A 56201-nucleotide genomic window follows, 5' to 3' on the forward strand; every position below is an offset into this window, starting at 1 on the left:
GCAGAAACAGCTCACCGAGGCTCCACAGAACCGACGCGAGCAGGAACACGCTGAGGGTGTGAGCGACCGCGCTGACCACCAGGCCGGCAGCGACCAGCACGTAGCCGATCGCGATGGCCCGGAAGTCGTCGAGGTGCTGCACGCGGAGCACCCGTTGGGCGACGATCAGGGTGACCGCGGACACCGCGAGGATGATGCCGGTGCCGGACTTCGGGAGTCCATGCTCGAGCAGCGTGAGCGGTACGCCGATGATCAGCTGCATGTAGATCGTGGCGAAGACCGTGCCGCCCGCGAGCAGCAGGAGCAACCGCCTGTCTCGCCAGACTGCGGCGGGGCGGTCCGCCGGGCGTTCCCGGCGTACGTCGGCCGGCAGCGCCAGCGCGACCAGTGCGGCGCAGGACAAGCAGGTGATCGCGTCAGCGACGAAGAGCCAGCGGAGGTCCCAGTGGCTGATCGCGGCCGCGAGCAGACCTGCCAGTACGCCGGCCGCTGCGAGCGCCGCGCTGTACAAGCCGTAGGCGGCGGGGCGGTCCTCGGGCTCGGTGACGTCGGCGATCATCGCCTGGCTGGGCGGCTCGTAGATCTCGAACGCGAGCCCGAGCAAGACCGTTGCGAGGACGGCGGACCAGAGGGCGTGACTGAGCGCGATCCACAGCTGGGCGATCGCGCAACCCACCAGACCGAGGACGATGGTGCGGCGGCGACCGAGGCGATCGGCCAGCTGACCGCCGAGCAGCCGGGACGGGATGGTCGCGACGCCGAACACCGCGAGGATCAGGCCGACCTGATCGAGCGAGGCCTTGAACTCGACCGCGAGCACCACACCGAGGAACGGGAGCGTGAACGCGCCGATCCGGTTCACGGCGCGGGCGACGACCAGGATCCACACCGCCCGGGAGAGCCCTCGTGCCGCGACAGCTACGTTCACTCGAACTCCCATGACTATCTAAGTGGTTATGATCGGTCACGCAAGCTCGAGCCTACGGAGGTACAGCGTGACTGGTCAAGTGTCTTTTGATAGTCATGCCCGGAGTGTGCTGGCGGCATCGGTCGAGTACGTGAACCGGCTGACCCCCGGATACTCCGGCGGCCTCCCGTACGACGCTCCGGCCGACGAACCGGACGCGGTCACGGCAGCCGTCGCCGAGGCGCTGACCGCGATCGGCCATCCGCCGAAGTCGGTCCCGCTGGACGATGCCCGGCGGCTCGTGCGTCTGGCAGGCCGGATGCGGATCGTGTTCGAAGCCGCGAGCTCCGGCGATCTGGATGCGGCGGCGACGGAGATCAACGCGTTGCTGGTGGACACCAACGCGCGCCCGCAGCTCGACCGCGGCAAGGACCGCCCGTGGAGCCTGCACTTCCACGGCCCCGACGAGCAGCTCGCGAACGGCTGGGCCGCCGGCTGCGCGGCCGGCCTGGCGCTCGCCGTCGGAAGCGACCTGGCCGGACGGCTAGGCGTGTGCGCAGCACCGCACTGCGACCGGGTCTTCGTCGACGTGTCGAAGAACGGTCAACGCCGCTTCTGCTCCCCCCAATGCCAAAGCCGCGTCAAGGCCGCAGCACACCGAGCCCGCCAGCAGGCCGGGTAAGGACCGGGTTGTCCGGATCCTCGTTGTTCACGACCAGTTGCGCTCGTTCGGCGGGGCAGACCTGGGCGACGTACAACTGCTCGCCCGGGATGTACCTGTTGCGGTAGCGCTCCTCGGCGGCCGCCGGCGAGTCCATCCAGGCTGCGTCACGGGCGGCACCACGGCGCAGCACAGTCTCGAAGCTGACGTCGACGTAGATGCGAAGATCCCAGAATGCGTCGAGCTCCGGGCGCTGCAGGAACCCACCGTCAGCGACCAGGATCGCGTCCGGCGCGGCAGTTCGAACAGGTGAGTCGAGGGCGACCCGGGCGTTGGCCTCACGAAGCCCGGCCGTGTACCGCCGATCACCACCCGCCCCGAGCGGCACGAGCAACCGCTCGCGGATCCCGTCGTAGTCGTACATCTCGAAGTAGTAGCTCTCCGCCGAATCGATCGGATACCCCGTCCGCAACTCCGGCGCCCGCTTGAAGTAGTCGAGCCCAGCGCGAACAACCTCCCGCCCACTCCGCCGCCGCAACACATCCGCCAGCTCATCGGCCAACGTCGTCTTCCCAGCCGCCGAACACCCATCCACCCCCACCCGCACCGGATGCTCCCGCTCAACGCCCAGCACCACACCGGCCAGCTCCCCCAGAACCTCATCCCGGTTTCCCATGCGCAGCATCCTCCAGCACAACAGCGGCCCCACCCGAACGAGTTTCGGGTGGGGCGTCGTACTGATCGTTCAGCCGACGGGGGTCAGTTCGCGTTCCTCCTCGGGGGCGGGTGGGGTTGGGGTGGCGTGTTTGGCGGTTTTGCCGCGGAGCCACTTCGGGGCCCACCAGTTGGCGTCGCCCAGGAGGGTCATGATGCTGGGGAGGACGACGGCGCGGATGATCGTGGCGTCGATCAGGATCGCGACCGCCAGGCCGACGCCCAGCTGCTTCATGTCCAGGGTGCTCAGAGTGGCGAAGACCGCGAAGACGCCGATCATCACCGCCGCCGCGCTGGTCACCACGCCGGCCGAGCCGGTGATGCCTTCGGCCACCGCCTGCTTGGTCGGTACGCCCCGCAGGACCGCCTCACGGATCCGGCTCACCACGAACACGTGGTAGTCCATCGACAGGCCGAACAGCACCACGAAGAGGAACAGTGGCAGCCAACTGACGACCGCGCCGTTCGACCGGAAGTCCAGCAGGCCTTCGGCCCAGGTGTTCTGGAAGACCGCGGTGACGACGCCGTACGCCGCACCCGCGCTCAGCAAGTTGAGCCCGATCGCCGTGATCGCGACGACCACCGACCGGAACGTCACCATCATCACGATCATCGTCAGCAGCAGCACGAACCCGATCACCAGCGGCAGCTTGTCCCGCGTGTGGGCCGCGTAGTCGACGTCCGCGGCCACGAACCCACCGACCGCGTACTCGACTCCCGGCACCTTGCCGACCGTCTCCGGCATCAGCTCCTTGCGCAGCTTGGACAGCGAGTCCCGTGCCTGGTCGCTACCGCCCTCGTACGGCGTGGCGACCTCGAGCGTCGCGACCGTGCCGTCCTTGGAGAACCGCGGCTGCTCGAGACCGTCCGATGCGTAGAGGCTGTCGCCCTTGGTCCGCTGCATCAGCTCGGCCAACGCGGCCTTCACCGCGGGCTGCTGATTCGCAGGCGCCCGTACGGCGACCTCGTGGCTCGTGCCCGTGCTGGGGAACGCGGCCGTCAGCCGGTCGTACGCCTTCATCACCGAGGTCGTCCGCGGCAGATCCTCCGTCCCCGGGAACTTCAGCGTCATCCCCAGCGCCGGCGACGCGACCGCGAGCAGTGCGGTGACGGCGACCAGCAGCGTCGCGATCGGGTGCTTCAGGGCCGGCTTGAGGACCATCGGCCAGAACCGCGGCTCCTTGTTGCCCGCCGTCAGCCGCCAGACCAGCGGGATCCGCGGCTTGTCCACCCAGCGCCCGAGCTTCGCCAGCACGGCCGGCAGCACGGTCAGCGAACCGACGACGGCCACCGCGACGACCAGGATCGAGCCGACCGCGAAGGAGGAGAACACCGCGTCGCGGGCCAGGAACAGACCCGCCATCGAGATGATGACCGCCGTACCCGAGACGACGACCGCGTGCCCCGAGGTCGCCGCCGCGATCTCGACCGCGTCGACATGGCCGCGGCCTTTGGCGCGTTCCTCCCGTTCGCGGCGCAGGTAGAACAGCGAGTAGTCGACGCCGACCGCCATACCGATCAGCAGGATCACGCTGTTGACCGCGTCCACCGCCGGGACCAACTGCGAAGCCGCTGCCGACAAGCCGATCGCGGCAGCCACCGCGGACAGCGCGAGCACCAGCGGGACGGACGCGGCGATCAGCGCACCGAACGCGATCAAGAGGATCGCGAGCGTCACAGGCAGGCTGAACATCTCGGCCCGCTTGAAGTCCTTGCCCAGCGTCTCGTTGAGCGCCTTGCCGATCGACAGCCCGCCGACCTCTTCGATCCGCAGGTCCGGGTACTGCTGCTGGACCTTGGCGGTCGTGTCGAGCAGCGGCTGGACCCTGGCGTCGTCGTCCGAGCCCTCCGGCACGTCCTTCATCGTCACCCGGACGATCACCGCGTCGTTCTTCGGCGACGGCATCGGCTGTCCGACCTCCGCGACCCCACCGAGGGCGCGCATCTGCTGGATCACCACCGCCGCCGCCTGGTTCGCCGCCGTGTGGTCGAGTTGTCCGGACGGCGCCGTGATCAGGACGCTCTCGACGTCCGGGTCGTCGAAGTTGCCGGACTTGACGATGTTGTCCGCCCGGGTCACCTCACCGATGTCACCCTCGTTCTTCGACTCCTTGGTCCCGGTCACCTGCCCGAGCGCGAAACAGGCGATCACGACGACAACCCACATCGCGATCGCCCGCCACGGATGGGTAGCGCTCCAGCGCGCCGCCCGTACCGTGATCTGTCCCCTGGCCATACGTTCCCTGCCCCTCTGCGCACCCACCGGCGCCCCACCCAGCGCTCCCTGGCGTGGCGCTGGCTACGGGAAGAAGCCTGGCTGCCGCAGGCCGGTCGCGACCATGCAGGAAACCCCCGAGGTCCCCCTGGGGCAGACCCCACCCCACCCTTTCTCGTACGCCGTACGCACCCCGGCCCACCCCACCCCACTTTGAGCACCGACCAACCGTTCCCGACCACCGCGAACGGTCGGCCCGTGCCCAAAGTCGACCAAACGCGCAAGCAAGCGGCGGGGGCCCCAACTTTGTGCATGACATCCGTACGCGACACGCCGCCCCAGTGCGGACTGGGTGCACAAAGTCGAACGAAGCGCGGGCGGAGCCGAGGTGGGCAGTACGCCGTACGCGCGACCGACCGCCCCTCCCCCGACTCCACGGCCCAACCTTGAGCACCGGCCAACCGTTTCCGGCCGGCGCGAACGGTTGGCCGGTGCTCAAAGTCGAACGAACGCGCGGGCAGCCAGGTGGTGGGCGGCTGGCTCGACTTTGTGCATGGGGGTGGGGGTCAGAAGTCGTCGAGGTCGAGGGACGACGCTGCGGAGACGCCCTCCAGGTACCCCTCGGCGCGCTCAGCCTTCGGGTAGCGGTGGACGAGGTCCCAGAAGGTCGCGTTGTGGGTCGGCTCGATCAGATGGGCGAGCTCGTGGACCAGGACGTAGTCGACGACCCAGGCCGGCATCGACTGCAGACGGGTCGACAACCGGATCGATCGGTCCGCCGGAGTACAGGATCCCCACCGTCTGTTTTGGTTCGAAACCCACCTCACCGACGCAGGTTCGGGCACTTCCGGGAGGTGGCGACACGCGAGTTCGTGTGCTCTGGCCAACAATTTTTCGTCCGACACGCGCGATCGGCTGCGCTGCTTCTCGAGTCGCGCCAGCATGGTCTCGACCCAGCGCGCCTCCTCGGCGGCGGACAGCCGGTCGGGCATCAGCACGACCACCCGGTCGCCGTCCCGGTACGCGCTGACCGTGCGCTTGCGGCGCTTGCTGCGACGGATGTCCACGTGAGGCGGGATCGGGCGCAGTGGAGAGTCGGCCATGGCTCAAAAATGTACCCCCCGAATCCGACAACTTTCTTCGGTCCACATCCTGTGCATCGACGTTTCCGCAGGTCAGACGCCAGATCTTGACCCCTGCGACTCTGGTTGTTCACATCCTGTTCCCCCGCCCGTCCACAGTGCCCGGCGGCGCGTCCCACAGGTTGCGCACAGAGTTATCCACAGGGGTGGACAACCCGGGCTTGCCACCGCCGCCGGTACCTCCTAGCGTCATCGGCAACAGGCTCCCGGACCGCCTCCGGGGCCGCTCGGAGGGGAAGCCGAGTGGTCGCGGAGGCGGATCACCGGGAGCCTGTTCCGCGCCGGCGAAAGTTTCGGTAAGGGCTTTCCTCGGGGGAATCACGCGGCACGCGGACCAGCAGGTGCGCTTGAGCCAGCGCCAGGAGGCCGTAGGGTGAATCCCGACTGGGCCGAACGGCCTACGGCAGGACGGTCTGCCGTTAGCATCCAACGACTGCCCGGGGCGAGACCCCGGGCTGGAATTCAGAGCAAGGAGAGGGCCCTCATGGCAGAGACCTGGAGCGGCGAGTTTTACTGCGTCAAGTGCAAGGCCAAGCGCACCGCCGACGGCGAGGTCAAGGTCAACGACAAGGGCACGCGCATGGCGAAGGCCAAGTGCCCCGAGTGCGGTACGAACCTGAACCGGATCCTCGGCAAGGCCTGACGCACCAGCACCAAGTCGTCGTAGAGGCGGTGTCCGGCACGTTGCGCGTGCCGGACACCGCCTCTCGTCGTACCCGGAGTCGGAGCAGCTTGGGTGACCGGACAGAATGGGATTGTGTCGGACCTTCCTCGTAAGGCGCTGAGCCGGACCGCGAAACTTGCCAGCCTGCCGCTCGGTGCCGCCGGGCGGGCGACGGTCGGCCTGGGCAAGCGCATCGGCGGCGCGCCCGCCGAGGCCGTGTACGCCGAGTTCCAGCGCCGGACCGCCGACCAGTTGTTCGCCGTCCTGGGCGAGCTCAAGGGCGGCGCGATGAAGTTCGGGCAGATGCTCAGCCTGATGGAGTCCGCGATGCCGGAGGAGCTCGCGGCGCCGTACCGGGCGACCCTGACCAAGCTGCAGGACTCCGCCCCGCCGATGCCGGCCTCGACTGTGGACACGATCCTGAGCCGGGAGCTCGGCAAGCGCTGGCGGGACCGTTTCGACGAGTTCGGCGAGGTGCCCGCGGCCGCGGCGTCGATCGGCCAGGTACACCGCGGACGGCTGAAGGACGGTCGTGAGGTCGCGGTCAAGCTGCAGTACCCGGGCGCCGCGGAGGCCCTGCGCGCCGACCTGCGCCAGTTGGGCCGGTTCGGGCGGACGATCGGGACCCTGATCCCCGGCCTGGACGTGAAGCCGCTGATCGCCGAGCTCCAGGAGCGGATCGGCGAGGAGCTCGACTACGACCGCGAGGCGCAGGCCCAGCAACAGTACGCCGACGCGTTCAAGGACCACCCGGAGTTCGTGGTCCCGCGGGTCGTCAAGCACTCCCCCGCGGTGATCGTGTCCGAGTGGATCGAGGGCCGCCCGCTGTCGTCGTACATCACCGACGGCACGCCCGAGGAGCGGGACGCGATCGGGCTGAAGTACGTCCGGTTCATGTTCAGCGGGCCGAAGTACGCCGGTCTGCTGCACTCCGACCCGCATCCGGGCAACTTCCGCGTGCTGCCCGACGGCCGGCTCGGTGTCGTCGACTTCGGGCTCTGCGCACGGCTCCCGGACGGCCTGCCGCCGGCGATCGGGCGGCTGCTGCGGATCTCGCTGAAAGGTGACGGCCTCGCGGTCCGCGACGGGCTCAAGGCCGAGGGCTTCATCAAGCCGCGGATGGAGATCGACCCGGATCAGCTGATGGACTACCTCGCGCCGTTCGCGGAGCCGGCCCGCGAGGAGACCTTCCAGTTCAGCCGGGACTGGATGCGCGCGCAGGCGAACCGGACCGGCGACTTCCGGTCCCCCAACGCGTCGCTCGCCCTGCGCCTCAACATGCCGCCGTCGTACCTGCTGATCCACCGTGTCTGGATCGGCGGCATGGCCGTCCTGTCCCAGCTCGAGGCCGAGGCGCCGTTCCGTTCGGTCCTGGAGGAGCTGCTGCCCGGGTTCAGCGACGACTGAGCGCGGGCAGCGCGCGCAGGGTGACCGCCAGCAGGATCGCCTTCGCGGCCAGCGCCACCGCGGTGATCGCGGCGGCCACGTGGAGCCCCGAGGTGAAGGCGTCGCGGGCCTGCTCCAGTACGTCGGCCGGTGCGCCCTGGCTGACCGCTTCGCCCAGCGAGTTGCCGCCTTGACCGTCGGTACGGCTGCGGTAGACGGCGGTGACCACGCTGCCGAGGACGGCGATGCCGAGGGAGTACCCGAACTCGTTACCGGTCTGGGTCAGTGCACCGGCGGAGCCTGCCTTCTCAGGCGGGACCGAGCCGATCACCAGGTTCGTCCCGAGAATGACCAGCGCGCCCGGCCCGACGCACTGCACCGCGAAGGCGATCACCAGCACTGTGGTCGACGTGGTCAGGGTGACCATGGCCATCCCGGCCACTGCGAAGGCGACACCGGCCGGAATCAGGATGCCCGGGCGGATCCGCTGCGCCAGCCGCGGCGCGAGCTGGAAACCGATCGTCGACGTGATCATGCCCGGGACCAGCGCCAGACCGGCGTCGAGCGGGCTCATCCCCTTGACGAGCTGGAAGTACTGCGCGATGAAGACCATCACGCCGCCGGACAGCATCGAGTACGCCGTCATGCTGCCGAGCGTGACGCTGAACGTCCGCCGGGTGAACAACCGCACGTCCACCAGCGGGTCGTCGAGCCGCCGCTGACGCCGTACGAAGATCAAGCCGAAGGCACCGCCGACCAGCAGGGCCCCGATGGACTGGGCGCCGGCGCCGTGCGAGGCGAGGTGCTTCAGGCCGTGGATGGCCGGCAGGATCGCGGCCAACGAGAGCAGGACACTCGGTACGTCGATGCGCCCGGCCTGCTCGTTGCGGTACTCCGGGAGGATGAACGGCCCGACCGCGAGTAGAACCACCATCGCCGGGACCCCGATCAGGAAGGCCGAGCCCCACCAGAAGTGGTTGAGCAGCACGCCGCCCACGATCGGTCCGACGATCGCGCCGACGGTGAAGCAGCCGCCCCAGACACCGAGCGCCGTGGCCCGCCGCCGCTCGTCCGGGAACAGCGTGGAGATCAGCGACAGCGTGCACGGTGCGATCGCTGCGCCGGCGATGCCCAGCACCGCGCGGGCGCCGATCAGCATGCCGGGAGTGACCGAGTACGCCGCGACGATCGAGGCGACCCCGAACACGGCCGCGGCGATCAGGAGCAGCCGGCGGCGCCCGAGGCGGTCCCCCAGGCTGCCCATCGTGATCATCAGGCCGGCGACCATGAACCCGTACACGTCCAGGATCCACAGCTGCTGGCTGCTGGTGGCGCCGAGCGCCTCGGTGACCGCCGGCACGGCCAGCAGCATCACGAACAGGTCCAAGGACACGAGCAGCGAGGCGAGACACAGTACGCCCAGCGCGATCCACTGCCGCTTACCGGTGCCCACGGGGTCCGCCACGAGGCTGAAGGTCATGATCCGGGGTCCTTTCACAGGAGTGTTGTCACTCCTGCGTCGAGCGGATCACCCCGCGATCGACACCGGGTCCAAAAGTCTCACCAGAAGACCGAGTCGAGCTTCCCCTCGATGCTGCGGACGTTCTCCCGGGCACACCGGTCGCAGTACAGCAGCTTGCGGCCGTCCTCGACCGAGGTCATCCAGGTCAGCGGCACGTCCTCGGACGCCGCCTGCTGGCCACACAACGCACAGGTAGCTCTGCTCACGCGGATCAGTGTCGCACCAGCGGCCTGCAGGAAGCGCCGTACCTCCGTCGTGAACGCTTCGGGAGCCTCGATGTTGACCTCGTGGCCCACGCCGGGGAGCACCACGACCTCTGCGGCAGGAATCGCCGACCGGAGCGCTTGAGCAACCGTCCTGACCGGGGAGCGGTCGTCGTGCTCGCCCCAGAGCAGCAGCGTGGGGACTGCGATCGTGGGCAACACCGCGTTCAGGTCCGCCTCGGCGAACGCGGTCAGCATCGGCAGGAGCCCGCCCGGACGACTGTCGAGCATCATCGACCGCACCAGTTCCAGCGCCCCGTCCGGCGGCGTCCCGGCGAAGAAGGTGGGGAGATACGCGTCCATCCACTCAGCCGGCGGCCGCTCCGCCTCGGCCAGCACCCGCCGTACCCGGGCCTCGACTTCCTCGGGCGGCAGGGAGCCTTTCCAGCCTGCGTAGGCGCCGACCAGGATGAGCGACCGGACCAGCTCCGGGTGGCGCTGCCACACCGCGAGAGCGAGGCCGCCGCCCCACGAGATGCCGCACAGATGCGCTGCCTCGACGCCCAGCTCGGCGATGAGAGCGGCCAGAGCGTCGGCGTAGTCGGCCATCGTCATCTCACGGGGAGGGTCGTCGGAGCCTCCGCAGCCTGGCGCGTCCCAGGCGATCACGTCGAAACCGTCGCTCAGGCCGGCGAGCTGGGGTCCCCAGGCCCGGCCGTCACTCCACCCGCCGTGCAGGAACACCAGCGCGGGCCCGGCACCGGCCCGGTGGTACGCCATCGTCCGGCCGTCGACCTCGACCAGCTTCATCGTTCCGACCTCCCCCTATGCTCCTCAGCATGCGCTGGGTGATCCACGGTGAGGAAGAGGCTTGGGGGAATCGGTGGCTGAGCGTACGGCGCTTGGACGTCGAGCAACCCGACGGCGAGCGGTTCGACTACCACGCCGTACGCCTCAAGGACATCGCCGCCGCGGTCGTCACCCGGGACGAGTGCGTGCTGCTGATGTGGCGGCACCGGTTCCTGACCGACACCTGGGCGTGGGAGATCCCGATGGGGATCATCGAGGCCGGCGAGAGCCCGGAGGCTGCCGCGGCGCGGGAGCTCGAGGAGGAGACCGGGTGGCGGGCGGACGGCCTCAGCGAGCTCATCCGCTCGGAGCCGGCCGCCGGGATCATGGACTCGCGGCATTTCGTGTACCGGGCGACCAGCGCTACGCGGATCGGTGAGCCGACGGAGCTGAACGAGTCGGACCGGATCGAGTGGATCCCGCTGGCCGACGTCCCCGGCATGATCGCCCGGCACGAGATCGTCAGCGGCATCACGCTGGTCGGTCTCCAGCAGTTGCTGTTGTCCGAACGTGGCTGAGGGGCGGCATCCCCTGTGGATGCCGCCCCTCAGTGATTCAGCTGGTCAGGCTGTGGTTCTGGTGGATCAGACGAGGCGGGCGAGTGCGAGGCGCGCGCGTGCGCTGGCCCTCTCAGCTCGCCGGCCGGCCCGCTCGGCCTGCTTCTGCGCCTTCTCGATCTGGTGAGCGAGGCGGAAGCGCCGGTTCTGCTCTGCGTCCTTCAGCAAGGAACGACAATGAGCACGGGCGAGATCTTCGTGAAGTAAATGCATTTCGGTGCTCCTGGTGAAAGTCTGAGTGGTCACGTTGACTCGATTCGGATGGGTTGTAGTCGTTCAGGCGGCGGTTACGGTGTCACTCTTGCGGGGACGCCCACGGGGCCGCTTGCGCGGAACCACCACACCTTGGACGAACAGCTCGCCACCCCACACTCCCCACGGCTCGGAACGCTCGAGCGCTCCGGCCAGGCACTCGGCCTTCAGCGGGCAGGTCGTGCAGAGAGACTTCGCGTACTCGACGTCCGCCGGCGATTCGGCGAAGAAGAGTTCTGGCGCGTAGGACCGACAGGGCAGGTCCTGCGACGTTGCGACCTCGGTGAAGACATCGAGGAAGCTCACGCTCATTCCGGTCACCTCCCAGTGACTTTTGGTTGCTGATCTCTTGTCGTCGGTGACGGCTGCCGGGTGACGGCCGCCAAATCTTGGGGACAAACAAAAGGGCCGCGGGACCCTTGGTGGGTTCCGCGGCCTGGAGGTGCCGGCTCTGACGTCTGTCAGACCGGTGGACTCCATGCTCGAGAACCCGAACCGCCGTACTTCACATCGCCGACAGCTCCGCCCTGGAACTGGGCAGCGCCGGAAGCCATGAGCACAACGGTCGCGACGTGCAGGCGCGGCGAGGCACCCTGAATCGGGGCGCACGGCAGCGCGGCAGCGTCGCTGAACGGCTTCTTGACCGTGTTGGTGATCATTTCCAGGGCACCTCCTCTCGTTGTGGCGAAGCGGGCGGTTAGCTCGATCGCTATGGTGGTTTGAAGTTTTCGGCCAGGCTTCGACCGCAGAAAGAACAGTACGCCGTCCGCGCCGGAGCCCGCAAACTATTTAACGCCAGTTCGCGAAGTTGGCCGGAAGTTGCCGCTCCGGCGGCAAGATCTCACTGCCGGCGCAGGCTACGAACCGTCTTTCGGCACGCTCCGGGTCGCCATCCGCACGCTCCGGGATCGTTGCCTCTGTCACCTAACTGCCACGTCTGCCAGGAGCAGAACACGGCACGTCCTCCAGGATGCGCCGCGGATCTCGTGCCTGGCAACAGGTTTGCCCGAACGGGCACCCGTCAGCGGGTGCACAGGTTCAGAATGTGCTCGCCGTACTTGGTCAGCTTGGTGTGACCGATGCCCGGGATCTGCCGGAGCGCCTGGGCGTCACCGGGCCTGGTCTCGGCGATCGCGGTCAGGGTCGCGTCGGTAAGGATCACGAACGCCGGCATCTTCTCGGACTCCGCCTGCTCGGTGCGCCACTCGATCAACGCGTCGTACAGCTTCTGGTCGATCGAGGACGGGCAGTCCTCGCAGCGGCCGAGCTTGCGGGCACCGGGGTCGGTCAGTCCGCGGCCGCAGACCCGGCACTTCGGGATCGGCCGGCCGGACTTCTCGGACCGCTCGGAGCGGGACGGTCGCTCCCAGCCCACGGACGACGACGGGGTCCACTCGGAGCGCGCCGTACGGACGCCGATCGGGTCGAGGAAGCGGGTCGGGCCCCGGGTGCCGCGGCCGCCCGGCGAGCGGGAGGTGGACCAGCTGATGAACAGCTGCTGCTTGGCCCGCGTCACGCCCACATAGAACAGCCGCCGCTCCTCCTCCACCTGCGCCGGCGTCTGGGCGTAGCTGATCGGCAGTGTCCCCTCGTGGGCTCCGACGATGAAGACGGACTCCCACTCCAGGCCCTTGGCCGCGTGCAGCGTCGCCAGCGTGACACCTTCCGCGAGCGGCGCGTGCTGGATCGTGGCTCGCCGGTCGAGCTCCGCCATCAGCTCCGGCAGCCGGGCCTCCGGATGCGCCGCAGCGAAGTCGGCTGTCATCGTCACGAGCGCGCTCAGCGACTCCCAGCGGTCCCGCACCGCACCGGTCCCGGTCGGCGGCTCCTGGGTCCAACCGGCCCCGGCCAGCACGCCCGTCACCGTGGTGACCAGGTCGTCCCCGGCTTCACCGGCCTTCGCCTGCCCGCGCAGCAGTACGGCGGCCTGCCGGATCTCCGCGCGCTCGAAGAACCGCTCCGCACCCTTGAGTACTGTCGGGATCTTCCGCTCGGCCAGCGCCTGCTCGAAGTTCTCCGACTGCGCGTTGGTCCGGAACAGTACGGCGATGTCGCGCAACGCCACGCCCTCGTCCTTGAGCCGTACGACGGCCCGCGCCACCGCGTCCGCCTCCGCGACCTCGTCGGAGTACTCGCGGTAGACCGGAACCGGACCGGCCTCTTTCTGCGATCGCAGCGTGACCCGCCCGGGCAGCCCGGTAGGACCGGCCGCGTCGAGGATCTTGTTCGCCACGTCCACGATCTGCGGCGTCGACCGGTAGTCGCGGACCAGCTTGATCACGGTCGCGGACGGGTGCCGGGACGCGAACCGCACCAGGTTCTCCGGGTCGGCGCCGGCCCACGAGTAGATCGTCTGCGCCGGGTCGCCGACCACGCAGACGTCCTCGCGGCCGCCGAGCCACAGATCGAGCAGGCTCTGCTGCAGCGGCGAGACGTCCTGGTACTCGTCCACGACGAACGTGCGGTACTGCCGCCGGATCTCGGCCGCCACCCGCTCGTCCTCCGCGAGCAGCGCGACCGTGCAGAGCAGGACGTCCTCCAGGTCGATCCGCCCGCGCTCCAGCTTCACGTCCTCGTACGCCGCGAAGATCCGGGCGATCGTCGGCGGGTCGAAGGCCGCCAGCGCCCGCGCCGACTTGGGCGCCAGTCGCGCGTAGTCGTCCGGCCGGACGTTGCTCACCTTGGCCCACTCGACCTCGCCGGCCAGGTCGCGCAGCGCGGGCGTGTCCACCCGGACGCGGCACCGGGACGCGGCCTCGGTCAGCAGCGGGAACTTGCGGTCCGCGATCGGCGGCAGCTCCCCGCCGTACACCTTCGGCCAGAAGAAGCGGGCCTGCCGGAGCGCGGCGGAGTGGAACGTGCGGGCCTGCACGCCCTGGACGCCGAGCTGCGCGAGCCGGCCGCGCATCTCCCCCGCGGCCCGCTGGGTGAACGTCACCGCGAGCACCCGGACCGGGTCGAACGTCCCGGTGCGCACGCCGTACGCGATCCGGTGGGTGATCGCCCGCGTCTTGCCCGTCCCAGCACCCGCCAGCACCGCGACGGCGCCGTGCAGGGTGGTCGCGACCGCCCGCTGCTCCGGGTCGAGGGCCTCGAGCAGGCTCTCGGCGGAAGCGGATCGTGTGAAGTCGCTCACGGGCTGAGACATGCGGGAACAAGCACCACCTGCGGCATGGTTCGAATACGTCGAAGGCAACCCTAGACGGGCGGCCCGACAAAACCCCCTCCCCACTCCTCAAGGAGTCCGCCGATGTCGGCATTCACGATGTACTCAACGCCTTGGTGCGGCTACTGCCACCGACTCAAGGGCCAGCTCAAGAGAGCCGGTATCGAGTTCACCGAGATCGACATCGAGCAGGTCCCGGAGGCCGCCAAGATCGTCGAGAAGGTCAACAACGGCAACCAGACGGTGCCGACCGTGGTCTTCCCCGACGGCACCGCGATGACCAACCCGTCACTGGCCCAGGTCGCGGAGAAGCTCGTCGCCTAGGTCCTGTCTGGACCACCAGACAGGACCTGACAACTGACTCAGGTCATATCGCCTGAGTTATGGACTTTACGGTCATGACCGTTATACCTTGCGCTGAACGCCGTCGCAGGGAGTCCGCCCATGTTCTCGCGCCGTTCATTCCGTCGTGCCTTCATGACCTTCACCGCAGTACTCGGCCTGCTCGCCACAGGGGGTCTGCAGGCAACCGCAGCCCCGCCGGGTGACCTGCCGGAGCCGTTCCCGTCGGAGAACTGGCCGCTCGGCACGCCGACGCGACCGATCGCGCCGTCCGCCGCCGATGTCATCAAGGACCTCGGCTCGCCGGTCAGCTCGCTCACGATCATGGAAGGCGCGATCGGCCGCACGCCGGACGGCCGCGATGTCGTGTACGCCGTACCTGCGGGTGAAAACGCCCGTTTGAACGTGGTCGACCTGCACAGCCGCCAACTGATCCGCACTGTGCCGCTGGCCGGGGCCGCCGGCGGCTGGGCGATCGTCGTGACGCCGAACGGTGACGTCTACCTCGGCACCTACGCGAACGCGCACCTGTACCGCTACAGCCCCGTGACCGGCGAGGTGACCGACCTGGGTCAGCCCATCCCCGGTCAGTCCCAGATCTACGGCCTCACCTCCGACCAGGCCGGCAACGTGTACGCCGGGACGTACCCGAACGCCCACGCGTTCAAGTACGACGCGACGACCGGTGAGGTCACGGACTACGGCTCGCTGGACCCGGTGCAGCAGTACGCGCGGTCCACGGTCTACGACCCCGACCACAACAAGCTCTTCGTCGGCGTCTCCACTCCGAACGCCAGACTGCTCCGCATCGACCCCGACACCAAGGTGGTCGAGGACATCACTCCCCCCGGGACGACGGCGAAGGACTTCATCGACCTGGACTACGCCGGCGGCAAGGTGTTCGCGAACGCCAGCAGCCGCCTGGTGGTGGTCGACGCGGTGACCGGCGAGCAGGTCAAGTACACCGACAGCACCACGGGCCAGCAGGTGATGGACTACCCGATCGCTGCGCGCGGTGTCTCCGCTGCCGGACCAGGTGGCGTCTACTTCACCAACAACACCCTGTCCCTCACGCACTACGACCTGGACACCAACACGGTCGGTCCGGTCTCACCGCCGCGCACACTGACCCGTGGCGCGTCCATCGGCTACGGCTGGGTGACCGAGAACGGCGTACCGGTGCTGTACGGACTGGCCGGCAACTACTCCGGTGGAACGTTCCGCTACAACCCGGCGGACGGGACGCTCGCGCAGTGGAGCTCACCGTTCCAGTACGTGCCGTCGCCGCTCATGCACACGCTGGCTGACCCCAGCACCGGCAAGGTGTTCGTCAACGTCTATCTGAACGGCGCGACCTCCGTCTACGACCCGGCGACCGGCAAGTCCACAGTCACCACCCGGCAGGGCCAGGTAGAGGGCTGGGCCTGGGACGGCGCCGGCAAGATGTACGTCGGTATCTACCCGTACGGCCGGCTCTCGCTCTGGGACCCGACCCAACCGGACAGCCCGACCAACCCGAAGGAACTGTTCAGCCTCGTCGACAGCGACCACCAGAACAGGCCGGTCGCAGTGGTCCCCGCCGGCAACCGCGTGTACGTCGGCACCACACCGGCGTACGGCGAGTACGGCGGCGCGCTGACCGTGTACGACGTACCGACGGGCAGCCACACGGTCTACCGCAACCTGGTGACCGACCAGACCATCTCCTCCGCCGTACCCTCCGGTGCCGACGTCTGGGTGGGCTCGAGCATCGAGGGCGGTCAGGGCACCGAGCCGCGGGCCAGCGAGGCCCATCTGGTCAAGGTGAACCCGTCCACAGGAGAGGTGCTCGCTGACGTCGTTCCGGTGTCCGGAGCGGCCAGCATCAACGAGCTGGTCACCGGACCGGACGGCAACATCTGGGGTCTGGCCGACGGCATCGTGTTCGCCATCGACCCGTCGACCGGCGCGGTGAAGCGGTCATTGCCTGTCTTCAGCGGATACACCGGCTCGCAGGACGGCGCCCTGTCCTGGCGAGACGGCTACCTGTACGGCGTGACCGGCGGCCGGCTGTTCGTGCTGGACATCCTGGGCGGCCAGACGACCGTTCTGCGCGACCACGGCCTCAACCGCCTGACTCAGACGCCGGACGGCACCTACTACACGCTGCTGCGTCCGGACGGCTACATCAACCCGACCAACCTGGCCTCGTACACGCCACCGGTCGACGGGTGTCCGCAGTCCGACCTCCGGCCGACGGTCTGGACCGGGAACATCGACAGCCACGTCCAGAACCGCTTCCTGACCTACGGCTGCACGTTGACCGACGTACTGCCGGACGCTGAGGCGGACTGGCCCAGCCACAGCGCCTACGTCAGCGCGGTCGCGAAGAAGGTCCAGCAGCTCCAGTCCGACGGCTCCATCGAGCGTTGGGAAGGCACCCTCATCGTGGTCGCCGCGGCCCGGTCCGACGTGGGCCGGTAGGTCCTGTCTGGTGGTCCAGCGCCGTAGCGAGGAGGTGCTCGGTGCGGTAGCTCGGCGTGCGGGAGCGAAGGTCTCGATGCGGAGCATCGTGGCCTTCGCTCCCGTGCGGCGAGATGCCGTGCCGAGTGCCCCGCAGTAGGCGATGGGCCACCAGACAGGACCTCGTCACCAGCTCCCGGTGAGGCTCTCGCCGTACCAGCCTTCGATCAGGCGGCGGGAGATCGAGATCGCCCCCGGGAGGGCCATCGTGCCGGCTTCGACCAGCGCACGGAGGTCCTCCCGGGTGAACCACTTCGCCTCGGCGATCTCGTCCTGGTCCACGTCGATATCGAAGTTCGTCGCCTTCGCGTAGAACCCGAGCATCAGGCTCGCGGGCAGCGGCCACGGCTGGCTGCCCGCGTACTCGACCTCCGGCCCGACGATCACACCGGTCTCCTCGAGCACCTCACGCCGTACGGCGGCCTCCAGCGACTCACCGGGCTCCACGAAGCCGGCCAGCGTGGAGTACCGCCCCTCCGGCCAAGCCTCGTTGCGACCGAGCAGTGCCCGGTCCTGGTCGTCGGTGACCAGCACGATGATCGCCGGGTCGCTGCGCGGGAAGTGCGACAGCCCGCACGCTGGGCACCGGCGGACGTGACCGGCCTCTACTACCTCGGTGTGCTCGCCGCAGTTCGCGCAGTGCGTGTGAACGCCGTGCCAGTTGGACAGTCCGATCAGATGCACCGCGATGCCGGCCTCACGGTCGTTCAGCACGGCGCCGAGCTCGCGCAGTCCGCCGTACGACTCGTCGCCCTCACCGCTGACCAGTACGCCGAACACCGCGCGACCCTCCGCGGTCATCCCGGCCCCGGACTCGCGGTCGATGCCCAGGAAGACCCGGATCCCTTCCGGCGCCTCCGACGGCCGCACGAACCGCAGTGCGGAACGGTCGTCGACCACCTGGATCTTGTCGCCGGCCACGACCACCACCTGCGTTTCGGACGCGGCCCAGGCCTTCTCCAGCCAGTCGTCGTCACGGCGGCGGTCGGCGGCGCGGTCCAGAACGGACCGGGACAGAGCTAGCGAACCAGGAGCGATGGAGTAGGCCACATGCCTCAACATATCCCGCGCCCGTGAGAGCATCCCCGCATGAGTATTCACATCGCCGCCGAGAAGGGGCAGATCGCACCGCGGGTGCTGTTTCCGGGCGACCCGCTGCGGGCCAAGTGGATCGCGGAGACCTACCTGTCGGACGTGACCTGCTACACCGAGATCCGCAACATGTTCGGGTTCACCGGCACCTACAAGGGTGAGCGCATCTCCGTGCAGGGCTCCGGGATGGGCCAGGCGTCCGCCTCCATCTACGCGAACGAACTGTTCGAGGAGTACGACGTCCGGACGCTGATCCGGGTCGGGACGTGCGGCGCCCTGGTGGAGAGCGTCCGGGTCCGCGACGTGATCGTGGCGATGTCCGCGAGCACCGACTCGCAGATGAACCGGCTGCGCTTCCACGGCATCGACTACGCGCCGACCGCCGACTACCAGCTGCTCCGCGCCGCCGTGGACGCCGCCGAGGCGGCCGGGCTGAACGTGCACGTCGGCCAGGTGTTCTCCGGCGACCTGTTCTACAACGACCGCCCGGACCTGGTCTCGCGGACCGCGGAGTACGGCGTGCTCGGTATCGAGATGGAGGCCGCGGCGCTCTACACGCTGGCCGCGAAGTTCGGCCGCCGCGCACTCGGCATCATGACCGTGTCGGACCACCTGATCACGCACGAGGTGACGTCGGCGGAGGAGCGTCAGACGACGTTCTCCGAGATGATCACGATCGCCCTCGACGCAGCGATCGAGGTGCCGGTCTGAGCCGGACCAGGAGCGCGGCCGCCGCCATCGCCGCTCTCCTGCTGCTGGCCGCCTGCTCGTCGAACGAGCCTGCCGAGAACCCGGGGGCTCCGTCGTCCGCACCCACGCCTTCGTCGGCTCCCGAGACGCTGACGCCCGTCAAAGCGACCGCGGTGGTCGCCGGGCTGACCAGCGCAGGCTTCAAATGCGGTACTGACGAGGCATACGCCGCCTGTACGTCGGGAGCGGCCGTGGTGTCGATCCTGCTCGGCGACCACCCCCGGCCGCCGGTGGTGTCGGTGAACTCAACCGGGCCGGTCGACACCGCGTTCGCTGCGATCGCCGAGGTCCTGCCCAAGGCGCTCGAGATAGCGCACATCAGCCGGCCCGGAGACATCGTCACGTGGTACGGCGCGCAGAAGGACAAGCCGTCCGCCGAGATGACCGCCGGCGACTGGCTGGTGAGCTACGCGGCCGAAACCGACACCGAGGAGCCCGGCGTGCACCTGACGGTGACCGACAAGCTCTGCAAGACCGCATGTCAGGCGGAGTGAACCAACCGCTCCCCGAGCAACCGCTGGAAGGGCTCGACCAGCCCGGCCCGCGTCCGTAGATAGCGCCTGAGGGAACCGTCGTCGAGCACCAACTCGACGGCGGTTCCGCGCACCTCGCGGACCACCCGCGCCTGGTGCACCCGCACCGCCGGGACGAACTCCGGCTGCGGGACGATCTCCATCAGGTCGTCGGTGATCCCCTTGGCCTCCGCCCGCAGCCGCCGCCGAGCCAGCGCCCGCGTCGTCATCGTGGCAACTCCGAACAGGTCACCCAGGCGGTCCAACGCGACCAGGACCACCGCCGCGACCAGTGCGACCGCGGCGACGGCCAGGAGTGCGGTGCGCAAACCACTGAGACCGGCGTTCCCGGCCGGCCACGCCAGCACGAGCGCACCGGCCATGACAACCACGCACCACAGCGAGGGGTCCATCCGGCGCCCAAAGATCGGCGTCGCCGTCCACCCGTCCGCAGTGAACTCCAGATCGACCAGTCCGCCCGGTTCCGACCGGACCCGCTTCACAATCACGGGACGCAGCCTAGAACGTCCTCAGGTCGTGATGATGAGCTTCGGGAGAATCTGGCTGACGCGGCCGGCCAGGCGCTCCGGCGCTCCGGCCGGGTCACCGGCGTAGCCGACCACGGCCTGCTCGAAGAGACCGTCCATCAGCGCGTACGCCGTTGCCGCGTCGACAGCCGCCTCACCTCCGACCAGCTCGGCGTACCGGCTCAGAATGCGCCAGATCATCTCTTCCAGCAGCTGGTCGATCGCAATCACATCGGCGCGCAACTGCTCCTCGAACATGCTCTGCGCGCGCAGGTCGTACCACAGGCGGTGCATCGGTGTCTCTTCAACCAGAGTCTGGGTCATCTTCGCCAGGAAGCCCGCACCGAGCTCGTCCGCGGACGTCGCGGTCTCGACGACCTCGTCGTACCGGCGGGCGCACTTGGTCTTGTAGTAGCGCACGCAGTAGCTGATCAGGTCGATCTTGTCGCGGAAGTAGTAGTGCACGACGCCGTGCGTGAACTCGGAGTTGTTCGCGATCTCGCGCAGGCTGGTGCGCGCGTAGCCGAGCTCGCCGAGCGTCTTCAGCGCCGACTCCGCCAGCGCGACCCGGCGGCGCTCGATCTTGTCGATCCCGGAGACACGGGCAGGCCGCTCCTCAGCAGCGGACGCCACGGCAATCACCCACTCTCGTCCTCGGGACGGATCCGGTCGATGCGTCAGAGTACCCCGCCCCGGGCCAGGCGCGTCCCGGTGCGGGGAGATTTCTTGACAAGTGTCAAACAAAGTCTTGACGACTGTCAAAAGGCTGGCCAGAGTGTGAAACAACCCGAGCGAGCACGAAGGAGTGTCAGATGGGTTCACTCGATCTCTCCGGCCGCAAGGCCCTGGTCACCGGCGGCGCGCAGGGTCTCGGCGAGGGGATGGCGAAAGCCCTCGCCGCTGCCGGCGCCAAAGTCGTGATCAGCGATATCCAGAAGGACGTCGGCGCGGCGGTCGCCGACGCGCTCGACCAGGAGTACGGCGCGGGCAACGGCTTCGTCGCCCACGACGTCACCGACGACGGCGACTGGGAGAACGCGGTCGTCGCCGCGAACGACATCCTCGGCGGCCTCGACATCCTGGTGAACAACGCGGGCGTGGAGATCACCAGCCTGCTCACCGAGGTCACCGCGGACCAGATCCGCAAGATGCTCGACGTCAACGTCCTCGGCACCACGCTCGGCATCAAGTGGGGTCTGCGGACGATGCGCCCCGAGGGCCTGGCCGGCCAGGGCGGTGCGATCATCAATGTCGCGTCGGTCGCCGCCACCATCGCGTTCCCCGGCATCGCCGTGTACTCCGCGACCAAGTCGGCGGTCGACCGGCTGACCCGGGTCGCCGCGATGGAGTCCGGCAAGCTCGGGTACGGCGTCCGCGTCAACTGCATCTACCCGGGCCTGGTGCCGACCGCGATGGGCGCCGGCCTGGCGAACGACGTGGCCCAGCTCGGACTGTTCGAGTCGCCCGAGGCCGCGGTCGCCGCGGTGGTCGGACTGACCCCGGCCGGCCGGCTCGGCGAGGTCACGGACATGGCCGACGCGGTCGTCTTCCTCGCGTCCGACGAGTCCCGCTTCATCACCGGTATCGGCCTGCCTGTCGACGGCGGAATGGGGATGTGATGGCGAAGCCTGTCGTTGTCTACGGCGCCTCCGGCTACACGGGGCGGCTGGTGTGTGAATACCTACGGCAGTACCACGTGCCGTTTGTTGCGGCCGGGCGTGACGAGGCGAAGGTCAAGGCCTCTATGGACTCGCATGTCCCTGGCATCGAGACAGCCGACTACGAGGTCGCAGCAGTCGACCACGACGTCGCTGCTCTGACTGATCTGTTCAAAGGTGCCTCCGTTGTGCTGAACACGGTCGGCCCGTTCAGTGAGCTCGGTCCGGCGGCTGCAGAAGCAGCACTGGCAGCAGGTGCGCACTACACCGACACGACCGGTGAGCAGGACTGGCTGATGACCTGCGACGAGAAGTACGGTCCGCAGTTCGCCGAGGCCAACCTGGTGCTGGCCCCGGGGATCGCGCAGATGTACACGACCAGCGAGATCGCTGCGCAGCTGTGCCTCGAGCAGCCCGGTCTGGACACTCTGGACGTCGCCGTCTTCTGGGGCGGCAGTCCGACCATTGCCTCGACCCGCACGATTCTGGTGAACGCTGCGACGTCGAAGGCGCACTACCTGGAGAACAACCAGTACGCCGAGTTCCCCGAGCAGGGTCTGGTGCCGTTGGTGGTCCCCGGCCAGCACGAGCTCGCGCTGTCACTGCCCTGGGGTGGTATGTCGCACCCGGTGTGGTTCAAACGCGATCCCCGAGTCGCGAACTGCAAGGCACAGGGCGGTGTGTTCAACGCCGCGCTGATGAACGGGGTCCCGCAGATCGTTGCAGCGGCACTGGAAGCCACAAAGGACATGTCGCCCGAGGACCGCAACACCGCCCTGACCGAGACCGCTCGCCAGGTGATGAACGAGATGCCGCCACGGGAGAACCCACGCGTCAACAAGACGCTGGACTCGGTGCACGCTTCCGGACCGCTCGGACGGGCGCACTGTGTCATCCACGGCAACAGCAACTACCAGCAGACCGGTCTGCTCCAGGCGTACGCGGCGTACTCGCTGCTGCAGACGCCGCCGAAGCGGGTCGGTTTCGCGAGTGGCTGCCAGGCGTTCGGTCACCGTGAGCTGCTCGGAGTTCTGCGGAGCTTCGGGCTGGTGTCCGAGCCACAGCTCACGCTACAGAACTAGGGCAACGCCGATGCGACTGGTCGAGTACCTGGACAAGGGGGCGTCGCTGGCGCCGGACGCCCCCTGTCTGACCACGGACGGCGAGACGCTGACGTACGCCGACGTACAGCAGCTCTCGTACCGGATCGCGGGCGCGCTGGCGGCAACCGGCGTACAGCCCGGCGGCAAGGTGGCGATCCTGTCCGCGAACGATCCGGTGGCCTTCAGTTGCGTGTTCGGAATCAGCCGGGCCGGTGCGGTCTGGTGCCCGATCAACCCGCGCAACGAGGCCGCGGAGAACCGTGAACTGCTCGACCAGTTCGACTGCGAAGTACTGATCTACCAGGGGGCGTTCGCGCCTCTGGTGGACCGCATTCGGGACTCACTGCCGAAGGTCCACACGTTTGTGTGCCTCGACGGGGAGCCCTCCAGCTCCGGCCCGACCCCCCACCCCAGCGGCCGGAGCACTGTCGGCTGGGACGCGTTCTGCGGGGGCGCGTCCCAGCCGGCACCCGATCTGACCGACCCGCACGATCTCGCGATGATCGTCGGGACCGGTGGCACGACCGGGCGTCCCAAGGGAGTCATGCTCAGCAACGGCAACCTGGAGACGATGACGGCGCTCACGCTGATCGGGTACCCGTTCGGCGAGCGGCCGGTCTACCTGGCGCTGGCACCGCTGACACACGCGGCAGGTGTGCTGTGCTTCCCCGTGCTCGCGTCCGGCGGCGAGATCGTGATCATGCGAGCTCCCGACGTCCACGCGTTCCTGGAGCTGATACCGCGGCACGGGGTGACGCACACGTTCCTGCCGCCGACGCTGATCTACATGGTGCTGGCAGCGCCGGAGCTCGACTCCACGGACCTGTCCTCACTGAGGTGCTTCTGGTACGGCGCTGCGCCGATGTCGGTCGCCCGGCTCGAAGAGGCGCTGCAGCGGATCGGTCCCGTAATGGCGCAGCTGTTCGGGCAGACCGAGGCGCCGATGATGATCTCGATGTTGCCGCCCGCCGCACATTTCGATGCCGGCGGCAACGTCGCCCGGGGACGGCTGTCATCCGCGGGACGGCCGTCCCCGCTGGTCACGGTGGCGATCATGAGCGCCGACGGGACACTGCTCCCGCACGGTGAGCGCGGAGAGATCGTGGTGCGCGGGTCGCTGGTGATGCGGGGCTACTACCGCGACGCCGAGGCCACCGCAGCGGCTTCGGCGTACGGCTGGCACCACACCGGCGACATCGGCTACCTGGACGACGACAACTACCTCTACATCGTCGACCGCGCGAAGGACATGATCATCACCGGCGGCTTCAACGTGTACTCCACGGAGGTCGAGCAGGCGCTGATGGCGCACGCCGACGTACAGGACTGCGCGGTGATCGGTCTGCCGGACGAGAAGTGGGGCGAGCGGGTCGTCGCCGTCGTACAGCTCCAGCCGGGCAGTGCGGTCGAGCCGGACGAACTGATCGCGTTCGCGAAGGCTCGCATCGGCAGTGTGAAGGCACCGAAGGAGGTGCTCGTCTGGCCCGACCTGCCACGCTCCAAGGTCGGCAAGGTGGTCAAGCCGGAGATCAAGGCCCGGTTAGCTACTGCCTGATGCTCCTGCAGTCGACGCCACCACGATGGCGGCCGTGACGGCGGCCTGCATCTCGGTGACGGCCTTCTTCACCGCGGCGGCGGCCCAGTCCGAGTCGGCGATCTCCTTCGCACGCTGCTTCAGCGCCTTCTTGTCCACCGCATCCGTGATGACCTTCGGTACGACGTTCAGCGCACTCAGGAGCGCGATCAGCGCGGCGGTGCGCTCGTCCGGTGCCGTACCGACCTTCAGCACGCTCTCCAGCCTGGCCCGCACGTCCTGCTCGTGGCGCGCGTCCTTGGCCGGCCAGCGCGTCACCGGGAACAGTCCGAGTACCCTGCCCTCGTCCTGCTCCAGCACACCCCGCTCCGCGAGCCGTGTCAGCAGCTGGTTGCGCAGCCGCTTCGAGAGCGCACCGATCTGGTCCTTCGGCTTCTTGCCGGGCTTGTTGACCACGTACGCGAGGCGCTCGTCCAGGATCGGGTCCCCGGTCGGTGCGCCGTCCAGGACCTGCAGACGGCCCGTCTTGCCGTCGATGGTGATGTCGAGCTTCCGGTTCAGCGTCAGCTCGATCAGCACCGCGCCGGCCAGCGCGTAGTCCAGGCCTGGCGACCCGGCGACGGGCTTGCCGGTCTCGTCGTCGTACAGGAGCAGCAGCAGGTCCTCGGCGATCAACATGTCACCAACGTAGGCAGGATGTGCGGTTCGGCACATCCGCCGCGCGGGCTACTTCACGGGTCCGCCCTGGGATGGTTGGATCAGTCAAGGTAAGGTAAGCCTTAGCTTACACGCCCGCCCAGCCTGGGAGCATCCGCCATGACCCGAGCACTGCCCGAGCCGACGTACCGGCGCTTCGTCGCCGGCCTCGGCGCCCTCAGCCTCCGGCCGTTCGACCTCGCCGAGGACGTGACCACCCTGCACAGCTGGGTCACCCAGCCGTACGCGCGGTACTGGGGCCTGCTGACCGCGTCCGTCGCCGACGTGCACGCGGAGTACCTCCGGATCGCCTCGACGGCGCACCACCGCGCGTTCCTCGGTGAGCACGACGGCCGGCCGGCGTTCCTGATGGAGCGCTACGACCCGGCGTACGACGCGGTCGGCCGGACGTACGACGTGGCGCCGGGCGACGTCGGCATGCACGTCCTGGTCGGGCCGCCGACTGGGCCGACAGGGCCGATTCCTGGATTCACCGGGGCGGTGTTCGAGACGATCATGGACTGCCTGTTCAGCGATCCGCTGGTCGACCGGGTGGTGGTCGAACCCGACGTACGGAACGAGAAGATCCAGGCGCTCAACGAGCGGATGGGATTCCGCAAGCACAGCATCGTGACCTTGCCGGACAAGCAGGCGTGGTTGAGCTTCTGCACCCGCGACCAGTACGCCGACGCACACCGAATGCACGAGGCGGGCTGATGGATTCCTGGGCAACGGTCAACCAGGCGCTGGTCCGGAAAGCGCTGGCGGAGTTCACCCACGAGCGCATTCTCGAACCTGTTGCTGACGGCAAGAGGTTTGTTTTCGGCCGGTACAGTTTCGCAGCGCAGCGTTATCCCTTGAATCACTGGGATGTCTCGGACGTCGTGCGCGACGACGGAGAGCCGGTCGATGCACTGGAATTCGTCACCGAGTTCCACGAGCAGCTCGGGATCGGGCGCGAAATGCTGCCTGTGTACCTGGAGGAGATCAGCAGCACGCTGGCGTCGGCGGCGTACAAACTGTCGAAGCCGGACCTGACAGCCACCGACCTGGTGACCGCGGACTTCCAGACCATCGAGGCCGGGATGACCGAGGGGCATCCGTGTTTCGTCGCGAACAACGGGCGGCTCGGGTTCGGCCTCACGGACTATCTGGCCTACGCGCCGGAGACCGGTGCGGGCGTGCAGCTGACCTGGATCGCGACCCGGCGGGACCGGACCACCGTCTCCTGCAGTTCCTCCGTGGCGTTCGACGAGTTGATGCGATCCGAATTGGGGGACGACACCCTCGCGCGATTCGCCGCGGTCGCCGATCCGGCGGAGTACGTGTACCTGCCGGTGCATCCGTGGCAGTGGGACAACAAGACGTCGATCACGTTCGCCGCCGATATCGCTCAACGGCACATCATTCATCTCGGGTCGACCGACGACGTTTATCAACCGCAGCAGTCGATCCGGACGTTCTTCAACCGGTCCGAGCCGTCGCGGTGTTATGTGAAGACGGCGTTGTCGGTGCTGAACATGGGATTCATGCGCGGGCTGTCACCGACGTACATGGCCGCGACGCCGGCGATCAACGACTGGGTGCATTCCGTCGTCTCGAACGACCTTGTTCTCAAGCGGTACGGGTTCACCGTGCTGCGCGAGATCGCAGCGGCCGGGTACCACAACCGCTACTACGAGAACGCGACCGACAAGACCTCGCCGTACCGGAAGATGCTGTCGGCGCTCTGGCGCGAGAGTCCGGTGCCGTCGCTGGAGCCCGGCGAGCGGCTGGCGACGATGGCGTCGCTGCTGCACGTCGACCGGCACGGCGCATCGGTGGCCGCCGCACTGGTCCGGGCCTCCGGTCTGGCGCCCGCGGACTGGTTGCGCGCGTACGTCGACGCGTACCTGATCCCGTTGCTGCACAGCTTCTACGCGTACGAGCTGGTGTTCATGCCGCACGGCGAGAACCTCATCCTGGTACTGCGGGACGCCATCCCGATCCGAGTGATCATGAAGGACATCGCCGAGGAGATCGCCGTCCTGAGCCCGTCGACGCCTCTGCCGCCCGAGGCGGAACGGGTGCGGGCCGACGTACCGGACGACGAGAAGCTGCTGTCGATCTTCACCGACGTCTTCGACTGCATCTTCCGGTTCCTGTCGCCGCTGCTGGATCGTGAGGGGCTGCTGACGCCTGCGGAGTTCTGGTCGGTGGTGGCGTCGTCCATCCGCGACTACCAGGCGGCGACACCGGAACTGGCCGAGGCGTTCGCGAAGTACGACGTCTTCGCGCCGTCCTTCGCCCTGTCCTGCCTGAACCGCCTCCAACTCCGCAACAACCAGCAAATGGTCGACCTCACCGACGTGGCCGGGTCGTTGCAGTTCGTCGGCACCCTGGACAACCCACTGATCCACCCACCCAGCTGACCCACCTGCGCCTGCCCAGCCCACAACGGGTTATCCGGCTCTTCTGTCCGATGTGTGGGCGGTGATCAGCCAGTTCCGGGGCCGTGCGACAGGTAATCGTGGGTCGGAACCTGGTATTACCTGTCCCCAGCCACCAGCGCCCATCCCCACTCCCCACCGCCTGTCCCCACCCCCCACCATCGCCCCCGCCGTCGCCCTGCTACCCGTCGAAACCGCGCCGCTGCAGGAGCGCCGGCTGGGGCCGCGGAAGCTGGAGGGGCTGTGGATAACTTTGGCGGGGGTACGGCGGTCTGCGGCACGCTGGTGTGGTGCGTACAGCAGAAGCCACCCGGGACGGCCGTCGCTACGAGATCGTCGACGGCCGCTTGCTCATCACCGGCCCGCAGCCACCCGCCCACCACGCCGCCGTGATCGCCCTCATGGTGCTGCTGAAACACGCCTGCCCGCCCGACCTCCTGGTCGCGGTCAACTCCCTCGCCTACCGTCCCAACCTCACCACGACGCTCCGCCCCGACCTCCTGGTCTGCCACCGCACCGACGCCGGCCCGCACGTCCTCACAACCCCACCCATCCTGGCCGTAGAAGTCCTCTCCCCCACAACCCGAACCACCGACGTAGTCCTCAAACGCACCGTCTACGAAACCCACCAGATCCCGTCCTACTGGCTCCTGGACCCCACCACCCAAGAACTAACCATCCTCGCCCTGACCCCCACCGGCTACACCTGCCTAGCAGTCCTCCAGGCCGAAGAAACCTTCCACACCACCCACCCGTTCCCAGTGACCCTCACCCCCGCAAACCTCACCAAATGACCCGATCCCCGGGGAATCCAAGGGCATCCAGGGGCAGATCACCGAAACGGCACAAACCACAGGCCGCGCGCCGTCATCCTGGTCGAGTGACCGACAAGGAGGCACCATGGGATTCGTGGACATCACGCAGGCGACGCTCACACTCGCGCAGTTCGACGCACTACCCGACGACGGGATGCGGCACGAGTTGCTTGACGGACGGCTGCTGGTGACACCAGGCCCGAAAGAGGAACACCAGCGGGCCGCAGGTGTCTGCTACGGGCGGCTGCTGAGGGCGTGCCCGGACGATATGGAGGCGTTCTTCGCACCGTTCGACTTCCGGCCGAACGACCGGACCAGCCTGCAGCCAGACCTCATGATCTTCCGCTACGAGGACGACGACCAGGGCCAGGAGCAGCGCACGTTGATCCTCGCCGTCGAGGTTCTGTCGCCTTCCAACCGGTCGACAGACCTGATCAAGAAGCGGCACGCATACGAGAAGGCGGGCGTCGCCTCGTACTGGATCCTCGACCCACTCGTGTCCGTCCTGACAGTGCTCGAGCTCGTGGACGGGTGCTACGTCGAGCGAACGTTCAAGGACGACGAGGTCTTCGAGGCAGAGTCTCCGTTCCCTGTGCGGATCGTTCCGGCCGAGCTGACCCGACGCGCCAACGGATCAGCCTGATCGGGGCAACCTGGGGCAGATGATCATCTGCCCTCCCCCGACTTGGGCTGTTGGGCTCACAGTCGGAGCATGAGTTCGATCAAACCACGTGATCTGCCGGCCGACCTCGACGCAGCATCCGGCAAGGGACTGCGCCACGAAGTCGTGGACGGGCTGTTGATCGTGAGTTACCCGCCGTCGTCCGTTCATCAGCAAGCGCTCGACAACCTGTTCGCCCAGTTGACGGGTCCCTGTCCGGAGCACCTTGAGGTCCTGCGGGAGCCGACGGACTTCCGGCCGAGCGACCAGCGACGGTTGCTGCCAGATCTGTTGGTGGTGCCGTCCGAGGAGAGCACCTCACGCAGGGTCGCCCAAGTCGCGCTCGTCGTCGAGGTCATTCAGCCGACGACGCGCATGGTGGATCAGCTCCTGAAACGTGCGCTGTACGAAGAGACAGGCGTGCCCGCCTACTGGATGCTCGACGCCGAGGAGATGACGCTGACTGTGCTCGAGATGGAGGGCGGGCGGTATGTCGAGCGGGCGGTGGTCGGCGAAGGTGGCGTGTTTGAGGCAGAGGTGCCTTTTCCTGTGCGGGTTGGGGTCAGCCGTTCAAGAGGGTAGTGAGTTGTTGTTTGTCGGGGAGGTTTTCGGGGCGGATGATGTCGCCGTTTCTGACGTAGTAGAAGGCTGCTGTGACCTGGTGGAGGGGGATGTTCATGAGTTCGGACCAGGCGACTCGGTAGATGGCCAACTGGAGGGGGTCGGCGGTTTCGCCTCGAGTGGTTTTCCAGTCGATGACGTCGTAGCCGCGGGAGCCGTCGGGGCGGACGATCTGGTAGACAGCGTCGATGCGGCCGCGGACGACCCGGCCGTCGAGGGCGAGGGCGAACGGGGCCTCGATCTCGTACGGCGTGGTGTCGCCGAAGGGGCCGTCGCGGAACGCGTCCATCAGGTCGGTGAGGTCGGTGTCGTCGACGATGTCCTCGTCCGCGGCGCCGGGGAGATCGTCCGGGTCGAGCAGCAGTTGCTGGCCGAAGTAGCTCTCCACCCACGCGTGGAACCTGGTCCCGAACCGCGCGGCCCGGTTGGGTTTGCGCGGCATCGGGCGGGCCAGCTCAGCGGCCAGGCCGTCCGGGTCCTTCGCCAGCCGCATCAGCTGCGTCGCGGACAGTGCGGCCGGCAGCGCCACGTCGTACGCCTTCCGGCTCCGGCTTTCTCTTGCCTCGGACAACAATCGCTCGAGTTCCGAGTCCCAGCGCGCGACCGTCGCCTGCTCGTCGAGCAGCAGCGACTCCTCCGCCTCGACCGACGGACCTTCCGCGCGCGACTGCTGCACCAGAGCCGCCGATTCCAGCCGTCGCTGGAACGAGTCCACGTCGTACGGCGTCGGCCACGGCGCCTGCGTCTGCTCGGCGAGCTCCGGGTTCTCCGCCGTCAGCTCCGGCTGCTCCGCCCACTCGATTACCCGCTCGCCGGCGTGCTTCTTCAGCACCGAGAGGTACGTCGAGGGCCCGCGCGGGCGCTTCTGTGTCGGACCCCACCAGTGCCCGGTCGCGACCAGCAGCTCCTTCGCTCGCGTGAACGCGACGTACCCGAGCCGCCGCTCCTCCAGCGCGTTCACGTCCTTGCACTCGTCCGCGAACGCCTTCAGCCCGGCGTTCGACAGGTCGTGGATGTCCGGCAGCGTGTCCGCGTCACCGCGCAACGGCCACGGGAGCACCTTTGCGTTCGTGGTCCACTTGTCCCGCCCGCGGTCCGACGGGAACACCTTCGAGACCAGGGTCGGCACGAAGACGACCGGCCACTCCAGGCCCTTCGACCGGTGCGTGGTGAGCAGCTTCACCGAGTCGGCTTCACTCGGTACGGCGAGATCGAGGCCGGCGGCGTACTCCTCCTCGGCCGCGAGGTACGCGAGCAGACCGTCCAGCGATCCGTCCGACTCGGTCGACACGAAGTTGCCCACGGCATCCAGGAACGCGGCGAGGTGATCGCGACGCCCGGCGTCGACGTGATCGGGGGTCGCGGTCAGCTCGACGTCGAGGCCGATCGTGCTGATCACCCGGCGAACCAGATCGAGCAGCGGCTCGCTCGCATGCGCGCGCAGCTCGCGAAGCTCGATCGACAGCTCCTTGAAGCGCGTCAGTGCCTCCGGGGCGTACGCCGAGGGACCCGGATCGTCGACTGCCTCGGCGAGCGAGATGACCTCGGTCGAATCCATCCCGGCAACGGCCGCGTCGAGGGCGGCGACCAGGTCGTCCGCGGCCGGGCGTTCACCCGCGTCAGCCAAAAAGCGGGCCCGGTTGGCGAGTAGCGCCAGGTCGCGGTGACCGATCCGGTACCGCGGACCGGTGAGGATCCGCAGCATCGCCGCGTTCGCGGTCAGGTCGTTGACGGCTTGCAGGGTCGCGACCACGTCGACGACCTCGGGGAGCGCCAGCAGACCGCCGAGGCCGACGACCTCGACCGGGACCTTCCGCGCGATCAGCGCCTCGTGCACCGCGCTGAGGTCGACGTTCGTCCGCATCAGGATGCCGATGTCCTTCCAGCGGCGGTTCCGGGTGCGGTGCGCGGCGACGATCGCGTCGGCGACCCACTCGATCTCCTGTGAGCGGGTCTCGAACAACCCGACCGTGATCGCGCCCTCCGGCGCGTTCGCCGGGGCCTCGAGCGGGATCACACCGGGGTGCTGTTCGTACAGCTCGGCGGCGTGTTGGTTGGCGGCCGCGAGAATGCGGCTGCCGCAGCGACGGTTGACGCTCAGCACATACCGCTGCGCCGGCGACCCGTCTGCCTGTGGGAAGTGCGAAGGGAACTCGTCGAGGTTCGCGACGGAGGCACCGCGCCAGCCGTAGATCGCCTGGCACGGGTCGCCGACCGCGGTGACCGGATGGCCGCGTCCGTCGCCGGCGGCGAACAATGCGGTGAGCATCCGGCGCTGCGAGACGGAGGTGTCCTGGTACTCGTCGAGCAACACGACCTTGTACCGCGCGCGCTCGACAGCAGCCACCTCCGGGCACTCCTCGGCCAGCCGCGCGCCGAGCGCCATCTGGTCGGCGAAGTCGACGACGCCGCGCTCCCCCTTGTACGCCTGGTACTCCTCGACGAGCTGCAGGATCTCCCCGCGCTTCAACGCGGTCTCCGCGAGCTTGCGAACCTCCACCGTCTGCTTGCGCGCCGCCGCGACCTCCTGCCGTACGGCCTCGTCGTGGTCGCGGATGTCGTCGGGACGGAGCAGATGATCCGCGAGCTCGCCGTCGAGCGCGAGCAGGCTGTTGACGAGGGTCGGCACGTGATGCGAGGCGAAACGGATCGGCCCGGCGGACCGCCGTACGACGCGACCTGCCAGCTGGAATCGGGTGGCGTCGGCGAGCACCCGGGAGTCGGGCTCGAGGCCGAGCCGGAGGCCGTGCTCCGCGATCAACGTGCCGGCGAACGCGTGGTACGTCGACACGACCGGCTCGCCCGGCTCCTCGGACTCCCAGTTCGGGATGTTGCTGCGCAGGTGCGCCGCCAGAATCGGGTGCTGGTCCTTCGGCAAGGTCGATCCGAGTACGCCGGCCTTCGTCAGGTCCTCGCGGATCCGTACGTCGAGCTCGTTCGCCGCCTTCTTGGTGAACGTCAGCCCGAGCACTTCCTCCGGCTTCACCTGCCCCGTGCAGATCAGCCACACGACCCGGGCCGCCATCGCCGTCGTCTTCCCCGACCCGGCGCCCGCGACAATCACGCCCGGCGCCAAGGGAGCTGTGATAGCGGCCAACTGCTGATCCGAGAACGGAATCCCCAACAAATCACACAACTCGGCTGTGGTCCGCAGCTGAACCATCAGACGATCTCCCGGCCTTCAGGCTGGATGGGGCAGAGTGCGCGGGCTTCGCAGCGGTTGCAGCCGTCGTTGCGTTGCGCGGTGAACTGCTCGGTGCGAATCATCGACTCGGCGTCGTCGACCGCGTCGTCGAGCCAGGTCCGACCGTCCTCATCGGTCTCCAAGGGCCCCTGGTGCTGGACCTTCGGGAAACCGCCGTTGTCGTCGTGGCGCAGCTGGACGAGCTCGGCCCCGCCGGCGACCGCCTCCTCGCCGAGCTTCTTCAGCTGCCGCGAGTTGATCGCGCGCTGGTAGATCGCCAGCTGCACGTGCCGCTCCAGCGCCGGCTTGGTCGGAATGTTCCGCCCGGTCTTCAGATCGACAACCCGGACCGTACCTTCGGGATCCGTTTCGACGCGGTCCATCCGGCCCTTCACGCGGACCGCCGGGTGCTCCTCGTCCGGCAGCAGTACGTCGAAGTCGACCTCGGTCCCCACCAACGTCCGGTCCGGCCGCCCCTGGTGCCACGCGACGAACCGCCGCAACGCCTGCTCCGCCTCGACCCGATCCCGGTCCGAGATCCACGCGGACTCGAACTCGAGTTGCGTCCACACCTTGTCCAGCCACCCGTTCAGCTCGTCGACCGACGGCGGCAGCGTCCCGGTCGCGACCGCATCGGCCAGCGTGTGCAGCACCATCCCGAAGCCGATCGCCGACGTACTCGGCGTCTCCCCGCCGGCCCGCCTGGTCAGGAACCAGCGCAACGGACAGTCCACGATCGTCGTCAGCGCACTGCCCGACAAAGGGACGGGCTGCGCGGGGTCCGCGATCGGCCGCACCGACTCGGTCCGCTCCCGCACACCCCACCACCGCGACGGATCGGCCGTCGGCACCAACGCCTGTTCGCGATCGTCGACGGCGTCCGCGAGCTGCGCCAACCGGTCCGCCGCGACCCGCTTCAACGCCGGCGACGACGACGGATCCGCCAGCACGCAGCGCAGATCCGCCACCAGGCCCGGCAACGACAGCGGCCGCCGCGGCCGCCCGGCGACCAGCTTCAAAGGAATGTCCAGCTCGGCCAGGAATCGGGACGGTTGGTCCCCGTCGGCCTCAGGTGCCTGGACGGCGGTCACGATCAACCGCTCGCGCGCACGGGTGATCGCGACGTAGAACAACCGTCTCTCCTCGGCCAGCAACGCGCCCGCCGACAACGGATCGATCAACCCGTCGGTCCCCAACCGGTCCGGCTCCAGCAATGACCCGCGCCGCCGCAGATCCGGCCACTGCCCCTCCTGCACCGAAGCGACGACGACGAGCCGCCACTGCAGGCCCTTCGACCGGTGCGCCGTCATCAGCTGTACGCCGGCCTCGCGGTACGTCCCGTCGAACCGGTTGTCACCCGCAATGTCCAGCGACTCCAACTCCGACAGGAACGCCGAAACCCCCTTGAACCCGACCTGCTCCTCCGCCCGGCCGGCCGCATCGAACAACGCGCACAACGAGTCCAGATCCCGGTTCGCGGTCCGTGCGGTCTCACCACCCGACGTGGCCTGTCCGCGGAGCCGCCGCAACCACGGCGACTCCGACCACAGCGACCACATCACCTCGTCCGGCGCCGCGCCCGCGGTCACGATGTTCCTTGCCTTGAGCAACCGCTCGCCGAGCGCCGCGAACCGCGCCTCGGCCGGCGAGGCCTCCTCGTCGAGCAGCAACGGGTTCAGCATCGCCTCCCGCAACAGCTCGTCCGACGACCGCGGCAACCGCTGCCCGCCCGCGGCATCCCGGTCGCGCCGGCGAAGCACCCGCGCCAGCCGCCGCAACTGCCCCGCGTCCATCGCGCCCAGTGGCGACAGCGCCAACGCCCGTACGACATCGACGGTCAACGTCTCCGGGTCCGCGACGGCTCGCAACGCCAGCAACATCGGCCGTACGGCGGGCTCGCGCGACAACGGCAACTCGTCGCCCGCGACGTCCACCGGGATGCCGGCCGCCGCCAACGCCCGTCGCAACGGTGGAATCGATCTGCTTCCGGACCGAACGAGCACCGCCATCTCGCTCCACCCGATGCCGTCCTGGACGTGCGCGCGCCGCAACAGGTCCGCGATGTGCTCCAGCTCCGCGCCGCTCGTCGAGTACAGGTTCGCCTCGACCTTTCCCGGGCCGAAGACACACGACGAGGCATCCGGGTTCCGGAAGCGCTCGAACGTGTCCCGGTCCAGGGAGCCCGGTACGCCGAGGCGGTTGACGACGTTGCGCGACACGCGTTGCAGCGTGGTCCCGAAGCGTCGCGTCGTACCCAGAGCGATCTGGGCGGCCTCCGCGCCGTCGCGGGACCGGAACTCGTCGGTGAACCGCAGCAGCCCGCGCACGTCGGCGCCGCGGAACGTGTAGATCGACTGGTCCGGATCACCGACCACGACCAGGTCGCGACCGTCGCCCGCGATCGCCTGCAGCAGCTTCGTCTGGCCGGGATCGGTGTCCTGGTACTCGTCGACGAACACGGCTTTGAACTCGGTCCGCAGCTTCGCCTGCACCTGCGGCTGCTGCGCCAGGATCACCGCGCGATGAATCAGCTCGGAGTAGTCCAGCACCTGCTCGGCATCGAGGACCTGCAGGTACTCCTCGAAGAAGTCGCCGACCGCGACCCACTCGGCCCGCTCCGCCGACCGACCGATCGCGGACAGGTCCTCCGGGTCGAGACCCAACTGCCGCGCCTTGCCGATCACCGCCTGCACCTCGTCGGTGAACCCGCGCGTCTTCAACGCCGGGTGCAGACTGCGCGGCCAGTGCACCGCACCGACCTCGCGGCTCCCCGACAACGCCTCGCTCAGCCGCAGTGACTGCTCCGGCCCGGACGGCAGTCGCAGCGGTACGTCGAACGCGTCGGCCGGCGTGAACCGGCGCAGCAACGCGTAACAGAAGGAATGGAACGTCATCGACGGCATCACGCGCGTCGTCCGCCCGAGGCGACCGGTGATGCGATCCCGCAACTCGGTCGCGGCCTTCCGGCCGAACGTCAGCACGAGCACCTCGTCCGGGCTCAGCCCACGATTACGGACCCGGTCGACGACGGCCTCGACCAACGTCGTCGTCTTCCCGGTGCCCGGCCCCGCGAGCACCAGCAGCGGTCCGCCCGGGTGATCCACCACAGCCTGCTGGTCGGCATCGAGGACAGGGGCCTCCGCGCTCCGGCGCTCCTCCCGGACCAACCGGTACCGGGACCTCTGTCTGCTGACCACCGCCCTATCTCAACAGACCCCACCGACAAAACCTCACGGGCATCCCGCACATCCCACAGATCGTCGGTAACCGGACGGAACAGCATGGCCGACCGACAACCTTCCGCAGTTCCCACGCATCGAGTTCCACGCCGTCGGCCGGTCTGGGGTTTGGGGAGTTCTACTGATCGCTTCGGGAGGGTGGGGCTCCCCAGTCCGGGACGGGGAGAGCTGCGACAGGACGCGGTGGGCGAAGGCACGGTCCGCGGCCCCGGAGGTGTCTCCAGTCGCCGCATTGCCGCTTCACACGCGAGCAGCCTCGGACTGGACCATCTAGGGCTGTGGATTCCAGCGGAACTGGCGGAGATTCACGCGGCCGTTGGTGATTCGTACGCCGTCCGAGCGCAGCCGGTGCAGTTGCTCGTCGCCGACCTCGTCGGCCGGTACGCCGGACGCGCGGATCACCCGCCACCACGGCACACTCGCGCCGTACTCACGCATGATCGCCCCGACCTGCCGCGGTCCGCCCTGCCCGACGTACTCCGCGATGTCGCCGTACGTCGCGACGCTGCCCTCCGGGATCGACTCCACGGCCTGCAGTACGGCCTCGACGTACTCCTCCCTGTCCACGGGAGCCAATCTAGGCGAGTGGTGCGAGTGCCTTCGCGAGCGGCTCCAGCACGGACGGCGGCGCGTCCAGCGGGAGGTTCATGATCACCAGGTCGACACCCGCCTCGCCGTACGCCGCGGCCTCGGCGACTGCCTTGTCGAGCGGGCTGTCGGGGTCGATGCGGACGTTCACCGAGCAGGTGATCTCGTCGACGTCGCGGCCGACCTCTTCGCACCGCTGGACCAGGACGTCCTTGAGCGCCTTCCACTCCTGCGGGTTCGGGACGATGACGTTCCACTGCTGCGCCCACTTGGCGACCGCGCGGAGCGTCCGGTTCGGGCCCTTGCCGCCGATCGTGATCGGCGGGTGCGGGGTCTGCACCGGCTTCGGGTTGCAGTACGCGTCGGTCAGCTTGATGTACTTGCCGTCGAAGTTCGCGACCTTCTCGGTGAGCAGCGCGATCATCGCCTCGGTGCCCTCGTCGAACCGGTCGAAGCGCTCCTTCAGGCCGTACAGCTCGATGCCGTACGCCGCGGTCTCCATCTCGTTCCACCCGGCGCCGATCCCGAGCTCGAGGCGGCCGTTGCTGATGATGTCCGTGGTCGCCGCCATGTTCGCGAGCACGGCGGGATGCCGGTAGATCATCCCGGTCACCTGGCAGCCGAGCCGGATCCGGGACGTCGCCTGCGCCAGCGCCGCCAGCGTCGTCCAGGCCTCCAGGTTCGGCCCCTGCATGTCACCGCTGAGTGGGTAGAAGTGATCCCAGTGCCACGCCGACTCGAAGATCTCGAACTGATCCGCCGCGACCCACACGTCCCGCATCTGCTGCCAGGTCGTGTGCTCCGGCCTGGTCTTGACCCCGAACCGCATCCGCGCCTCCCTAGGGCAACCGTTTCCCGAAGGCAGACACTACTCCGCGCAGACGGGGCCTAGTCCAGGCCGAGGCGGGCGCGGACCTCGGGGCGGCGCAGGGGTGGCACGGTCTGGGGTGGGTTGCGGCGGGCCGGCATTTCCTCGAGGAGTTGCTCGGTGATGCGGGCGACCTCGGTGGCGGCGCGTTCGATCGGGGCGCGGGTCGTCGCGCTCAGGGAGCCGACTCCCGTCACCTTGCGGACGTACTGCAACGCGGCCGCGTAGATCTCCTCGGAGGTCGCGGACGGCTCGAGTCCCCGGAGCACGGTGATGTTTCTGCACATGCCACAAAACAGTACGCGGGACCACAGACAACCTACGAGGTATTGACATCCCTAATGCCATTAGGTTTTCCTCATGACATGAGTACCACTGCGCCGGACCGCCGGACCCGCCGTCGTCAGCAGACGATCGGAGAGATCCTCGACGTCGCCATCGAGCTGATGGAGGCCGAGGGGGTCGCGGCGCTCAGCCTGTCCGCCGTGGCCCGGCGGCTCGGCATGCAGCCGCCGTCGCTGTACCAGTACTTCCCGTCGAAGATGGCGATCTACGACGCGCTCTTCCAGCGCGGCGCCGAGCTGTTCCTGGCCGCGCAGCGGGAGGCTGTCGAGGCCGCAGCGACCGACGACGTCCTGGAGCTGCACCTGATCGGCACCACGGCGTACGCGCGCTGGAGCATGCAGAACCCGGTCTACTCGCAGCTGATGTTCTGGCGGACGATCCCCGGGTTCGAGCCGAGTCCGGAGGCGTACGCGCCGGCTCGGGAAGCGCTGGCCGCTGTGCGGGAGGGGCTGCAGGCGGCCGTGGACGCGGGCCGGCTGCACCCGGACGCTGCGAGCGAGGAGGGTCTCGCAGTGTTCACGTCGGTCACGGCCGGGGTGCTGTCGCAGCAGATGGCGAACGAGCCGGACGCTTCCTTCGAACAAGGACGGTTCAGCCGGCTGCTGCCCGTCGTACTCGAGATGTTCTACACGCACTACGCACCTGACAGGGGGAAAAGATGACCGCAGTACTCGCGGAACAGATCGGGCGGGCCGACCGGGTCCAGTGCCGGTCGCACCGGGACGCCGAGCTGACGGCGTGGCACGAGTTGCTCGCGTCGATCGAGGGGGACGAGTGGCAGCGCCGTACCGTCTGCGACGCGTGGGACGTCGCGGACATCGCCGGCCACCTGATCGGCCAGGCGGAGGACGTGAACAAGCCGTTCTCCTTCCCGCGCCGGTACCGCAAGGCGAAGCGGGTCTATCCCGACGTACTGCGGATCGACGCGCACATGATGGTGCAGGCCGACGAGCACCGCGGTACGCCGCCTGCGCAGCTGCGGACCACGTTCGACCAGGTGTGGGCCAAGGCGACCCGGAAGATCTCCACGGAACCCGCGCTGCTGCGGCGGGTGTCGATGACCATCGACGGATTCGAGTCCGTGAAGCTCAGCCTGGGCTACATCCACGACATCCTGCTGGCGCGGGACCTGTGGATGCACCGCGACGACGTGTCCCAGGCGCTCGGCCGCCGGTTCGACGCGGGACCGCACGCGACGGAGCTCGTCGCGCAGGTGATGTACGACGTCATCGACGGGCCGTGGTGGGGCGACCGGCCGACCGTAGAGGTGGAACTCACCGGACCGGGAGGCGGGGCCTACAAGTTCGGGAGGGGTGAGCCGGTGGGCCGCGCCTCCGTCGACGCGGTCACCTACATGCGAACCCTGTCCGGCCGCGACGATTCGCCTGAGGTCACAGGCGATCCGGCAGCCGCCGACGCGGTCGCCAGCTGCCGGATGCCGTTCTAGACCTCAGTAAGAAGGCTGACTGGGGTCGATCTGGTCGACCCAGGCGACGACGCCTCCGCCGACGTGGACCGCGTCGGAGAAGCCTGCGCCCTTGGCGATCGCGAGGACCTCGGCGGAGCGGACGCCGGACTTGCAGTGGAAGACCAACTGCTTGTCCTGCGGCAGCTTCTCGAGCGCGACGCCGGTCTGGAAGTCCGCCTTGGGGATCAGCACCGAGCCGGGGATCTTGTTGATCTCGTACTCGTTCGGCTCCCGGACGTCGATCAGCAGGAAGTCCTTCTCGCCGTTCTCCTGCAGCTTGATCCACTCCGACAGCTGCTTCACCGAGATGGTCGAGCCGACGGCCGCGTCGGCCGCCTCCTCGGTGATCGCGCCGCAGAAGCTTTCGTAGTCGATCAGCTCGGTGACGGTCGGGTTCTCGCCGCAGATGGCGCAGTTCGGGTCCTTGCGGACCTTCAGCGCGCGCCAGTTCAGGTCGAGGGCCTCGTAGATGTTCAGCCGGCCCAGCGACGGGTCGCCGATACCGGTGAGCAGCTTGATCGCCTCGGTGACCTGCGCGGCGCCGACGGACGCGCAGAGTACGCCGAGGACACCGCCCTCGGCGCAGGACGGAACCATGCCGGGCGGCGGGGGCTCCGGGTACAGGCAGCGGTAGCACGGCCCGTGCTCGGCCCAGAACACGCTGACCTGGCCGTCGAAGCGGAAGATCGAGCCCCAGACGTACGGCTTGCCGAGCAGCACCGCGGCGTCGTTGACCAGGTAGCGGGTGGCGAAGTTGTCGGTGCCGTCGACGATCAGGTCGTACTGCTCGAAGATCTCGAACACGTTGTCGTTGTCGAGGCGCACCTCGTGCAGGACGACGTTCGTGTTCGGGTTGGTCTCGAGGATCGAGTCCTTGGCCGACTGCGCCTTCGACTTCCCGACGTCGGACTGGCCGTGGATGATCTGGCGCTGCAGGTTGGACTCGTCGACGGTGTCGAACTCGACGATGCCGAGGGTGCCGACCCCGGCGGCGGCCAGGTAGAGCAGGGCGGGGCTGCCGAGACCGCCGGCGCCGATCACGAGCACCTTGGCGTTCTTCAGCCGCTTCTGCCCGGCCATCCCGACCTCGGGGATGATCAGGTGCCGCGAATACCGCCGCACCTCGTCAATCGTCAGCTCGTCGGCCGGTTCGACCAGCGGTGGCAGTGACACGTGTCGGCTCCTCAGGAAGACGTCGGACGGGATCTCCGGTTTTCAACCATCTGTCCCTCCCCCATGTTCCCGCACTATCCCAACCACCCCCGCCGGAGTCCACATCCCGGTCCTCGCGTCTCAGTCGCCGGCGGCGATCGTGGCGGTCACGGTCGCCGGGAGCTTCAGGACGGCGCCGTCGACCTGGTTGATCACCGCGCTGAAGGTCTCGGCGGGCTCCTTGAGCTTGTCGTCGAGGATCTTGACCTGGAGCTCACCGGTGGTCTTACCGGGTTCGACGGACCCCTCGACGGTCCGGTCGGGCGTGCCGGTGCCGTCGTCGCTGACGCCGATGTAGTCCTTGCGGATCACCGCCGTACCGTCCTTCAGCACGCCGGAGAAGCTGACGTACTTGTCGCTCGGCGCGGACAGCTTGACCGGGAAGCTCACAACGCCGGCCTTCTCGGTGGCCTTCAGGTTGCCGACCGTCAGCGTCGGAGTCGGGTCGTCGTCGAGGACCAGACCGTGGCCGAACGACTCGTTCAGCAGCCCGTCCCGGGGCGCCGAGAGCACCAGGCTGAACGGTAGGTCGTAGCTGTCCCGGGTGTTCGCCGTGATCGGCACGGTCACCTTCTGCCGCACCTGTCCCGGTTTGAACACCAGCTGCCGCGCAACGTCCCCGACGGACTCCCCGAGCTCGCCATTCGTCTCGACGTACACACTGACCGGCCGGATACTCGGCCGCGACATGCGCACCCAGAAGTCCACCGCGTGCGTGCCCTTGTCTCCCTCCTTCACGGTGAGGCTGGACGCGGACAGCTTCGGCAGCAGCACCGCAGGTGCCGAGAACCCGACTCCGGGCGACGAGAAGCCCAGATCACTCACGTACGCCGAGCCGCTGGCGACCCTGTCCGTCCGCAGCTCCACAGCGCGCACGTCGCGGAGGTCCACGCCCTTCAGCGACGACACTGGGATGCGGACCGTCCGCAGCAGGTTCTTCGGCAGACCGACCTCGTTGTTGCCCGGCATCCGCACCAGCGCATCACTGACCGCAGACACCGGCACTGCTGCCGCCCGGCCATGCCCGTCGACGACCCGGACGCTCAGGTCGGTCTTGGGCGCACCAGCTGGGTCTGGTGCGGCGCGGAACGTCAGAGCCGCAAACCGCCGTACGTCACGCTGCCCAGCAGGTACGTCGACGCGTACGACCCCGTTGGTACCTGTCCACTTGAGCTTGGTGACCGCTGTGGTGGGCGTCTGAGCGGCGAACCACGCCGTGTCCCAGTGCGGCGCGTTGCCCCAGTCCTCGGTCTCCATACACGTAGGCACGCCCGACCGCCTGGCCGGACCGCTCACACCCGCGCACACGGTCGCTGACAGCTTGCCGCTGACCGCACCGGCCGGAAGCGCCTTGTCGAAGTGGTTCAGGTCCCGCCGCGACCCCAGGGGCGCCTGCGACACCACTCGTACGACGGCCTTCCCAGCAGACGCCGCCCGCGAGTCCGAACCATCGAACTGCGCCAGGAACCGGGTCTCGTGGCCCAACTGCAGCCGGAAGAACCCCGCGACGTACGCCGTCCCTACTGCCTGCTGCTGCTTCGCGGTCAATCGGCCCGCGTACTTCGCTCCGCACGGCGACTCCTTCTCGTCACCGAACCAGTCGTCGTTCGACGGAGCCACGGACTGACCAGGGGTCCACTCGGTGTTGAAGAAGTTGTGGTTGGCGCCCAGTACCGTGACGGTCGAGCGCGGAGCGGTGTCACCGCCCACGGAGTACCTGGTGTCGTCGTAGAACTTCTGGCCCTGCAGATCGGACACGTCACCGTCGCAGTACGGCAGGACGACGCTCATCGCCACACCGGGCACCGTGGCCCGGGCGAAGTCGGTGGGAGCCAGCGGAAGCACCGCACGGATGCCGAACTGACCGCCGCGGTCAGCGTTGAGCACAGCGGCCCGGGCGACGCCTTCACCACCCCGTGAGTGCCCCATCAGGCCTACGTTCTGCAGGTTCATCGTGCCGACGAAGCGGGTGCCGAACGGGCCGCCGCCGATCGTCGACCACTTCCGCCACAGTGCGAGGTGATCCAGGACCAGTTCGGCCCGCGCTTGTGCGCCGGCGTCGTACGCCTCGCTGTCCCAGCCGTTGATCGCGTTGGCGCTGATGGAGACGACCTGGTAGCCGTTGCTGGCCAGTGCGGTCGCGGGACCGTCGTACCCGCGGTAGCTGGGGATGGGCTTCATACCGGGCGGACACGGCCACGGCTTCTCGGTGTCGGACGGGTTCGTGGGCTCGCCGTAGCAGACCTCGTGGCGGCCGTGCAGGAAGAGCACCACCGGCCGCGGGCCCACCGCGCCACGGGGCGAGTACACCTTCCCGCGGAGCTCGGAGCGGTGTGCGAGACCTGGCAGGTAGACGGCCTCGTCACCGAGGTTGTACTCCGCGGTGTCGACCTTGTACTTGCCCAGCGCGCCGGGATCCGACGGCAGCAGCGGTCCACGCCGCGCCCTCAGCCATTCGGCGTCGGTCGGTCCGGCAGAGCCGATGCTCCGGTTCTGGCCGGCCTCCTTACCGAGGTCCCCGGACCAGACCAGGCGGACGTCGCGTGCTGTCAGCACGGCCGGATCGGTGCTGATCAGGGTCAGCGCCTTCCGGTCCGGCGACTGCTTCGCGACACCGAGCGGCTTGCCGTCGACCTCCAGCAGCGGCAGCGATGCGCGCATCGGTGCGGGTGCGTCGAGGTGCAGGGTGAGTTGATATCCGCGGGCACCAGGCCGGACGTCCCAATGGTTGCTCTGAGCAACAACCGGTGGTGCGGCGGTCGCGCTCAGCGGCCCCACACCAAGGAGTACGGCGATCCCCAACGACAGATTTCGGGCGGTTCTGCCAATCACGCGCCCAAGTTGACCTGACGCTCCGCTCAGTCGTGTCTCAGCCGGGCGTCGGATTCGACTCGATCAAGCGATCAACTGACGGAACGCCCGCGCCACCTGGTCCGGGTGCTCCATCTGTGCGACATGTCCCGAGTGCGGCAGGTAGAGCAGTCGCGCGTTCGGGAAGCTGCGCTGGGCCTTGGTACGGATCCGCGCGTCGACCAACCGGTCCTTACCGCCGTAGATCAACAGCACCGGGCACTCCACTCTCGCGGCGTCGGCCCAGAGCGACCTGCGCGGCCTGGCCAGTGACGAGCGCAGAATGCTGCGCGCGGCCTCCACGGTCGCCTGCCGGCCCCACGGGTCGGTGTCACGCCGGTGCAGCTCCTCCTCGTACGCCGCACGCACCTCAGGCGCCAGCGACCGCGGGTCCCCGAACACCATCGCCAACGACGCCTGGAACCGCTGATCGAACGGCAGCCGCTGGGTCCGCTCCAGTACGACAGGACCGAGCCGTGGCGTCGCCAGCGCGGCAAACCACAGTGCACTCGCCGACACCCGCGGATGCGGCAGTGCGGGCGACACGAGCGTCAGCGACGCCACCAGGTCGGGCCGCTGCGCAGCCAGCGCCACGGACGAGGCACCACCCATCGAGTTCCCGAACACGTGCACGGGCTGGTCGTACTCGCGTTCCAGGAGCTGGATCAGTACGTCGGCCTGCTCCGCGATCCCGGGCACGCCAGAAAGCGGCGTACGACCGAAACCCGGGAGGTCGGGCGCAATGCCCCGGATCGTGTCGTTGAGCATCAGGCCGAGAGCGGTCCAGTTCAGCGACGACCCGCCCAGGCCATGGACGAACAGGGCGGGCGGCAGGTCCGGCACCGCATCCGGCACGTCCCTGACCAGCAGGTCCACCCCTGCGACCGGCACACGCCGCTCCGGCCACTTCTGAAGTTCCACGGGTACGGCGTCCCCGGTTACTGGCCCGTAACTATCCACGGGGTCCATGTTAAGCGGGGTCTGGGGACTCTGCGCCGTCGCGAGCAGGTGCTCGGCGGAGTGCAGCGCAAGGCGGAGGGCGAGGCCCGGAGTGGGGTTCTCCGTGCCTCGTCCTCCAACGCGGCGATGTGCCCGCCGAGCGCCGCGCAGTAGGCGCAGAGTCCCCAGACACCGCTTAAGTCTCCTTTCAGGTGGAGACTGGGACGCATGGCGGGAGCGCAGCAGCAGCTGACTACCGAGGTGGATGGGCAGACGATGAAGCTCACCAACCTCAGCAAGGTCCTGTATCCACAGACCGGGTTCACCAAGGCCGAGGTCATCGACTACTACCACCAGGTGGCCGCGTTGCTGCTGCCGCACCTGTCCGACCGGCCGCTGACCCGCAAACGCTGGCCGGACGGCACCTCAGCGGCGTACTTCTTCGAGAAGAACGCTCCACGCGGTACGCCGGCCTGGGTACGGACCGAGACGCTGCCGACGCCCGGTAGCTCGACAGGCCGCGACGAAATGAGTTTCGTGGTCTGTGACGACGTACAGACCGTGGTGTGGCTGGCCAACCTGGCTGCGCTCGAGCTGCACGTCCCGCAGTGGCGGATCGGGCTGTCCGACCAGGGCCGGGACCCGCAGGCCGACCTGATCGTGTTCGACCTGGACCCGGGTCCAGGAGCGAGCATCGTCGAGTGCTGTGACGTTGCGCTGGCGCTGCGGCAGCTCCTGGGCCACTACGGCATGGAGGGCTGGCCCAAGACGTCCGGGAACAAGGGAATGCACCTGTACGTGCCGATCGAACCTGCGTCGTCCAGGCAGACCAGCGCGTTCGCCAAGCAGCTGGCCGAGCAGCTGGCCGAGGCCCTGCCGGAGAACGTGACCGCCAACATGACCAAGGCGCTGCGGCCCGGCAAGGTGTTCATCGACTGGAGTCAGAACGCCAGCGCCAAGACCACGCTGGCGCCGTACTCGCTCCGTGGCTCCGACGAGCCCCGGGTGTCCACACCGATCGACTGGGACGAGGTGGCATCCGCCACCTCACCGGAGGACCTCCGGTTCCTGCCGCACGACGTCCTCGCCCGGATCGAGGAGTACGGCGACGTACTGGAAGGGCTGTACGACGACCCGCAACCGCTACCTACGAAGGAGGCGACATGACTGAGACAAATTTCGAGGGCCCGGACTACGACCCGGCCTTCGACGCCGAGCACGACACCGACCAGGACACCGACCAGGACGAGTCGGAGCCGGACGTACCGGCCGACGCCAACCCGGCGGACGTCGAGGAGCAGCGCCGCGAGGTGGGCGACTCCGACGAGGAGGAATACCGCTGACCGCCGCCTGGCGGCTACCACGATGGAACGCCGATCGGCGGGGAAGCTACTGGCGAGGAGGACTGCTGGGTAGGATTCGGGGAACATCACCGAAGGAGTACCCACCGTGTCGACGACCCCGGAGACCGCACCCAAGCGTGGCAGCCGCCTGCCCCGGCTGGCCCGTCGCGCGCAACTGCTCGAGGCCGCCCAGGAGGTCTTCGTCGCGAACGGGTACCACGCCGCCGCGATGGACGACATCGCCGATCGGGCCGGCGTGTCCAAGCCGGTCCTGTACCAGCACTTCCCCGGGAAGCTCGAGCTGTACCTGGCGCTCCTGGACACCTCCTGCGACGCGATCGTCGCGTCCGTGCAGGACGCACTGAAGTCGACCGAGGACAACAAGCTCCGGGTCGCCGCGACGATGCACGCGTTCTACGACTACGTGGCGAACGCGCAGGGCGCCTTCCGGCTGGTGTTCGAGTCGGACCTGACCAACGAGCCGGCCGTCCGGGAGCGCGTCGACCGGGTCACGCACGCCTGCGCCGAGGCCGTGTCCGAGGTGATCAGCGCCGACGCCGGCCTCAGCCGCGAGCAGTCGATGGTGCTGGCCGTCAGCCTGGTCGGCATGGCTCAGGTGAGCGCCCGCTACTGGCTCGGCGCCGGCGACCCGTCGTTCCCGCAGCAGCAGGCCGCCGACCTGGTCGCCTCCCTGGCCTGGCGCGGCATCCGCGGCTTCCCGAGGACCGACAGCTGAAGGTTCTGCTTTGGGCGGACGGATGAGGGCTGGGGACCGCTACCGGATAGGCTCGAAGCGTCACCGGCGAGAGTCGCCGGTCGGAGCGTGCCCGGAGGGTTTCGTGGAGGTCAAGATCGGCGTGCAACACGCCAATCGTGAATTGGTTCTGGAGAGCGAGCAGTCTCCGGATGAGGTCCAGGAACTGGTGGCGGCGGCGCTCACCGGCAAGTCCGGTCTGCTCGAGCTGACCGACGAGAAGGGCCGCAAGGTCCTCGTCCCGGCCGACCGGCTGGCGTACGTCGAGATCGGCGAGGTGTCCACCCGCAAGGTCGGATTCGGCGCGATCTGATCGCGTTCCGGACACAGTCGCGCGTGTCCTGGTTGCGGAGTGCCACCTACAGGGCACGATGGCGGTGAGACCTGCGCCGAACTGGTCTGGTTGTCACGGGGCACCGGGCAGGCGCAGGTTCACCATCCCTCACAAGGAGGAACCGTGTACTGGGTCTGGATGCTCATCGTCAGCCTCATCGCGGGCATCATCTTCGGGCCGTTGGCCCGGGCGGTGCTCCCCGGCAAGCAGAACATCAGCCTCGGTTGGACCATCCTCGGCGGCGGTATCGGCGCCTTCCTCGGTGGTCTGATCGCCAAACTTCTCGGCGTCAAGGACACATCGGGACCGGACTGGATCCAGTACCTGATCCAGATCATCTGCGCCGCGATCGTGGTCGCGATCATCTCCGCACGCAACAGCAAGCCCAAGTCCGCCTGACTCAGGCACCACCAAACGGCCGCCACCCCCAGCCGGGGGCAGGCGGCCGTTGCCGTCCCCCGCCACCCCGGCCCCAGTCCCCCCATTTCCCTGGCAGACCCACGAATTTGGCTGGTCCACCAGCGATCCCCGGGGTTAATGACCCTGGTTCAGGGTCATTAACCCCGCATTTGATGGGTCAGCCAGGCACATGGGGGGAGGGGTCAGGCCTGGAGGCCGAGGGCGGTCATTCGGGCGGTGTGGGCCTCGGTGAGGCGGGTGAGCATGCGGCCGATGGCGGCCAGGTCCAGGCCGGGGCGGTCCACGCTGCCGGCCAGGAGGGCGGCGAGGGAGTCGCGGTCGGCGGCGATCCGCTGCGCCTGGCTGAGCGCCTCGCCCACCAGGCGGCGGCCCCACAGCGCCAGCCGGCCGCCGAGCTTCGGATCCTCGTCGATCGCGGCCCGGACCCGGTCAACCACGAATTCGGCCTGGCCCGAGTCGGCGAACACCTCGAGCACCAGGCCCCGCGTCTCCGCGTCCACGAACGACGCGATCTCCCGGTAGAAGTCGTTGGCGAGCCCGTCGCCGACGTACGCCTTGACCAGGCCCTCGAGCCAGTCGGACGGCGCGGTGTGGTCGTGGAACGCGTCCAGCGGCGTGACGAACGGCCGCATCGCCTCCATCGGGTCCACCCCGAGCTGCACGAGCCGGTCCCGGAGCCGCTGGAAGTGGCCGAACTCGGTGGTCGCCAGCGCCGCCAGCTCCGCCTTGTCGTCCAGCGTCGGCGCCAGTTTGGCGTCCTCGGCCATCCGCTCGAACGCGGTCAGCTCGCCGTACGCGAGCACTCCCAGCAGATCCACCGCCGCGGCCCGGTAGGCGGGATCATCAAAGGCCGTCTGCTCCATGCCCGGCACCCTATCGGGCCGCGCGGGACAGTGGCGCATGCCACACGAAGCGGCGTTGACAGCCGCTGCGGTTACACTGGTGAGCGATTCGCCGGTGACGCGCCCAGATGGGCAAGCTGGTGCGAGGTGCTTGCACAGTGTCCCCGCGCCTCACGATCGGGGCTTTCAGGCCCCAGGCGCCCGGCCACTGAGCATCTGTCCGCACAAGCATGTGAGAGGCGATCAGCCTGACCACCTTCCGAGAGCTCGGGGTGCTCCCCGAGATCTGTGACGCGCTCGACCGCGTCAACATCATCGAACCCTTCCCGATCCAGGAGATGACTCTCCCGGTGGCCCTGATGGGCACCGACCTGATCGGGCAGGCCCGTACCGGCACCGGCAAGACGCTCGGATTCGGCATCCCGTTGCTGCAGCGCACGCTCGCGCCGAACGAGGCCGACTACGACGAACTGGTCGCGCCGGGCAAGCCCCAGGCACTGGTCGTCACCCCGACCCGGGAACTGACCATCCAGGTCGCCAAGGACCTCGAGACCGCCTCCACCGTCCGCACCGTGCGGATCCTCAAGGTGTACGGCGGTGTCGCGTACGAACCGCAGCTGGACGCGCTGAAGGCCGGCGTCGAGGTCGTCGTCGGTACGCCGGGGCGCCTGCTGGACCTGGCCAACCGGGGTGTTCTCGACCTCGGCCACATCAAGGTCCTGGTCCTGGACGAGGCCGACGAGATGCTCGACCTCGGCTTCCTGCCCGACGTCGAGCGGATCCTCCGCAAGACGCCCGAGCTGCGCCAGACCATGTTGTTCTCGGCAACCATGCCGTCGGCCGTCATCGCCCTGGCCCGCACCCATATGCGGCACCCGCTGAACATCCGGGCCGAGTCCCACGAGGACACCCAGATGGTGCCGACCACGGCACAGTTCGTCTACCGCGCGCACGACCTGGACAAGCCCGAGGTGGTGGCGCGGATCCTGCAGGCCGACGACCGCGGCCGGGTGATGATCTTCTGCAAGACCAAGCGCGAGGCCTCCCGGCTCACCGACGACCTGCAGGACCGCGGGTTCAAGGCGGCCGCAATCCACGGCGACCTGAACCAGCAGGCTCGCGAGCGGGCGCTGATGCGGTTCCGCGGCGACAAGATCGACGTACTGATCTGCACCGACGTGGCGGCCCGGGGTATCGACGTCGAGGGCGTCACGCACGTCATCAACAACACCTGCCCCGAGGACGAGAAGGCCTACATCCACCGGATCGGCCGGACCGGGCGCGCGGGGGCGAGCGGTATCGCCGTCACCTTCGTCGACTGGCCGGACCTGACGCGGTGGAAGGTGATCAACAAGGCGCTCGACCTGCCGTACGACGAGCCGCAGGAGATCTACTCCACCTCGCCGGAGCTGTACCACGACCTCGGGATCCCGTCCGACGCGAAGGGCCGGATCCGGGCGGCGCGGGAGGCGAAGGAGACCCGCGAGCCGCGTGAGTCGCGGGAGCCCCGTGAGGCGCGGAGTTCGCGCGAGGGGCGGACCGAGGGTGAGCGTTCGTCTGCGAAGAAGCGCAACCGGACCCGGAAGCGCACGCGCGCCGGTCAGCCGGTCGAGGAACTCGCCGACGTCACCACAAAGACCGAAGTACCGGCTGTGACCGAGGCCCCGGAGGAGGCGCCGGCGCCGAAGGCCCGCAAGCGCACCCGCACCCGGAAGACCGCGGAGCCCGTGACCGAGGCTGTGGAGACCGCAGCAGTCGAGACCCCGGCCGAGACAGCACCCGAGGCTGCAGTCGAGGCGCCGGCGGAGAAGAAGCCGGTCAAGCGCACGCGGACCCGCAAGACCGCCGCGGCAACGGAGGCTGCACCCGCCGAGGCTCCGGCCGACGCTCCTGAGGAGAAGAAGCCGGTCAAGCGGACGCGGACTCGCAAGACCGCCGCGACGAAGGCACCGGCCGAGCCGAGCGCGGTGCCGACGACGACGCCGATCTTCAGCGCGCCGGAGTGAACGTCACCTAAAGGTGATCTGAAGCTGCAACACCCAGCCCCGTGTGGGCCGTCCTAGGGCGGTAAACCACGAGAGAGGGGCTGGGTGATGAGGCGGATCAGAGCAGTAACGGCCGTGGTGGCTGTCGTGGGGGTCATGGTGCTGGCCGGGTGCGGTGCCAGCGGCAACGACAGCGCGACCAGCGGCGACGCTGCGCCGGCGCCGGCCGCGAAGCAGGGCTCCGGGTCCGGTGAGTCCGGGTCCGAAGAGTCGGCGGGCGAGGCGAACCCGCAGGCGCCGTCCGCCGGCAAGACGGACTCGGGAGCGGGCGGCGGCAAGGAACAGCCGGCGATCACGCGGGCGATCATCAAGACCGGCTCGCTGACCGTCGAAGGCGACGACGTCTCCGGGATGCGGCAGAAGGCGGTCGCCGCGATCGCCGGCCTCGAGGGTCAGGTGGCCTCCGAGGACACCGGCAGCGACTCCGACGGCAAGATCACGCGCTCGAACCTGGTGCTCAAGGTCCCGACCAAGTCGTTCGAGACCGCGATCCAGCGGCTCTCCGACCTCGGCAAACGCCTGCAGATCCACCAGGAGTCGACCGATGTCACCGAGCAGGTGATCGACGTGGCCAGCCGGATCGAGTCCCAGCGCGCCAGCCTGGACCGGATGCGCGCGCTGATGGCGAAGGCGAACACGATCGGCGAGATCGTCTCGGTCGAGAGCGAGCTGACCCGCCGGGAGGCCGACCTGGAATCCCTGCTGGCCAAGCAGAAGAACCTGTCCCTGCAGACCGAGCTCGCGACGCTCACACTGACGCTGACCGAGAAGGGCAAGCCGCCGGTGGAGACCGTGAAGGAGCCGGACAAGGGCTTCGTGGCCGGCCTCAAGGGCGGCTGGAACGCGTTCACCGCGGCGTTCTCCGCGATCGCGACCGCGGTCGGCGCTCTGCTGCCGTTCCTGGTGCTGCTCGCGATCATCCTCGTACCGCTGTGGCGCTTCCGGAGCAAGCTGCGTCGGCAGCCGGCTGCTGTGCCCGTCACGGGGCCGCCTGCCGCGCCCAACAGCGGTCAGTGAAGCAGTGCGCCGGCCAACGCCCGGTAGGCCTTCGCACCGGGTGAGGCCGGCGCCGTGCTGAGTACGGTCTCACCGATCGCGGGCGCCTCCGCGAACCGGATCGACTTCGGGATCGCCGGCTGCAGCACGTCCAGCGAGTACGTGTCCGCGATCGTCTCGAGGACGGTACGGGCGTGTGTCGTGCGGCCGTCGTACAGGGTCGGGAGGACGCCGAGCACGCGCAGGCCGGGGTTGGTCAGCCGCTGTACGTCGTGCACGGTGTCCAGTAGTTGCCCTACGCCACGATGTGCCAACGTCTCGCACTGCAAGGGAATCAGGACGTCGGACGCCGCGGACAGGCCGTTCACGGTGAGCAGGCCGAGCGTCGGCGGGCAGTCCACGATGATCCAGTCGTACGCCGTCCGCAGCGGGCGCAGCGCAGTGCGCAGTACCTGCTCCGGACCGCTCTCCCGGGCCAGCTGCACGTCGGCGGTCGCCAGCGCGATCGTGGCGGGCAGTAGGTCCAGGGCGCCGTCCAGCTCGATCAGTACGTCGCGGGCCCGCACACCGCCGAGCAGCACGTGATGGATCGACTTGTCCAGGTCCTCGGGGTCGATGCCGACCGAGAACGTCAGGCAGGCCTGTGGATCCAGGTCGACCAACAGCACCCGTTGGCCGAGCTCGACCAGGGCTGCTCCGAGGGTGGCGACGGTGGTCGTCTTGGCCACGCCGCCCTTCTGATTGGCGACCGCGAGAGTGCGAGGCACCCGGCCATTGTGCCGTACCGCGGAACGCGAGCCCACACCGAGCTGTTGACTTCAAGGACACTTGAGCTCTCAGCATGCTGGACATGACCGGCACAGCGATCTGCCCCGACCCTCCGACCCCCGACTGCGACGACGGCCCGGCGCGCGCCGGGCGGCGGGAATGGCTCGGGCTGGCCGTGCTGGCGCTGCCCACCATCCTGATCGGCCTGGACGGGACGGCCCTGCACCTCGCGGCGCCGGCGCTCAGCAAGGATCTGGCGCCCAGCTCGTCCGAGCTGCTCTGGATCATCGACGTCTACGGGTTCGTGGTGGCCGGGTTGCTCGTCACCATGGGCACGGTCGGCGACCGGATCGGGCGCCGCCGGCTGCTGCTGATCGGCGCGGCGGGGTTCCTCGTCGCCTCACTGCTCGCGGCGTTTGCGACCAGCGCCGGGCAGCTGATCGCCGCGCGGGCGCTGCTGGGCGTGGCCGGAGCGACCCTGATGCCGTCGACGCTGTCGCTGCTCAGCAACATGTTCCGCGATCCCGGTCAGCGCCGGCTCGCGATCGCGATCTGGATGACGAACTTCATGATCGGCGGCATGGCCGGTCCCCTCGTCGGCGGCGTACTCCTCGACCATTTCTGGTGGGGATCGGTGTTCCTGATCGGCGTACCGCCGCTGCTGCTCCTGCTCGTCGTAGCGCGTCCGCTGCTGCCCGAGTTCCGGAACGAGCGGGCCGGCCGCATCGACCCGCTCAGCGTGGTGCTGTCCATCGGCGCGATCATCTCGGTCGTCTACGCCGTCAAGGAGACCGCGAAGAGCGGACCGCACCTGAGCGCCCTGGCCGTTGCAGTGGTCGGCGTGGGGCTCGGCTGGGTGTTCGTCCGCCGCCAGCTCAGGCTGCCGGAGCCACTCCTCGACCTGCGTCTGTTCAGCCGGCCCGCGTTCGGCGCCTCGGTCGGCGCGCAGATGTTCGGTCTCTACGTGCTGGCCGCCGCGCAGTTCCTGGCCGTGCAGTACTTCCAGCTGGTGCTCGGTATGACGCCACTCGAGGCAGGTCTCTGGATGCTGCCGACGATGGTCGCCGGCATCGTCGGCACGCTCGGGGCGCCGTACGTCGTCCGCGTCCTCCGCCCGGGTACCGCGATGACCGTCGGCTTCCTGGCCGCGGCACCAGGACTCGCACTGATGACAGCATCCGAGCGCTGGCCAGTCGTCGTCGGACTGTCTCTCGCCGGCCTGGGCATCCAGCTGGTGCTTGCGCTCACGTACGACGTCATTGTGAGCAGTGCACCGCCTGAGCGAGCCGGTGTCGCGTCCGGCATGGGTGAGACCGGCACTGAGCTGGGCATAGCGCTCGGTATCGCCATCGCGGGCAGCATCGTCACAGCGGTCTACCGGGCCGGAGTGTCAGTGCTAGTCGGTGCACCGGACTCTGTTCGCGACACGCTGGGCAATGCGGTGGCCGAGGCCCAGCATCTGCCCGCTCCACTCGCTCAGCAGCTCCTCACGGCGGCGCGGGACGCCTACACGGACGGCGTACAGGTGGCGGCCTGGGTGAGCGTCGCAATGGTTCTGGTCCTCGCCGCGACCACGGCCAAGCTGGTTCGGACCAGGTGAACGGTTAGTCTCTTTACTTGTGAGTACGCCGCGTACGTTGACGCTGCCCGACGGGGTGCGCCCCGAGACACTCGAGACCGACCGTGGGGCGTTCGCGACCCTGACCGCCGTACCGGACCTCGGTACGCCGCTCGGCACGGTCCTGCTCGTGCCGGGGTGGACGGGAAGCAAAGAGGACTTCACTCCCCTGGTCGACCACCTGTGCCGGTACGGGTGGCGCACGGTGGCTGTCGACCAACGTGGTCAGTACGAAACCACAGGTCCTTCCGACAAATCGGCGTACTCGCTGGCGGAGCTGGGCGCGGACGTGGTGGCGATGAGCAAGGCGCTGGGCGGGTACAGCCAGCTGGTCGGCCACTCGTTCGGTGGGCTCGTGGCGCGTGAGGCGGTGCTGACCGACCCGTCGGTGTTCTCCACGCTCACACTGCTCTGCTCGGGGCCGGGCGCGTTCACCGACGAGACGACGCTCCAGAGCCTGCAGATGCTCGCGTTCGGGCTGGAGAACCTGCCGATCGAGCAGGTGTACGACCTCAAGCTCGACCACGAGAGCAAGGCGCCCGGGTACGTCGCTCCGCCGGAGGACATCGCCGCGTTCCTGCGGAAGCGGTTCACCGGCAACGTGCCGACCAGCCTGGCCGAGATCACTCGCCGGCTGACCGACGCGGAGGACAAGACCGATCAGCTCGCGAAGTCCGGCGTACGCACACAGGTGCTGCACGGAGCGACCGACGACGGCTGGCCGCTCCCGGTGCAGGAGGCGATGGCCGCAGCTCTCGGGGTGGAGGCCGAAGTCATCCCTGACGCCGGTCACTCACCAGCCATCGACCAGCCCGCAGCGACCGCCCGCGCCCTCGTCGACTTCTTCCACGACTACCCGAGCCTGACGACTACCTGACCGGTCGCACCTGCGGTATCACCCGGATCAGGTCGAGCCCCGCCGGGGTGAGCGCGGCCTTGACCTCCGGCGTGTACGCCGTGACCTGGGCCAGTGCGCGACCGCCGTAGAGGCCGGGACCGCTGGCGCTGTAGATGCCGAGCTTCGGGTTGCCGCTCATGACGTCGCCGATCGCGTTGGTGACCCGCTGCTCGTCCGACTGGCTGAGCAGGGTCGGGACCACGCAGTAGTTCCCGCGATAGACCTTCTCGAACGCCTGCCGGAACGCGTCCGCGTCGCCGTGCGCGAGACCGATGAGGATCACCACGGGCGCGCCGCGGCTGGTGCCGTTCGGGTAGCGGAAGATCGGGCCGGTTGCCTGGTAGGCGTGCGCCGCCAGGAACTTCGTCACCGCCGTCGAGGAGATGTTGCTCGGCTGCGACTTCCAGCCACCGGGCGGGACCGGGCACTCCAGCTCGGTCTGCGCCGGGTGGTCCAACGGCTTCAGGGCGGTCTGCACGTCGACGTCGATCGCGCCGCCGCGCCACGTGCCGGTGACCGTCGCTTCGCCGGACAGGACGCCCTTGATCGTGGAGAGGCCGGGGATCTGGCCCAGGTCCAGGCCGTTGAGCTTGACCGCGAAATTGTCGGGACAGCTCGGAGCGGGCTCCTTGCCGGGCGGATAGCCGATGTCGGGGACGGCCAACGGCGGGCAGAAGACCGGCGTCTTCCCCGGGACGGCGATGATCTTGCCGCTCACCTGCACCTTGTCGCCGGGCTTCACCAGGAAGTCGTCGTTGCCTTGGGCAATCGTCTGCGGAGTTCTGGCGTCGGGCGTGGCCGCGGTGGTGCTCGGCGCCTGGGCCGTCGGGGCCGTCGGGGTCTTCGGGTCCGGGAGTACCGCGATGACGCCGGCCGCGATCACCGCCACACTGGCCGCCGCGAGCGCGGGCACCCAGCGACGGTGCTTGCGGCCGCCGCTCAGCATGTACTCGAGATCGGGCTCCGGCGGTGCCTCCTGATCGGCCCGCCAGCGAGCGCCGGCACGGGTCAACAGGTCGTCGACCTCATCGGTCTGCTTCATTCGGTCACCTCCAGGAGGGTGCGGAGTCTGGTGCGGGCGTCGGACAGCGTGGATTTCACGGTGCCTTCGGAGCAGCCCATGACGGCGGCGGTGTCGGCGATCGACAGGTCTGCGAAGTAGTAACAGTCGACCGCGAGCCGCTGCCGCGCCGACAGCGACATGATCGCGTGATCCACATCCATCCGGGCGTCGAGATCCGGCCGCGACACCGGTCCGCCCGCGGCGTCGTCGATCAGCGACAAGGACGCGCCGCCCGGGCGCATCCGGCGTACCGCTTTCCGGGCCTGGTCCGCGGTGATCGCGAGCAGCCAGGCAGACGGCGTACCGCGGCTCGCGTCGTACTGCGAGCGCTTGGCCCAGGCGCGCGCAAGCGCCTCCTGCACGATGTCGTCCCGATCCGCCCCGACCGCGAGCCGCCCCGCCAGCCGCGCCATCGCCACCAGATGCGGCCGCACCCACGCGACGAACCCCGGCCCGTCCCCCGGCGGCCCCTGCACCCCCACCACCGGCTCACCCGTCATCGTCGGCATACCTTCTCTACCCCCGATCGACCCGCCCGGTTGGGTCCTACCCGCATTTCAACGACCCCACCACCCCAAGGTCACCACCCCACCCCATTCCGTAACCCACCCGAGTTATCCACAGATCCAATTTCCCACCCCACAGCCCACCCCCAACTCCCTACGGTCGAATGAAGCCCGATCACGCCTGGGGGACAGATGAAACCTGGTCTCGACGACCTACCAGAACCGGCCGGCCTCCACGCGCCGCTGATCAGAACCCGTCCGCTGGACTGGGGAGAACCAATTCCGACCAAGGCGGAGATAGCTGACGCGTACGGAACCAAGGCGACGCGGCAGAGCCTCACGCTCCTCGCCCGCGCGGCAGCGGTCGAGCAGCACCTGACAGACGACCTCGTGGCCTGTACCACCGACGGCATGGACGCACATGAACTCGAAAGCCGGCTG

54 protein-coding genes (2 of these 54 cut by a window edge) are annotated in these 56201 nt (G+C 68.7%); 28 read left to right on the forward strand and 26 right to left on the reverse strand.

The annotated features are described in order from the left end of the window. Positions 1 to 928: the 5' portion of an MFS transporter gene (locus E0H50_RS05600; RefSeq protein ID WP_238150790.1), read on the reverse strand. 224 nt of this gene lie to the left of the window's left edge; 928 of the gene's 1152 nt are visible here — the first part of the coding sequence; it begins with the start codon at positions 926 to 928; its stop codon lies off the left edge, out of view. A gap of 67 nt (positions 929 to 995) precedes the next feature. On the opposite strand from E0H50_RS05600, the gene E0H50_RS05605 reads away from it, so the two are divergent. Then, on the forward strand, positions 996 to 1589 hold the full coding sequence (locus E0H50_RS05605; RefSeq protein ID WP_131285487.1) for a CGNR zinc finger domain-containing protein: 594 nt from the start codon (positions 996 to 998) through the stop codon (positions 1587 to 1589). Here E0H50_RS05605 and E0H50_RS05610 read toward each other — a convergent pair. The 3 genes from E0H50_RS05610 to E0H50_RS05620 all read right to left on the reverse strand — a co-directional run bounded on the left by E0H50_RS05610 (position 1549) and on the right by E0H50_RS05620 (position 5600). Next, the gene (locus tag E0H50_RS05610) at positions 1549 to 2244 is read right to left on the reverse strand and encodes a nucleoside/nucleotide kinase family protein (protein WP_131285488.1); all 696 of its coding nucleotides are present in this window, start codon (positions 2242 to 2244) and stop codon (positions 1549 to 1551) included. The two genes, E0H50_RS05605 and E0H50_RS05610, sit on opposite strands and share 41 nt — an antisense overlap. A gap of 69 nt (positions 2245 to 2313) precedes the next feature. Further along, positions 2314 to 4518 (reverse strand): MMPL family transporter, encoded by a 2205-nt coding sequence (locus E0H50_RS05615; protein WP_131285489.1) that lies wholly within the window; start codon positions 4516 to 4518, stop codon positions 2314 to 2316. Between the two features lie 545 nt (positions 4519 to 5063). Then, on the reverse strand, positions 5064 to 5600 hold the full coding sequence (locus E0H50_RS05620) for a M48 family metallopeptidase (RefSeq protein WP_131285490.1): 537 nt from the start codon (positions 5598 to 5600) through the stop codon (positions 5064 to 5066). Positions 5601 to 6123: 523 nt separating this feature from the next. On the opposite strand from E0H50_RS05620, the gene E0H50_RS42775 reads away from it, so the two are divergent. After that, positions 6124 to 6282, forward strand: coding sequence for a DUF5679 domain-containing protein (locus E0H50_RS42775; RefSeq protein WP_012922897.1), 159 nt, complete (start codon positions 6124 to 6126; stop codon positions 6280 to 6282). 114 nt (positions 6283 to 6396) lie between these two features. Next, complete coding sequence (locus E0H50_RS05625) at positions 6397 to 7710, forward strand: ABC1 kinase family protein (RefSeq protein ID WP_131285491.1); 1314 nt, start codon at positions 6397 to 6399, stop codon at positions 7708 to 7710. Here E0H50_RS05625 and E0H50_RS05630 read toward each other — a convergent pair. Together E0H50_RS05630 and E0H50_RS05635 are read right to left on the reverse strand one after the other, a co-directional pair. Continuing rightward, the gene (locus tag E0H50_RS05630) at positions 7697 to 9169 is read right to left on the reverse strand and encodes an MFS transporter (RefSeq protein WP_131285492.1); all 1473 of its coding nucleotides are present in this window, start codon (positions 9167 to 9169) and stop codon (positions 7697 to 7699) included. The genes E0H50_RS05625 and E0H50_RS05630 overlap by 14 nt on opposite strands. 80 nt (positions 9170 to 9249) lie before the next feature. Continuing rightward, a complete protein-coding gene (locus tag E0H50_RS05635; RefSeq protein WP_131285493.1) occupies positions 9250 to 10224 on the reverse strand; it encodes an alpha/beta fold hydrolase in 975 nt (324 codons plus the stop codon). 29 nt (positions 10225 to 10253) lie between these two features. Here E0H50_RS05635 and E0H50_RS05640 point away from each other — a divergent pair, with 29 nt between their 5' ends. After that, the gene (locus tag E0H50_RS05640) at positions 10254 to 10781 is read left to right on the forward strand and encodes an NUDIX domain-containing protein (RefSeq protein ID WP_131285494.1); all 528 of its coding nucleotides are present in this window, start codon (positions 10254 to 10256) and stop codon (positions 10779 to 10781) included. 66 nt (positions 10782 to 10847) lie between these two features. Here the strand turns inward: E0H50_RS05640 and E0H50_RS05645 are convergent, their stop codons facing one another. The 4 genes from E0H50_RS05645 to E0H50_RS05660 form a co-directional block, all read right to left on the reverse strand. Then, positions 10848 to 10988 carry a hypothetical protein gene (locus tag E0H50_RS05645; protein ID WP_238150791.1) on the reverse strand — a complete coding sequence of 47 codons (141 nt, stop codon included), beginning with the start codon at positions 10986 to 10988 and terminating at the stop codon, positions 10848 to 10850. A 108-nt stretch (positions 10989 to 11096) separates the two neighbouring features. After that, on the reverse strand, positions 11097 to 11384 hold the full coding sequence (locus E0H50_RS05650) for a WhiB family transcriptional regulator (RefSeq protein ID WP_131285495.1): 288 nt from the start codon (positions 11382 to 11384) through the stop codon (positions 11097 to 11099). A gap of 149 nt (positions 11385 to 11533) precedes the next feature. Beyond that, entirely contained in the window at positions 11534 to 11731 is a 198-nt protein-coding gene (locus E0H50_RS05655) for a hypothetical protein (RefSeq protein ID WP_131285496.1), read from the reverse strand. Between the two features lie 362 nt (positions 11732 to 12093). Further along, positions 12094 to 14220, reverse strand: a complete 2127-nt coding sequence (locus E0H50_RS05660; protein WP_131285497.1) for an ATP-dependent DNA helicase UvrD2 — start codon at positions 14218 to 14220, stop codon at positions 12094 to 12096. A 102-nt stretch (positions 14221 to 14322) separates the two neighbouring features. On the opposite strand from E0H50_RS05660, the gene E0H50_RS05665 reads away from it, so the two are divergent. Together E0H50_RS05665 and E0H50_RS05670 are read left to right on the forward strand one after the other, a co-directional pair. Next, a complete protein-coding gene (locus tag E0H50_RS05665; protein ID WP_131285498.1) occupies positions 14323 to 14562 on the forward strand; it encodes a mycoredoxin in 240 nt (79 codons plus the stop codon). A gap of 153 nt (positions 14563 to 14715) precedes the next feature. Beyond that, positions 14716 to 17043, forward strand: coding sequence for an NHL repeat-containing protein (locus E0H50_RS05670; protein WP_238150792.1), 2328 nt, complete (start codon positions 14716 to 14718; stop codon positions 17041 to 17043). Positions 17044 to 17208: 165 nt separating this feature from the next. Here E0H50_RS05670 and nudC read toward each other — a convergent pair whose 3' ends face one another. Then, positions 17209 to 18132 (reverse strand): NAD(+) diphosphatase, encoded by a 924-nt coding sequence (gene nudC, locus E0H50_RS05675; RefSeq protein WP_238150793.1) that lies wholly within the window; start codon positions 18130 to 18132, stop codon positions 17209 to 17211. A gap of 39 nt (positions 18133 to 18171) precedes the next feature. On the opposite strand from nudC, the gene deoD reads away from it, so the two are divergent. Further along, the gene (gene deoD, locus E0H50_RS05680; RefSeq protein WP_131285501.1) at positions 18172 to 18885 is read left to right on the forward strand and encodes a purine-nucleoside phosphorylase; all 714 of its coding nucleotides are present in this window, start codon (positions 18172 to 18174) and stop codon (positions 18883 to 18885) included. 152 nt (positions 18886 to 19037) lie between these two features. After that, the gene (locus tag E0H50_RS05685; protein WP_131285502.1) at positions 19038 to 19418 is read left to right on the forward strand and encodes a hypothetical protein; all 381 of its coding nucleotides are present in this window, start codon (positions 19038 to 19040) and stop codon (positions 19416 to 19418) included. Here the strand turns inward: E0H50_RS05685 and E0H50_RS05690 are convergent. Then, complete coding sequence (locus E0H50_RS05690) at positions 19406 to 19945, reverse strand: hypothetical protein (RefSeq protein ID WP_238150794.1); 540 nt, start codon at positions 19943 to 19945, stop codon at positions 19406 to 19408. The genes E0H50_RS05685 and E0H50_RS05690 overlap by 13 nt on opposite strands. 21 nt (positions 19946 to 19966) lie before the next feature. Next, the gene (locus tag E0H50_RS05695) at positions 19967 to 20596 is read right to left on the reverse strand and encodes a TetR/AcrR family transcriptional regulator (protein ID WP_131285503.1); all 630 of its coding nucleotides are present in this window, start codon (positions 20594 to 20596) and stop codon (positions 19967 to 19969) included. A gap of 179 nt (positions 20597 to 20775) precedes the next feature. Between E0H50_RS05695 and E0H50_RS05700 the strand changes: the two genes are divergently transcribed. The 3 genes from E0H50_RS05700 to E0H50_RS05710 are packed head-to-tail and all read left to right on the forward strand — an operon-like array spanning position 20776 to position 24279. Next, positions 20776 to 21582: an SDR family NAD(P)-dependent oxidoreductase gene (locus tag E0H50_RS05700; protein ID WP_131285504.1), complete on the forward strand. Its 807-nt coding sequence runs from the start codon at positions 20776 to 20778 to the stop codon at positions 21580 to 21582. Beyond that, a complete protein-coding gene (locus E0H50_RS05705) occupies positions 21582 to 22703 on the forward strand; it encodes a DUF5938 domain-containing protein (RefSeq protein ID WP_131285505.1) in 1122 nt (373 codons plus the stop codon). The genes E0H50_RS05700 and E0H50_RS05705 overlap by 1 nt, the downstream gene beginning before the upstream one ends. 10 nt (positions 22704 to 22713) lie before the next feature. After that, a complete protein-coding gene (locus E0H50_RS05710) occupies positions 22714 to 24279 on the forward strand; it encodes an acyl-CoA synthetase (RefSeq protein ID WP_131285506.1) in 1566 nt (521 codons plus the stop codon). Here E0H50_RS05710 and E0H50_RS05715 read toward each other — a convergent pair. Continuing rightward, positions 24265 to 24936, reverse strand: coding sequence for a GOLPH3/VPS74 family protein (locus E0H50_RS05715; protein ID WP_131285507.1), 672 nt, complete (start codon positions 24934 to 24936; stop codon positions 24265 to 24267). The genes E0H50_RS05710 and E0H50_RS05715 overlap by 15 nt on opposite strands. Before the next feature lie 138 nt (positions 24937 to 25074). Here E0H50_RS05715 and E0H50_RS05720 point away from each other — a divergent pair, with 138 nt between their 5' ends. From E0H50_RS05720 to E0H50_RS05740, 5 genes are all read left to right on the forward strand, one after another. Continuing rightward, positions 25075 to 25671, forward strand: a complete 597-nt coding sequence (locus E0H50_RS05720; protein ID WP_131285508.1) for a GNAT family N-acetyltransferase — start codon at positions 25075 to 25077, stop codon at positions 25669 to 25671. Continuing rightward, positions 25671 to 27365, forward strand: coding sequence for an IucA/IucC family protein (locus E0H50_RS05725; protein ID WP_131285509.1), 1695 nt, complete (start codon positions 25671 to 25673; stop codon positions 27363 to 27365). The genes E0H50_RS05720 and E0H50_RS05725 overlap by 1 nt, the downstream gene beginning before the upstream one ends. Positions 27366 to 27673: 308 nt before the next feature. Continuing rightward, entirely contained in the window at positions 27674 to 28177 is a 504-nt protein-coding gene (locus E0H50_RS05730) for a Uma2 family endonuclease (protein ID WP_131285510.1), read from the forward strand. 106 nt (positions 28178 to 28283) lie between these two features. After that, positions 28284 to 28841, forward strand: coding sequence for a Uma2 family endonuclease (locus E0H50_RS05735; RefSeq protein WP_131285511.1), 558 nt, complete (start codon positions 28284 to 28286; stop codon positions 28839 to 28841). 69 nt (positions 28842 to 28910) lie between these two features. Then, a complete protein-coding gene (locus E0H50_RS05740) occupies positions 28911 to 29441 on the forward strand; it encodes a Uma2 family endonuclease (RefSeq protein ID WP_238150795.1) in 531 nt (176 codons plus the stop codon). On the opposite strand, the gene E0H50_RS05745 is transcribed toward E0H50_RS05740, so the two are convergent. The 5 genes from E0H50_RS05745 to E0H50_RS05765 form a co-directional block, all read right to left on the reverse strand. Continuing rightward, a complete protein-coding gene (locus tag E0H50_RS05745; protein ID WP_238150796.1) occupies positions 29422 to 32577 on the reverse strand; it encodes an ATP-dependent DNA helicase in 3156 nt (1051 codons plus the stop codon). The genes E0H50_RS05740 and E0H50_RS05745 overlap by 20 nt on opposite strands. 65 nt (positions 32578 to 32642) lie before the next feature. Beyond that, positions 32643 to 35861: an ATP-dependent helicase gene (locus tag E0H50_RS05750; RefSeq protein WP_131285513.1), complete on the reverse strand. Its 3219-nt coding sequence runs from the start codon at positions 35859 to 35861 to the stop codon at positions 32643 to 32645. A 312-nt stretch (positions 35862 to 36173) separates the two neighbouring features. Next, a complete protein-coding gene (locus E0H50_RS05755) occupies positions 36174 to 36470 on the reverse strand; it encodes an MGMT family protein (protein WP_131285514.1) in 297 nt (98 codons plus the stop codon). A gap of 10 nt (positions 36471 to 36480) precedes the next feature. Continuing rightward, positions 36481 to 37320 (reverse strand): TIGR03560 family F420-dependent LLM class oxidoreductase, encoded by an 840-nt coding sequence (locus tag E0H50_RS05760; protein WP_131285515.1) that lies wholly within the window; start codon positions 37318 to 37320, stop codon positions 36481 to 36483. Positions 37321 to 37379: 59 nt separating this feature from the next. Then, positions 37380 to 37646, reverse strand: a complete 267-nt coding sequence (locus tag E0H50_RS05765) for a DUF2277 domain-containing protein (RefSeq protein WP_130383962.1) — start codon at positions 37644 to 37646, stop codon at positions 37380 to 37382. Between the two features lie 78 nt (positions 37647 to 37724). Here E0H50_RS05765 and E0H50_RS05770 point away from each other — a divergent pair, with 78 nt between their 5' ends. After that, entirely contained in the window at positions 37725 to 38366 is a 642-nt protein-coding gene (locus tag E0H50_RS05770; protein WP_165547007.1) for a TetR/AcrR family transcriptional regulator, read from the forward strand. Beyond that, positions 38363 to 39151 (forward strand): maleylpyruvate isomerase family mycothiol-dependent enzyme, encoded by a 789-nt coding sequence (locus E0H50_RS05775; RefSeq protein ID WP_131285517.1) that lies wholly within the window; start codon positions 38363 to 38365, stop codon positions 39149 to 39151. Before E0H50_RS05770 ends, E0H50_RS05775 begins: the two co-directional genes overlap by 4 nt. Positions 39152 to 39154: 3 nt before the next feature. Here E0H50_RS05775 and moeZ read toward each other — a convergent pair whose 3' ends face one another. From moeZ to E0H50_RS05790, 3 genes are all read right to left on the reverse strand, one after another. After that, positions 39155 to 40345: an adenylyltransferase/sulfurtransferase MoeZ gene (gene moeZ, locus E0H50_RS05780; RefSeq protein WP_131285518.1), complete on the reverse strand. Its 1191-nt coding sequence runs from the start codon at positions 40343 to 40345 to the stop codon at positions 39155 to 39157. Positions 40346 to 40465: 120 nt separating this feature from the next. Then, a complete protein-coding gene (locus tag E0H50_RS05785; RefSeq protein ID WP_238150797.1) occupies positions 40466 to 43216 on the reverse strand; it encodes a Calx-beta domain-containing protein in 2751 nt (916 codons plus the stop codon). Positions 43217 to 43279: 63 nt separating this feature from the next. Next, entirely contained in the window at positions 43280 to 44155 is an 876-nt protein-coding gene (locus E0H50_RS05790; protein WP_238150798.1) for an alpha/beta fold hydrolase, read from the reverse strand. A gap of 246 nt (positions 44156 to 44401) precedes the next feature. Here E0H50_RS05790 and ligD point away from each other — a divergent pair, with 246 nt between their 5' ends. The 5 genes from ligD (at position 44402) to E0H50_RS05815 (ending at position 47003) form a co-directional block, all read left to right on the forward strand. Next, entirely contained in the window at positions 44402 to 45340 is a 939-nt protein-coding gene (gene ligD, locus E0H50_RS05795) for a non-homologous end-joining DNA ligase (protein WP_131285521.1), read from the forward strand. Next, positions 45337 to 45516 carry a hypothetical protein gene (locus E0H50_RS05800; RefSeq protein WP_131285522.1) on the forward strand — a complete coding sequence of 60 codons (180 nt, stop codon included), beginning with the start codon at positions 45337 to 45339 and terminating at the stop codon, positions 45514 to 45516. Before ligD ends, E0H50_RS05800 begins: the two co-directional genes overlap by 4 nt. Before the next feature lie 106 nt (positions 45517 to 45622). Continuing rightward, positions 45623 to 46252, forward strand: coding sequence for a TetR/AcrR family transcriptional regulator (locus tag E0H50_RS05805; protein WP_131285523.1), 630 nt, complete (start codon positions 45623 to 45625; stop codon positions 46250 to 46252). 103 nt (positions 46253 to 46355) lie between these two features. Further along, a complete protein-coding gene (locus tag E0H50_RS05810; protein ID WP_131285524.1) occupies positions 46356 to 46583 on the forward strand; it encodes a DUF3107 domain-containing protein in 228 nt (75 codons plus the stop codon). Positions 46584 to 46727: 144 nt separating this feature from the next. Further along, positions 46728 to 47003, forward strand: a complete 276-nt coding sequence (locus E0H50_RS05815; protein WP_131285525.1) for a GlsB/YeaQ/YmgE family stress response membrane protein — start codon at positions 46728 to 46730, stop codon at positions 47001 to 47003. A 203-nt stretch (positions 47004 to 47206) separates the two neighbouring features. Here E0H50_RS05815 and E0H50_RS05820 read toward each other — a convergent pair whose 3' ends face one another. After that, on the reverse strand, positions 47207 to 47887 hold the full coding sequence (locus E0H50_RS05820; protein ID WP_131285526.1) for a ferritin-like fold-containing protein: 681 nt from the start codon (positions 47885 to 47887) through the stop codon (positions 47207 to 47209). Positions 47888 to 48138: 251 nt separating this feature from the next. Between E0H50_RS05820 and E0H50_RS05825 the strand changes: the two genes are divergently transcribed. Together E0H50_RS05825 and E0H50_RS05830 are read left to right on the forward strand one after the other, a co-directional pair. Next, complete coding sequence (locus E0H50_RS05825; RefSeq protein ID WP_131285527.1) at positions 48139 to 49872, forward strand: DEAD/DEAH box helicase; 1734 nt, start codon at positions 48139 to 48141, stop codon at positions 49870 to 49872. An 87-nt stretch (positions 49873 to 49959) separates the two neighbouring features. After that, on the forward strand, positions 49960 to 50928 hold the full coding sequence (locus E0H50_RS05830) for a DUF4349 domain-containing protein (protein WP_131285528.1): 969 nt from the start codon (positions 49960 to 49962) through the stop codon (positions 50926 to 50928). Here E0H50_RS05830 and E0H50_RS05835 read toward each other — a convergent pair. Next, positions 50922 to 51674 carry a ParA family protein gene (locus E0H50_RS05835; RefSeq protein WP_131285529.1) on the reverse strand — a complete coding sequence of 251 codons (753 nt, stop codon included), beginning with the start codon at positions 51672 to 51674 and terminating at the stop codon, positions 50922 to 50924. The genes E0H50_RS05830 and E0H50_RS05835 overlap by 7 nt on opposite strands. A gap of 83 nt (positions 51675 to 51757) precedes the next feature. Here E0H50_RS05835 and E0H50_RS05840 point away from each other — a divergent pair, with 83 nt between their 5' ends. After that, complete coding sequence (locus tag E0H50_RS05840) at positions 51758 to 53275, forward strand: MFS transporter (protein WP_131285530.1); 1518 nt, start codon at positions 51758 to 51760, stop codon at positions 53273 to 53275. Between the two features lie 19 nt (positions 53276 to 53294). Beyond that, complete coding sequence (locus E0H50_RS05845) at positions 53295 to 54170, forward strand: alpha/beta fold hydrolase (protein WP_131285531.1); 876 nt, start codon at positions 53295 to 53297, stop codon at positions 54168 to 54170. On the opposite strand, the gene E0H50_RS05850 is transcribed toward E0H50_RS05845, so the two are convergent. Both E0H50_RS05850 and E0H50_RS05855 read right to left on the reverse strand, forming a co-directional pair. Then, entirely contained in the window at positions 54163 to 55233 is a 1071-nt protein-coding gene (locus E0H50_RS05850; protein ID WP_131285532.1) for a hypothetical protein, read from the reverse strand. The genes E0H50_RS05845 and E0H50_RS05850 overlap by 8 nt on opposite strands. Then, a complete protein-coding gene (locus E0H50_RS05855; RefSeq protein WP_131285533.1) occupies positions 55230 to 55763 on the reverse strand; it encodes an RNA polymerase sigma factor in 534 nt (177 codons plus the stop codon). Before E0H50_RS05855 ends, E0H50_RS05850 begins: the two co-directional genes overlap by 4 nt. A gap of 189 nt (positions 55764 to 55952) precedes the next feature. Here E0H50_RS05855 and E0H50_RS05860 point away from each other — a divergent pair, with 189 nt between their 5' ends. Beyond that, on the forward strand, positions 55953 to 56201 hold the start of the coding sequence (locus tag E0H50_RS05860; RefSeq protein ID WP_131285534.1) for a hypothetical protein. It continues 576 nt past the right edge of the window; the window shows 249 of its 825 coding nt (coding positions 1–249); the start codon lies at positions 55953 to 55955; the stop codon falls past the right edge of the window.

Source organism: Kribbella sindirgiensis, assembly GCF_004331435.1.
Lineage (GTDB): Bacteria > Actinomycetota > Actinomycetes > Propionibacteriales > Kribbellaceae > Kribbella > Kribbella sindirgiensis.

What these genes read in the sequence shown, in the direction of transcription:
- E0H50_RS05855 (WP_131285533.1), bottom strand. Translation starts at nt 55,763, where the DNA reads ATGCCGACGATGACGGGTGAGCCGGTGGTGGGGGTGCAGGGGCCGCCG.
- E0H50_RS05760 (WP_131285515.1), bottom strand. Translation starts at nt 37,320, where the DNA reads ATGCGGTTCGGGGTCAAGACCAGGCCGGAGCACACGACCTGGCAGCAG.
- E0H50_RS05840 (WP_131285530.1), top strand. Translation starts at nt 51,758, where the DNA reads ATGACCGGCACAGCGATCTGCCCCGACCCTCCGACCCCCGACTGCGAC.
- E0H50_RS05620 (WP_131285490.1), bottom strand. Translation starts at nt 5,600, where the DNA reads ATGGCCGACTCTCCACTGCGCCCGATCCCGCCTCACGTGGACATCCGT.
- E0H50_RS05725 (WP_131285509.1), top strand. Translation starts at nt 25,671, where the DNA reads ATGGATTCCTGGGCAACGGTCAACCAGGCGCTGGTCCGGAAAGCGCTG.
- E0H50_RS05740 (WP_238150795.1), top strand. Translation starts at nt 28,911, where the DNA reads ATGAGTTCGATCAAACCACGTGATCTGCCGGCCGACCTCGACGCAGCA.
- E0H50_RS05850 (WP_131285532.1), bottom strand. Translation starts at nt 55,233, where the DNA reads ATGAAGCAGACCGATGAGGTCGACGACCTGTTGACCCGTGCCGGCGCT.
- E0H50_RS05610 (WP_131285488.1), bottom strand. Translation starts at nt 2,244, where the DNA reads ATGGGAAACCGGGATGAGGTTCTGGGGGAGCTGGCCGGTGTGGTGCTG.
- E0H50_RS05715 (WP_131285507.1), bottom strand. Translation starts at nt 24,936, where the DNA reads ATGTTGATCGCCGAGGACCTGCTGCTGCTCCTGTACGACGACGAGACC.
- E0H50_RS05615 (WP_131285489.1), bottom strand. Translation starts at nt 4,518, where the DNA reads ATGGCCAGGGGACAGATCACGGTACGGGCGGCGCGCTGGAGCGCTACC.
- E0H50_RS05665 (WP_131285498.1), top strand. Translation starts at nt 14,323, where the DNA reads ATGTCGGCATTCACGATGTACTCAACGCCTTGGTGCGGCTACTGCCAC.
- deoD (WP_131285501.1), top strand. Translation starts at nt 18,172, where the DNA reads ATGAGTATTCACATCGCCGCCGAGAAGGGGCAGATCGCACCGCGGGTG.
- E0H50_RS05765 (WP_130383962.1), bottom strand. Translation starts at nt 37,646, where the DNA reads ATGTGCAGAAACATCACCGTGCTCCGGGGACTCGAGCCGTCCGCGACC.
- E0H50_RS05660 (WP_131285497.1), bottom strand. Translation starts at nt 14,220, where the DNA reads ATGTCTCAGCCCGTGAGCGACTTCACACGATCCGCTTCCGCCGAGAGC.
- E0H50_RS05820 (WP_131285526.1), bottom strand. Translation starts at nt 47,887, where the DNA reads ATGGAGCAGACGGCCTTTGATGATCCCGCCTACCGGGCCGCGGCGGTG.
- E0H50_RS05650 (WP_131285495.1), bottom strand. Translation starts at nt 11,384, where the DNA reads ATGAGCGTGAGCTTCCTCGATGTCTTCACCGAGGTCGCAACGTCGCAG.
- E0H50_RS05655 (WP_131285496.1), bottom strand. Translation starts at nt 11,731, where the DNA reads ATGATCACCAACACGGTCAAGAAGCCGTTCAGCGACGCTGCCGCGCTG.
- E0H50_RS05670 (WP_238150792.1), top strand. Translation starts at nt 14,716, where the DNA reads ATGACCTTCACCGCAGTACTCGGCCTGCTCGCCACAGGGGGTCTGCAG.
- E0H50_RS05775 (WP_131285517.1), top strand. Translation starts at nt 38,363, where the DNA reads ATGACCGCAGTACTCGCGGAACAGATCGGGCGGGCCGACCGGGTCCAG.
- E0H50_RS05735 (WP_131285511.1), top strand. Translation starts at nt 28,284, where the DNA reads ATGGGATTCGTGGACATCACGCAGGCGACGCTCACACTCGCGCAGTTC.
- E0H50_RS05770 (WP_165547007.1), top strand. Translation starts at nt 37,725, where the DNA reads ATGAGTACCACTGCGCCGGACCGCCGGACCCGCCGTCGTCAGCAGACG.
- ligD (WP_131285521.1), top strand. Translation starts at nt 44,402, where the DNA reads ATGGCGGGAGCGCAGCAGCAGCTGACTACCGAGGTGGATGGGCAGACG.
- E0H50_RS42775 (WP_012922897.1), top strand. Translation starts at nt 6,124, where the DNA reads ATGGCAGAGACCTGGAGCGGCGAGTTTTACTGCGTCAAGTGCAAGGCC.
- E0H50_RS05640 (WP_131285494.1), top strand. Translation starts at nt 10,254, where the DNA reads ATGCGCTGGGTGATCCACGGTGAGGAAGAGGCTTGGGGGAATCGGTGG.
- E0H50_RS05720 (WP_131285508.1), top strand. Translation starts at nt 25,075, where the DNA reads ATGACCCGAGCACTGCCCGAGCCGACGTACCGGCGCTTCGTCGCCGGC.
- E0H50_RS05710 (WP_131285506.1), top strand. Translation starts at nt 22,714, where the DNA reads ATGCGACTGGTCGAGTACCTGGACAAGGGGGCGTCGCTGGCGCCGGAC.
- E0H50_RS05800 (WP_131285522.1), top strand. Translation starts at nt 45,337, where the DNA reads ATGACTGAGACAAATTTCGAGGGCCCGGACTACGACCCGGCCTTCGAC.
- E0H50_RS05830 (WP_131285528.1), top strand. Translation starts at nt 49,960, where the DNA reads ATGAGGCGGATCAGAGCAGTAACGGCCGTGGTGGCTGTCGTGGGGGTC.
- E0H50_RS05635 (WP_131285493.1), bottom strand. Translation starts at nt 10,224, where the DNA reads ATGAAGCTGGTCGAGGTCGACGGCCGGACGATGGCGTACCACCGGGCC.
- E0H50_RS05705 (WP_131285505.1), top strand. Translation starts at nt 21,582, where the DNA reads ATGGCGAAGCCTGTCGTTGTCTACGGCGCCTCCGGCTACACGGGGCGG.
- E0H50_RS05700 (WP_131285504.1), top strand. Translation starts at nt 20,776, where the DNA reads ATGGGTTCACTCGATCTCTCCGGCCGCAAGGCCCTGGTCACCGGCGGC.
- E0H50_RS05630 (WP_131285492.1), bottom strand. Translation starts at nt 9,169, where the DNA reads ATGACCTTCAGCCTCGTGGCGGACCCCGTGGGCACCGGTAAGCGGCAG.